Annotated in this window: 45 protein-coding genes; 22 read left to right on the top strand and 23 right to left on the bottom strand. The window is 67.2% G+C overall.

The window, feature by feature from the left end:
- Window positions 1-731: GDSL-type esterase/lipase family protein (locus tag K2Y56_RS14955; RefSeq protein ID WP_292508939.1), on the bottom strand; the 731-nt coding region annotated here is incomplete at its 3' end.
- Window positions 732-805: 74 nt separating this feature from the next.
- Window positions 806-1,903, bottom strand: a complete 1,098-nt coding sequence (locus K2Y56_RS14960) for an OpgC family protein (protein WP_292508942.1) — start codon at window positions 1,901-1,903, stop codon at window positions 806-808.
- Between the two features lie 274 nt (window positions 1,904-2,177).
- Here K2Y56_RS14960 and K2Y56_RS14965 point away from each other — a divergent pair, with 274 nt between their 5' ends.
- The 4 genes from K2Y56_RS14965 (at window position 2,178) to K2Y56_RS14980 (ending at window position 6,866) form a co-directional block, all read left to right on the top strand.
- A complete protein-coding gene (locus K2Y56_RS14965; protein ID WP_292508944.1) occupies window positions 2,178-3,194 on the top strand; it encodes an SDR family oxidoreductase in 1,017 nt (338 codons plus the stop codon).
- Between the two features lie 29 nt (window positions 3,195-3,223).
- Complete coding sequence (locus K2Y56_RS14970; RefSeq protein ID WP_292508947.1) at window positions 3,224-4,144, top strand: alpha/beta hydrolase; 921 nt, start codon at window positions 3,224-3,226, stop codon at window positions 4,142-4,144.
- A gap of 189 nt (window positions 4,145-4,333) precedes the next feature.
- Window positions 4,334-5,839 (top strand): ATPase domain-containing protein, encoded by a 1,506-nt coding sequence (locus K2Y56_RS14975; protein ID WP_292508950.1) that lies wholly within the window; start codon window positions 4,334-4,336, stop codon window positions 5,837-5,839.
- On the top strand, window positions 5,826-6,866 hold the full coding sequence (locus tag K2Y56_RS14980) for a sensor histidine kinase (protein ID WP_292508953.1): 1,041 nt from the start codon (window positions 5,826-5,828) through the stop codon (window positions 6,864-6,866). Before K2Y56_RS14975 ends, K2Y56_RS14980 begins: the two co-directional genes overlap by 14 nt.
- A gap of 15 nt (window positions 6,867-6,881) precedes the next feature.
- Here the strand turns inward: K2Y56_RS14980 and K2Y56_RS14985 are convergent, their stop codons facing one another.
- The 3 genes from K2Y56_RS14985 to thiE form a co-directional block, all read right to left on the bottom strand.
- Window positions 6,882-7,511, bottom strand: coding sequence for an XRE family transcriptional regulator (locus K2Y56_RS14985; RefSeq protein WP_292509054.1), 630 nt, complete (start codon window positions 7,509-7,511; stop codon window positions 6,882-6,884).
- 108 nt (window positions 7,512-7,619) lie between these two features.
- On the bottom strand, window positions 7,620-8,426 hold the full coding sequence (gene thiD, locus K2Y56_RS14990; RefSeq protein ID WP_292508956.1) for a bifunctional hydroxymethylpyrimidine kinase/phosphomethylpyrimidine kinase: 807 nt from the start codon (window positions 8,424-8,426) through the stop codon (window positions 7,620-7,622).
- Between the two features lie 37 nt (window positions 8,427-8,463).
- A complete protein-coding gene (gene thiE, locus K2Y56_RS14995; protein WP_292508959.1) occupies window positions 8,464-9,174 on the bottom strand; it encodes a thiamine phosphate synthase in 711 nt (236 codons plus the stop codon).
- Window positions 9,175-9,310: 136 nt separating this feature from the next.
- Here thiE and K2Y56_RS15000 point away from each other — a divergent pair, with 136 nt between their 5' ends.
- The 7 genes from K2Y56_RS15000 (at window position 9,311) to K2Y56_RS15030 (ending at window position 16,487) form a co-directional block, all read left to right on the top strand.
- Window positions 9,311-9,874 (top strand): sugar O-acetyltransferase, encoded by a 564-nt coding sequence (locus K2Y56_RS15000; protein WP_292508962.1) that lies wholly within the window; start codon window positions 9,311-9,313, stop codon window positions 9,872-9,874.
- Between the two features lie 60 nt (window positions 9,875-9,934).
- The gene (locus tag K2Y56_RS15005) at window positions 9,935-10,930 is read left to right on the top strand and encodes a hypothetical protein (protein ID WP_292508964.1); all 996 of its coding nucleotides are present in this window, start codon (window positions 9,935-9,937) and stop codon (window positions 10,928-10,930) included.
- A 139-nt stretch (window positions 10,931-11,069) separates the two neighbouring features.
- Window positions 11,070-12,086, top strand: coding sequence for a quinolinate synthase NadA (nadA, locus tag K2Y56_RS15010; RefSeq protein WP_292508967.1), 1,017 nt, complete (start codon window positions 11,070-11,072; stop codon window positions 12,084-12,086).
- Window positions 12,083-13,630: an L-aspartate oxidase gene (locus tag K2Y56_RS15015; RefSeq protein ID WP_292508970.1), complete on the top strand. Its 1,548-nt coding sequence runs from the start codon at window positions 12,083-12,085 to the stop codon at window positions 13,628-13,630. Before nadA ends, K2Y56_RS15015 begins: the two co-directional genes overlap by 4 nt.
- A gap of 276 nt (window positions 13,631-13,906) precedes the next feature.
- On the top strand, window positions 13,907-14,764 hold the full coding sequence (gene nadC / locus K2Y56_RS15020) for a carboxylating nicotinate-nucleotide diphosphorylase (protein ID WP_292508973.1): 858 nt from the start codon (window positions 13,907-13,909) through the stop codon (window positions 14,762-14,764).
- A gap of 200 nt (window positions 14,765-14,964) precedes the next feature.
- Entirely contained in the window at window positions 14,965-15,630 is a 666-nt protein-coding gene (locus K2Y56_RS15025) for a L,D-transpeptidase (protein WP_292508976.1), read from the top strand.
- 551 nt (window positions 15,631-16,181) lie between these two features.
- Complete coding sequence (locus tag K2Y56_RS15030; protein ID WP_292508979.1) at window positions 16,182-16,487, top strand: hypothetical protein; 306 nt, start codon at window positions 16,182-16,184, stop codon at window positions 16,485-16,487.
- A 510-nt stretch (window positions 16,488-16,997) separates the two neighbouring features.
- Here K2Y56_RS15030 and K2Y56_RS15035 read toward each other — a convergent pair.
- The 5 genes from K2Y56_RS15035 to K2Y56_RS15055 form a co-directional block, all read right to left on the bottom strand.
- Complete coding sequence (locus K2Y56_RS15035; RefSeq protein ID WP_292508982.1) at window positions 16,998-17,663, bottom strand: SPOR domain-containing protein; 666 nt, start codon at window positions 17,661-17,663, stop codon at window positions 16,998-17,000.
- A 10-nt stretch (window positions 17,664-17,673) separates the two neighbouring features.
- Window positions 17,674-18,234: a sigma-70 family RNA polymerase sigma factor gene (locus tag K2Y56_RS15040; RefSeq protein ID WP_292508985.1), complete on the bottom strand. Its 561-nt coding sequence runs from the start codon at window positions 18,232-18,234 to the stop codon at window positions 17,674-17,676.
- A 97-nt stretch (window positions 18,235-18,331) separates the two neighbouring features.
- Complete coding sequence (locus K2Y56_RS15045) at window positions 18,332-20,065, bottom strand: S8 family serine peptidase (RefSeq protein ID WP_292508988.1); 1,734 nt, start codon at window positions 20,063-20,065, stop codon at window positions 18,332-18,334.
- Between the two features lie 176 nt (window positions 20,066-20,241).
- Window positions 20,242-20,511 (bottom strand): hypothetical protein, encoded by a 270-nt coding sequence (locus K2Y56_RS15050; protein ID WP_292508991.1) that lies wholly within the window; start codon window positions 20,509-20,511, stop codon window positions 20,242-20,244.
- A gap of 154 nt (window positions 20,512-20,665) precedes the next feature.
- Window positions 20,666-21,952: an MFS transporter gene (locus K2Y56_RS15055; RefSeq protein ID WP_292508995.1), complete on the bottom strand. Its 1,287-nt coding sequence runs from the start codon at window positions 21,950-21,952 to the stop codon at window positions 20,666-20,668.
- A gap of 278 nt (window positions 21,953-22,230) precedes the next feature.
- Here K2Y56_RS15055 and K2Y56_RS15060 point away from each other — a divergent pair, with 278 nt between their 5' ends.
- From K2Y56_RS15060 to paoC, 5 genes are all read left to right on the top strand, one after another.
- Entirely contained in the window at window positions 22,231-22,941 is a 711-nt protein-coding gene (locus K2Y56_RS15060; RefSeq protein WP_292508997.1) for a L,D-transpeptidase, read from the top strand.
- A gap of 179 nt (window positions 22,942-23,120) precedes the next feature.
- Window positions 23,121-25,067, top strand: coding sequence for an alpha/beta hydrolase domain-containing protein (locus K2Y56_RS15065; RefSeq protein WP_292508999.1), 1,947 nt, complete (start codon window positions 23,121-23,123; stop codon window positions 25,065-25,067).
- 216 nt (window positions 25,068-25,283) lie between these two features.
- Window positions 25,284-25,934 carry an aldehyde dehydrogenase iron-sulfur subunit PaoA gene (gene paoA, locus K2Y56_RS15070; protein ID WP_292509002.1) on the top strand — a complete coding sequence of 217 codons (651 nt, stop codon included), beginning with the start codon at window positions 25,284-25,286 and terminating at the stop codon, window positions 25,932-25,934.
- The gene (locus tag K2Y56_RS15075) at window positions 25,931-26,881 is read left to right on the top strand and encodes a xanthine dehydrogenase family protein subunit M (protein WP_292509005.1); all 951 of its coding nucleotides are present in this window, start codon (window positions 25,931-25,933) and stop codon (window positions 26,879-26,881) included. Before paoA ends, K2Y56_RS15075 begins: the two co-directional genes overlap by 4 nt.
- A 3-nt stretch (window positions 26,882-26,884) precedes the next feature.
- Complete coding sequence (gene paoC, locus K2Y56_RS15080) at window positions 26,885-29,104, top strand: aldehyde oxidoreductase molybdenum-binding subunit PaoC (protein ID WP_292509008.1); 2,220 nt, start codon at window positions 26,885-26,887, stop codon at window positions 29,102-29,104.
- Between the two features lie 120 nt (window positions 29,105-29,224).
- Here paoC and ggt read toward each other — a convergent pair whose 3' ends face one another.
- The 12 genes from ggt to K2Y56_RS15140 form a co-directional block, all read right to left on the bottom strand.
- On the bottom strand, window positions 29,225-30,811 hold the full coding sequence (ggt, locus tag K2Y56_RS15085) for a gamma-glutamyltransferase (RefSeq protein ID WP_292509011.1): 1,587 nt from the start codon (window positions 30,809-30,811) through the stop codon (window positions 29,225-29,227).
- Between the two features lie 43 nt (window positions 30,812-30,854).
- On the bottom strand, window positions 30,855-31,781 hold the full coding sequence (locus K2Y56_RS15090) for an ATP-binding cassette domain-containing protein (protein ID WP_292509014.1): 927 nt from the start codon (window positions 31,779-31,781) through the stop codon (window positions 30,855-30,857).
- Complete coding sequence (locus tag K2Y56_RS15095) at window positions 31,778-32,809, bottom strand: ABC transporter ATP-binding protein (protein ID WP_292509017.1); 1,032 nt, start codon at window positions 32,807-32,809, stop codon at window positions 31,778-31,780. Before K2Y56_RS15095 ends, K2Y56_RS15090 begins: the two co-directional genes overlap by 4 nt.
- Before the next feature lies 1 nt (window position 32,810).
- Complete coding sequence (locus tag K2Y56_RS15100) at window positions 32,811-33,716, bottom strand: ABC transporter permease (protein ID WP_292509020.1); 906 nt, start codon at window positions 33,714-33,716, stop codon at window positions 32,811-32,813.
- The gene (locus K2Y56_RS15105) at window positions 33,713-34,657 is read right to left on the bottom strand and encodes an ABC transporter permease (protein ID WP_292509021.1); all 945 of its coding nucleotides are present in this window, start codon (window positions 34,655-34,657) and stop codon (window positions 33,713-33,715) included. The genes K2Y56_RS15100 and K2Y56_RS15105 overlap by 4 nt, the downstream gene beginning before the upstream one ends.
- Before the next feature lie 34 nt (window positions 34,658-34,691).
- Window positions 34,692-36,179: an ABC transporter substrate-binding protein gene (locus tag K2Y56_RS15110; protein WP_292509056.1), complete on the bottom strand. Its 1,488-nt coding sequence runs from the start codon at window positions 36,177-36,179 to the stop codon at window positions 34,692-34,694.
- Window positions 36,180-36,252: 73 nt separating this feature from the next.
- Entirely contained in the window at window positions 36,253-37,200 is a 948-nt protein-coding gene (locus K2Y56_RS15115) for an acetamidase/formamidase family protein (protein WP_292509023.1), read from the bottom strand.
- Window positions 37,201-37,221: 21 nt separating this feature from the next.
- On the bottom strand, window positions 37,222-37,959 hold the full coding sequence (urtE, locus tag K2Y56_RS15120) for an urea ABC transporter ATP-binding subunit UrtE (protein ID WP_292509025.1): 738 nt from the start codon (window positions 37,957-37,959) through the stop codon (window positions 37,222-37,224).
- Window positions 37,956-38,666: an ATP-binding cassette domain-containing protein gene (locus tag K2Y56_RS15125; protein ID WP_292509027.1), complete on the bottom strand. Its 711-nt coding sequence runs from the start codon at window positions 38,664-38,666 to the stop codon at window positions 37,956-37,958. Before K2Y56_RS15125 ends, urtE begins: the two co-directional genes overlap by 4 nt.
- Entirely contained in the window at window positions 38,663-39,760 is a 1,098-nt protein-coding gene (gene urtC / locus K2Y56_RS15130) for an urea ABC transporter permease subunit UrtC (protein ID WP_292509058.1), read from the bottom strand. The genes K2Y56_RS15125 and urtC overlap by 4 nt, the downstream gene beginning before the upstream one ends.
- 5 nt (window positions 39,761-39,765) lie before the next feature.
- Complete coding sequence (gene urtB / locus K2Y56_RS15135) at window positions 39,766-41,376, bottom strand: urea ABC transporter permease subunit UrtB (protein WP_292509029.1); 1,611 nt, start codon at window positions 41,374-41,376, stop codon at window positions 39,766-39,768.
- A 60-nt stretch (window positions 41,377-41,436) separates the two neighbouring features.
- Window positions 41,437-42,669, bottom strand: coding sequence for an urea ABC transporter substrate-binding protein (locus K2Y56_RS15140; protein WP_292509031.1), 1,233 nt, complete (start codon window positions 42,667-42,669; stop codon window positions 41,437-41,439).
- Between the two features lie 239 nt (window positions 42,670-42,908).
- Between K2Y56_RS15140 and K2Y56_RS15145 the strand changes: the two genes are divergently transcribed.
- The 6 genes from K2Y56_RS15145 (at window position 42,909) to K2Y56_RS15170 (ending at window position 50,609) form a co-directional block, all read left to right on the top strand.
- Window positions 42,909-43,283 (top strand): transposase, encoded by a 375-nt coding sequence (locus K2Y56_RS15145; RefSeq protein ID WP_292509033.1) that lies wholly within the window; start codon window positions 42,909-42,911, stop codon window positions 43,281-43,283.
- 198 nt (window positions 43,284-43,481) lie between these two features.
- Window positions 43,482-44,363, top strand: a complete 882-nt coding sequence (locus K2Y56_RS15150) for a polysaccharide deacetylase (RefSeq protein WP_292509036.1) — start codon at window positions 43,482-43,484, stop codon at window positions 44,361-44,363.
- 490 nt (window positions 44,364-44,853) lie between these two features.
- Window positions 44,854-46,068 (top strand): lytic murein transglycosylase, encoded by a 1,215-nt coding sequence (locus K2Y56_RS15155; protein ID WP_292509040.1) that lies wholly within the window; start codon window positions 44,854-44,856, stop codon window positions 46,066-46,068.
- Window positions 46,069-46,699: 631 nt separating this feature from the next.
- A complete protein-coding gene (locus tag K2Y56_RS15160; protein ID WP_292509043.1) occupies window positions 46,700-48,469 on the top strand; it encodes an N-acetylglutaminylglutamine amidotransferase in 1,770 nt (589 codons plus the stop codon).
- Window positions 48,459-49,667, top strand: a complete 1,209-nt coding sequence (locus K2Y56_RS15165; RefSeq protein ID WP_292509046.1) for a carboxylate-amine ligase — start codon at window positions 48,459-48,461, stop codon at window positions 49,665-49,667. The genes K2Y56_RS15160 and K2Y56_RS15165 overlap by 11 nt, the downstream gene beginning before the upstream one ends.
- Before the next feature lie 108 nt (window positions 49,668-49,775).
- Window positions 49,776-50,609 carry a class II glutamine amidotransferase gene (locus K2Y56_RS15170; RefSeq protein ID WP_292509049.1) on the top strand — a complete coding sequence of 278 codons (834 nt, stop codon included), beginning with the start codon at window positions 49,776-49,778 and terminating at the stop codon, window positions 50,607-50,609.
- Window positions 50,610-50,697: 88 nt separating this feature from the next.
- Here K2Y56_RS15170 and K2Y56_RS15175 read toward each other — a convergent pair.
- Window positions 50,698-51,184 (bottom strand): UDP-galactopyranose mutase (locus K2Y56_RS15175; protein WP_292509051.1); only part of this gene is annotated, 487 nt, incomplete at its 5' end.

A 51,184-nucleotide genomic window follows, 5' to 3' on the forward strand; every position in this document is an offset into this window, starting at 1 on the left:
GGGGCGTCCTGCACCGGAGCGGGGCTGCCAGTGGTGCCCACTTCCGGTTGCAGCAAGGACAGCGAGATCACCCGCGTCACGTGCTCGGCCATGCAGCGCAGGCCGAGATCGTTGAGGCGGAAGGCTCGGCCGAGCTGGTGGCTCTCGCCGATCTCGCCCTTGGCCGAGAGGTAGCGCATGGCCTCGTAACGCTGAACCAGGGGCACGCCTTCGCTTGCGGCGACTTCCCCGACCTTCTGGACAACGCTGGTGTAGTAGGCGTCCTCGGCAAGGCTCGCGGTGTAGAGTGGGTCGACCAGGACGACATCGATCTCGTGCGACTTGATCCATTGCACCGCCTCTCGCAGGGCGTTGCCGAAATCGCCGACATCGACGCGTGCGAGCGCATCATGGGTGCCGACTTGCCAGAGGACGAGGTCCGGCTCGGATTCGGCCACCATGGTCCGCAGACGCTCCGCGGCTCCCGACGCGACCTCGCCGGGCAATCCGCGACTCTCCATCTGGACGTCGACATTCGGCAGCACCCGTTCCAATGCTGCCTCGAGCTTGACCGGATAGGTCGTGGAGGCGCTCGGGCTCGCCGCGGGGGCACCGACGGCGAGGACGCGCACCGGTTGCTTCTCGCGCAGGGCTGCCTTCACTGCACTCAGCCTGTTGAGAGCGTAAAGCTTCGAGCCCGGCACCCGGCATTCGGGGGAGAGGGCGATGTCCGGAACCTCGGCTCCGTCCATCTGGGATGTCTTCGGAGGCGACACCACAGTCTGCGTCGCTTGAGCGTGCGCGGATGCGGCGACGAAGCCCAATATCAGGCCGAGGCCAACGGCCGTGGCTTTCGGGAGCGCCATTCGACGAACCATGCTGTTACACCCAGTGCGATCAGGCCTGATACTACGACGACAAGGTCAACGAATACACCGCCGCCAGTCTGGAATCTGACGAATTGCGCCCCAAGGCTGAGGAGAGAGCCGATCGAGAACACCGCAAGGGAGTTTCGGCCCAGGCCGGACAGGTATTCGACCATCGCCGGAAACCGCGGGGCGAGTACGGCGTAGACGGCCTGGAAGGCCAAGAGCACACCGACGAAATGAATGAGGCGTGCCGGCGACAGGTAGGTCTTGTCGAAGGTGAACAGCAGACGCGGATCGGGCACCACGAGGGGGTCGGGCCTGATCTCGTAGATCGAGAGATAAATGCCGAGAGCGACGATGGCCACGCCAAGCGGGATAAGCCTCCTCGCCCATGACCGCATCCACGCATGTTCGCGGAACCAGCCCTGAAAAACGATTCCGAGGACGAGAAGGAGCTGCCAGCAGAGCGGATTGAAGAACCAGTCGCCCTCCCCCGGCCAGGACGGAAGATTCCACTCGAAGACGAGGCTCGCGAGATAGATCGTCAGAGAGAGGCTCAGGGCGGCCGTTCGGCTGAACCTCGCGACCAGCACGAAGATCGGCGCTGCGCCGATCAGCAGCACGTAGAGGGGCAGGATGTTGAAGAAGCCGAGCTGGTGGGTGAGGACCGCGAAGCCGACCATGGTCTGGATCGGATCGGCGAAGAAGCCGCCGGCATTGTGCCATTCGAGGATGAGCGGGTTGTCGAGATAGAGCGCGGTTCCGGCGATCATCGCCAAAGCGAGGGCCATGGTGGTGATCTGCGCCCGGTACACTTCGACCGTGCGCGAAAGAAGTCGCAGCACACTGGTGAGCGCCGGCTCGGGCCTGCCATCGCGGCCGTGGGTGGCGATGCCGATCGACCAGCCTGCGAGGAACACGAACAGCTCCGCGGCATCGGAGATCCCGTATTGCGAATAGGTGTAGCGTTCGAAGGTGTTGCCCGGAATGTGGTTGATGAAGATGGTCACCAGGGCAAGGCCGCGCCAGAAATCGATCGCGTTCGGTTCGCGCATCGGCAGGTCGGCTCCGGCTGTCGGTGATGGGAATGCCGGCCCTGATAAGGCCCGCGGCGAGTCATGCAAAGGCCGATCCGGTGCAATCGCCCGATAGCCGGCGACCCGGGACCGGGCAGGCTTGGCTCGCAAGCGGAGCGAGCACCGGAAGCTGCCGCGCGGAACCGCCCGTGACCCTGGAGCGAACAAGTACCGTCACCGGACGTTGCAGAGGATTGCGGCCGACCCTTCGCCGGCCGATCACAGCCTTGCCCCAGCTCCCGCCGAGTATCCCATGCCGCTAACGCAAAAGCCCCTTCGCGAGCAGACCATCGTCGTCACCGGCGCATCGAGCGGGATCGGGCTCGCCACCGCCAGGATGGCGGCCGAGCGCGGCGCCAGGGTCGTCCTCGTGGCCCGCAACGGCGCAGCCCTCGACACGATCCGGGACGAGATCGTCGGCGCTGGCGGACAGGCCCTGGCCGTGGCGGCGGATGTCGGCGTCCGCGAGGAGGTGGAGGCGGTCGCGGCTCACGCGATCACGGCCTTCGGTGGCTTCGACACCTGGGTGAACAATGCTGGCCTGACCATCTATGGCCGCCTGTGGGAAGTGAGCGACGCGGATCACGAGCGCCTGCTCAAGACCAACTTGTGGGGTACCGTCTTCGGCTCCCTCGTCGCCGTCGACCATCTTCGAAGCCGCGGCGGGGCGCTGATCAATGTCGGCAGCCTCGGTTCCGACCTCGCCTTCTCGCTGCAGGGAATGTACTGCGCGAGCAAGCACGCGATCAAAGGCTTCACGGACGCCCTCCGCATGGACCTGCTGGAGGCCGGCGCACCGATCTCGGTCACGCTGGTCAAGCCGGCCTCGATCGACACACCTCTACCCCAGCATGCCCGCAACTACACCGACAGCGAGCCGCGGCTGCCGCCGCCGGTCTACCCGCCGGAGGAGGTGGCGAACGCGATTCTGCATGCGGCGGTCCACCCACTGCGGGACATCTATGTCGGCGGCGGTGCAAAGGCGCTCGCGAGCCTCAAGGAATTCGCGCCCGGCGCCTACGACCTGCTTGCGCCGGCCGTGACGGGGTTCCAGAAACGGAATGAAGCGCCGCGCGACCCTGCCGGATCGCTTCATGCCTTCAAGGCGGACGGCCAGACCCGCGGCGATCATCCAGGCTACGTGATGCGCAACAGCACCTATACCCGCCTCAGTCTCCACCCCGCCTCGGCCACCGCGGTCGTGGCCGGCCTCGCAGCGGCGGCCCTTCTGGTCGGGGCCGGTGCGCGCGGCCGCAATGGCAAACGCTGAGGGCAAGGGCGATGACCTCGGATCGCAGGATGCCGGCTCCGTCGGCCTGGTCCGGCCAAGTGGACGAGTCGAACGTCCTCGCCCTTCCACCGAGACAGGGCAAGCCGGCAGCGCCTGACCGGCGCATCGTGCGGTCCACGGACGGGCGCGGCATCGCCTATGTGGAGGCCGGATCGGGTCCCGATCTCGTCCTCATCCATGGTTCGCTCATGGCCCTGGAGGACATGTGGCTTGGGCCGATGACGGCGCTGAGCCGGCATTTCCGGGTCATTGCCGTCGACCGGCCGGGGCATGGCGCCAGCGACCGGATCCGGTTCCAGGACGGTTCGCCCTGGAACCAGGCGGCGATCATCAGGGACGCGATGAAGGCGCTCGGCCTGCACCGCCCTGTCTTGGTGGGCCATTCGTTCGGCGGCGCGGTAGCCCTGTCCTACGCCATGAGTTTTCCCGAAGACGTTGCGGGGGTGGTCGCCGTCGCACCGATCTGCTTTCCGGAACCGCGTCTCGAACAGGTCCTGTTCGGACCACGTGCCGTCCCGATCTTTGGCGACGCCTTGGCCTTCTCGGGCGGTCCTGCCTTCGATGCCGCGATCCTGCCCCTGCTGTGGCGCGCCATGTTCCTGCCGCAGGAGATGCCGGCGCGGGTTGCCGCCGAGTTTCCCTTCGCCTGGGTGCGCCGACCCGCGCCGATGATCGCCAACGGCGAGGACGCCGCAGCCTTATGGCCCGGCCTGACCCGCTCGGCCCTGGCCTATGCGACCTGCCCCGTCCCGGTACGCATTCTCGGCGGGGAAGCCGATATCGTGGTGAATAACCTCTTCCACGGCTGGAACGCGGCTCGCCTCCTGCCTGACGCCCAATTCGATCTCATCGCGGGAGCGGGCCACATGCTCCATCATTTCCACATCGAAGAGATCGTGGCCGCGGCACGTGGCGCCTCTGGAAGTTAGGGCGCGACGAAACTCCACCCTAAGGTGTGGCGACGTCGCCTAACGTTTTCTGGATCGGTTCGCCGTCTCGCTGGTTCTCCCATCCGACCACGCAAGGTGCGCTCGGCTTGCGGACGGCGGGTTTTCCCATCGCTCCTCGACACGATATGCCTCGCGACATTCGACCTGGAGCCCGTACAGAGTTCGCCGATGACGCTATCCCAAGACGCCGCACCCATCCCAACCGGCGTGCCGGGTCTCGACCACGTTCTCGGCGGTGGGTATGCGGCGCAGCGTGCCCACCTGATCGAGGGTCGTCCGGGTTGCGGCAAGACCACTCTTGGCATGCAGTTCCTCCTCGACGGGAAGAAACGCGGCGAGCGCGGTCTCTACATCACCCTCTCCGAGAGCAAGCGGGAGTTGCTCTCGGTCGCCGAGCGTCACGGCTGGTCCCTCGACGATATCGACATCTACGAGCTGGTGCCGCCGGAGCTGAGCCTCGATTCGGAGAAGCAGCAGAGCCTCGTCCATTCCTCCGACCTCGAACTCGGTGAGACGGTCCGGATGGCGCTCGCCGAGATCGAGCGCGTGCAGCCCACGCGGGTGGTGTTCGACAGCCTGTCGGAGATCAGGCTGCTCTCGCACGGTTCGCTGCGATACCGGCGTCAGGTCCTGGCACTGAAGAGCTACTTTCTAATCAACGACGCCACCGTCCTGATGCTCGACGACCTCAGCGCCGAGGACGACGACCTCAACCTTCACTCGATCAGCCATGCGGTCATCCGCCTTGAGCAGAACACGCCGTCGTATGGGGCCTCAAGGCGCCGGCTCAACGTGATCAAGATGCGTGGCACGCAGTATCAAGGTGGGTTCCACGATTTCGTCATCCAGCGCGGAGGGCTCCGGGTCTTCCCCCGCCTCGTCGCGGCGCAGCACCATCGTGCGTTCACACCGGAAGTGATCGTCAGCGGGGTTCCCGAACTCGACGGCGTCCTCGGCGGCGGATTGCATCGCGGCACCAGCACCCTGATCATCGGGCCTTCGGGCGCCGGAAAGTCGACCCTCGCCCTGAGCTATCTCTCCGCTGCCCTGAAGAGAAACGAGAAAGGTCTCGTCGTGAGCTTCGACGAGACCATGGGAATCCTGCTCCAGCGCGCGGCCGGGCTCGGCATGGACCTTGCGCCTCATCTCTCCAGCGGCCTGCTTCAGGTGGAACAGGTCGACCCCGCCGACGTGTCGCCGGGAGAAGTCTCCGGCAAGGTGCGCGACGCGGTCGAGAACGACGGCGTTCGGTTCGTGGTGATCGACAGTTTGACCGGTTACATGAGCGCCATGCCAGATCAGCCCTATCTCGTATTGCAGATGCACGAGATGCTGACCTACCTGAACCAGCAGGGCGTGGTGACGATCCTGATCCTTGCGCAACACGGGATGGTCGGGCGGATGGAGGCTCCGGTCGACCTGACCTATGTGAGCGACGCCGTGATCATGCTCCGGTTCTTCGAGGCCGCAGGCCGGGTGCGCCGCGCCCTCTCTGTCCTGAAGAAGCGAACCGGCGCCCACGAGGATACGATCCGCGAGTTCCGAATCGACTCCCAGGGCCTCCGCGTCGGCGAGCCGCTCGTCGATTTCCGCGGCGTCCTGTCCGGCGTGCCGATCTTCGAGGGCGACGGCAAGCGCCTGTTGCGGGATCGAGGCTCCGATGCCTCTTCGTAACAGCATCGCGTTCGTCCTCGCCCCCGACGGGCGGGACGCAGGGGTGGCGACGGCGATCCTCGCCGAGGTCGGGATCGCCTCGGAAGCGAAGCTCAATCTCGATGCCCTAGTTGCCGATCTCGACCGTGCCTCCTGCGCCGTCGTCACCGAGGAGGCATTGCTGCGCTGGGACCGTCGCGGGATCGCGCAATGGGTCGAGAGGCAGCCGCCATGGTCGGACTTTCCCTTCATCCTGCTGAGCCTGCGCGGCAGCACGCCCGACCAGCGCCTGACCGACCTCCTCGGGAACGTCACGGTGCTGGAACGGCCGTTCCACCCCTCGATCCTCGCCAACGCCGTACGATCGGCGCTGCGGGCGAGGCGGCGCCAGCGCGAGGTCGAGTCCCACCTCGCCGAGCGTCAGCTCACCCATGAGCGCCAGGCGCTCCTTATCCGCGAGCTCCACCACCGGGTGAAGAACACATTGGCGACCGTTCAGGGACTCCTCGGCGCCACCGCGCGCTCGACCCGCAACGTCGAGACCTTCTATCACTCGTTCTCGGATCGCATCGTCTCGCTCGGCAAGACGCACAACCTGCTCACCGAGGATTACTGGCAGACGGCACCCCTCGAGGATCTCCTGCGCAACGAGCTTGGGCCCTACAACGATGCCGAAGACAAGCGGATCGTCTTCAGCGGTCCGCCGATCGAACTCGCGGCCGACCTCGCTGTGCCGACCGGAATGGCGATCCACGAATTGACGACGAACGCCGCCAAGCACGGGGCGCTGACGAAGTCCGACGGGCGCATCCACGTCACCTGGAGCGTCAGCCAGAACGAGGGGCATCGCATCCTCTGTCTGGACTGGGTGGAATCCGGTGGTCCGGCAGTGGCTCCGCCACAAAGGAAGGGGTTCGGCTCGACACTTCTGCAGCGGGTGCTCGCCCAGCAGTGCAACGCGACCGTCAACATCGAGTATGCCGAAACTGGCGTGCACTTCCATATGGAGGCGCCGCTCGCGGACGAGAGGCTGGTGCCGTCCTATTGAGGAGACGCCGACGCCTCACTCCATCACGGCAGCCTTCATGATCACGACCATGATTGCCTTGGCGGGAGAATCGCCGATGCAGCGGACGCTGTGGGGACGGTCGCAGCGGTAGCGCAGGGTTTCGCCCGCCCGTGCCCGGTGGTGAGTGCCGGCGACGTCGACCTCGAACATCCCTTCCGTCACGGTCAGAGATTCAACCGATCCGCGCTGGTGTGGGTCTGAATCGAGGATGCCGCCCGGCTCGGCGGTGACCTCGTACCATTGCAGCCACTCCACGGTCTTGATCCAGCCGACGATCGACAGCCGGACGAGCCCATCCTCGGAGACGAGGTTCGGCGTATCCGCCCGGGAGATCTTCTCGATGAAGGGCTCTTCGTCGTTGGTGGCGAGCACCCGCTCGATGGAGACGTCGAGGGCCTGGCTGAGGCGCCAGATCGTCGCCAGGGTCGGGTTGGTCTCGTTGCGCTCGATCTGGCTGATGATCGATTTGGCGACGCCCGATTGCTCGGCGAGCTCGGACAGCGAGAGATTGTAGGCCTTGCGCAGACGCTGGATCGTCTTGCCGAGCTGACCCGAAAGCACCTGAGCGCCGGACATCACGTCCCGCGGCCGACCTCGCTCCGTTGCCGTCACCTCTTCCTGCATCACCGCCGAACCCACGCCTTGTTCCGTTAACCGGACGATCGTACGCTACTACAAACGCATTCGGGCCGGAGGCGCAAGGTTTTTAGAGGCGGAACGGGCGCATTTCCATCATCGCCAGAGGGCATGGAAATGATGCACCGGGCCGTGGCCCTGCCCCATCGGCACCGTCGCGGCGGCGGCGATCGCGGCCGTGGTGTAGCGCTTGGCCTGGGCGACGCTGTCGGCCAGCGGGAAGCCGCGGGCCAGTCCCGCCGCCACCGCCGAGGACAGGGTGCAGCCTGTGCCGTGGCTGTTGCGCGTCTCGATCCGGGTAGCCGCGAAGCGTCGCATCGTGCCGTCGGCGCCCATGAGGTGATCGATGCTCTCGCTGCCATCGGCATGGCCGCCCTTGATGAGAGCCGCGCGGGCGCCGAGAGCTAGGAGGCGGCGCCCCTGGGCCACGGCGGCGTTCTCGTTCGGCGCCGTCGGCTCGCCGATGAGACAGCCGAGTTCCGGAAGGTTCGGCGTGACGACGTCCGCGAGAGGCAGCAGGTGCCGGCGCAGGGCTTCGACGGCCTCGTCGGTGATGAGCCGGTCGCCGCTGGTGGCGACCATGACGGGATCGAGCACGATCGGAATGTTGCCGGCATAACGCTTGAGGCCTTCGGCTACGGCCACGATGGTCTCGACCTGCGACAGCATGCCGATCTTCACGGCCCGGACCGCGAGGTCGGAGAACACGCTCTCGATCTGAGCCAGCACGAAGTCGGCAGGCACGTCGTGAATGCCCTGTACGCCGATTGTGTTCTGGGCGGTGAGCGCCGTAATGACACTGGCGCCGTAGACCCTCAAGGCCGCGAAGGTCTTGAGATCCGCCTGGATCCCGGCGCCGCCGCTCGAATCGGAACCGGCGATGGTGACGGCGATGGGTGTCATGGCGGTCCGTTGGCTGGCGTCGTGTTGGCCTGAAAGCTTACGCGGCTCCGCGCCGGGCCGCGAGGGCCGAATCGACCCTGTCCCGCAGGTCACGTGCGCGGCCTTCCACTGAATCCTCGGCGAACAGCGCCGAGATGACCGCGACGCCGTCGGCGCCCGCGCCGATGATGGCCGCGGCGTTGCTCGAATCGATGCCCGCGATGGCTCCGAGCGCGAAGCTGGAACCGCGAGCGAGCCGGGCGCGGAACGCGATCCTCGCAAAGCCGTCAAGTCCAACAGGCGGGTCTGGATTATCCTTGCTCGACGTCGCGAAGACACCGCCGATGCAGGCGTAATCCACCGGCATCCGGTAGAGCTCATCCGCCTGGGCGCCCGACTTGAGGGTCAGCCCGATGATCGCACCGCGGCCGAGGAGCCGGCGGGCATCGGCCGGATGCATGTCGCTTTGGCCGAGATGGACTCCCTCCGCTTCCGCAGCCAAGGCGAGATCGACCCGATCGTTGACGAGGAGCGGCACGTCGCTGCCGGCGAGCGCGGCCCGGATCGCCCGGACGCGGGCGAGGGCGGCGCGGGCGTCGGCGATGTCCTTCTCGCGATACTGAAGCAGCGTACAGCCTCCGGATGCGGCTTCGGCCGCCATGGATGCGAGCCGACTCGGATCGGTTCCACAAACCCCGACATCGAGGATGCCGTAGAGGCGAAGATCCACCGTCACATTCGATAAGGCCGCTTGTTCCTGTCCGATCACCGCTGCTGGCCTCGCTCCTCGGTTATGAAAGAAGTTTAGGGCGTGGTGGCGCGCGCAGGAAGCCGCAACGGTCGATCCGAGTGGCGAAAGCTCGACCATCCACCCATCTGAGCGGTTTCGGAGCGGGAGCTGGTGTATGGTGACGACGCAGAAGCAGCTCATGCTGGCAGGGGAGATGTACCAACCTGGCGATCCGGAGATCCGCGCCGACGCCGCGCGCTGCTTCGACTGGCTCGTGCGCTACAACCAGATGCTCGCCGTTCCGGCGGCCGAACGGCGCGGGATGCTCGCCGAGCTGTTCGCGGAGGTCGGCGAGGGCGCCGTCGTACGGCCGCCCTTCCATTGCGATTTCGGCTTCAACATCCATCTCGGCGCGCACGTCTTCCTCAACTTCAACTGCGTCATTCTCGATGTCACGACCGTCACGATCGGCGAGCGCACGCAGATCGGCCCCGGCGTCCAGATTCTCACCGCCGACCATCCGCGCGATCCGGCTCAGCGCGAGGCCGGCATGGAATTCGCCAGACCCATCATCATCGGGCGCAATGTCTGGATCGGCGGTGGAGCCCTGATCATGCCAGGCGTCACCATCGGCGACGACGCAGTCATCGGCGCCGGCAGCGTGGTGACGCGTGATGTGTCACCGGGCGCCACGGCTGTGGGCAACCCCGCGCGGCCGCTCGCGAAACCGCCGCGTTGACCCTGGCCTGCGATCTGCGAAGAGCAGTGATATGAACGGCTTGCGGGGCGAGAACGAAGCGTGACGACGGCGGATGACACCCTACGGGCCGAGGCGGGCGCCGCTCTCGCGAACCCGTCGGCGGTCGGCCTCGTCGCGGTTATCGTGGCGGCGACGGACGGCGAACCGCGGGCCCTGACCGTTCAGGTACCGGGTCAGGCGACGGGACGAGGCGACGGCCTGCCCTACGGTCCCCTCGTACCCGAGCACCCGACCTTGGAACGGGGCCTTCGCGCCTGGGTCGAGCGCCAGACCCATCAGCGCCTCGGCTATGTCGAGCAGCTCTACACCTTCGGCGACCGCGACCGGCAGGGCGAGGATTCGGCCGGTCTGCACTCCCTTTCCGTGGCCTACCTGGCTCTGGTGCGCGAGATGCGCCCGGCCGGCCTCGCCGAGGCCTCCTGGCGCAACTGGTACAGCTACCTGCCATGGGAGGATTGGCGCGCCGGCCGGCCCGAAGCCCTCGCCGAGATCGAGCGCAAGCTCCTCGCCTGGGCCGAAGAGGCCGTCGACCCGAAGCTGCGCCGCCGCCGCGAGGATCGGCTCGGCCTGACCTTCGGCCTGTGCGGCGGCGCCTGGAACGAGGAAAGGGTGCTGGAGCGCTACGAACTGCTGTTCGAGGCCGGCCTGATCCCCGAGGCGCAGGGCCAGCCCGGAGAGGCCTGCAACGCCGAGGTTACCGGCCAGCCCATGGCCTTCGACCATCGCCGTGTCCTCGCCACCGCGATCGGGCGCCTGCGCGGCAAGATCAAGTACCGTCCGGTCGTGTTCGAACTCCTGCCACCGACCTTCACGCTGTTCCAGCTTCAGCGGACGGTCGAGGCCCTGTCCGGCACCGAACTGCACAAGCAGAATTTTCGCCGCTTGGTGGCCCAGCAGGGTCTCGTCGAGGAGACCGAGAACCTCACCAGCGGCACCACGGGGCGCCCAGCCCGCCTGATGCGGTTCCGACGCGAGGTGCTGCTGGAGCGGCCTGCACCGGGTTTCAGGCTGACGCCGTCGCGGCGGCAGAGCTGAGCCGCCCGCTGCCGATGCAGCCAAAATTATTGCGTCGCAAAATTGTTATGCTCATTCTCAGCATATCTAGACAAGCGACGATCGACAGCCTACGTTAGTCGGCACAATGCTCAATTTGAGCATAAGTGAGGAGGCGTTCATGGCGGCCACCACGCTCCCGGCGAGTTCGGGCATGTCGGCAGGTTTCCCCCTGCCGCAGATCTACGAGCGCGTGAGCCGTCACGTGCCTGCGATCGAGTGGCCGACGATGGCCGGCGACGTTGCCGCGATCCTTGCGCTCAAGAAGCAGCGCAACGCCGTCATCCTAGCGCACAATTACCAGGCACCCGAGATCTTCCACACGGTGGCCGATATCGTCGGCGACAGCCTGGCGCTGGCCCGCGAGGCGGTGACCGTCGATGCCGACGTGATCGTGCTCGCCGGCGTCCACTTCATGGCCGAGACGGCCAAGCTCCTCAATCCGGGCAAGACCGTCCTGATCCCGGACATGCGCGCCGGCTGCTCGCTCGCCGATTCGATCACCGCCGCCGATGTGCGCGGCCTGCGGGAGAAGTATCCCGGCGTGCCGATCGTGACCTACGTCAACACCTCCGCGGCGGTGAAGGCCGAGTCGGACGTATGCTGCACCTCGGGCAACGCGGTCGACGTGGTGCGCTCGCTGAATGCCCCGCGCGTCCTGATGATTCCGGACGAATTCCTGGCACAGAACGTCCAGGCGATGGTGCCCGAGGTCGAGATCCTGACCTGGGCCGGCCATTGCGAGGTGCACGAGCAATTCACCCCGGCCGATATCCGCGAGGTCCGCGAGAGCTATCCCGGCGTCACCGTCATCGCCCATCCCGAATGTCCGCCGGACGTCGTGGCGGAGTCCGACTTCTCGGGCTCGACCGCGATGATGATGAACTTCGTGCTCGAGAAGCGGCCGGCGCAGGTGGTGCTCGTCACCGAATGCTCGATGGGCGACAACATCGCGGCGGCGAACCCGGACATCGAGTTCATCAAGCCGTGCAACCTCTGCCCGCACATGAAGCGGATGAGTCTCGCCAACATCCGCCACGCGCTCGAGACGCTGACCCACGAGGTCACGGTGGAGCCCGAACTCGCCGAGCGCGCCCGCGCGGCGGTGGAGCGCATGCTCGCGGTGCGTCCGCGATGAACGCGCCCTCCCGTTTTCCCTTCCGGCCCTTGGCAGCGGATCGCGTCGTTGTGGTCGGAGCCGGTGTCGCCGGCCTCGCCACGGCCTTGCGCCTCGCGCCTTTGCCGGTGACGCTGCTGACCGCCGCGCCGCTGGGTTCGGGCACCGCCACGGGCTGGGCCCAGGGCGGCGTTGCCGCCGCCATCGGCGAGGACGATGCCCCCGCCCTCCACGCGGCCGACACCGAAGCGGCCGGTGCCGGCCTGACCGATCCTGCCGTCGCCTTCCGGGTCGCCGAGGCCGGCCCCGGCCTGATCGGCTGGCTCGTGGGGCTCGGCGCGCCTTTCGACGGCGATGCGGAGGGCGCCCTGGCACTCGGCCTGGAGGCTGCGCATTCGCGTCGTCGCATCGTCCGGGCCGGCGGCGATTCCACCGGCCGGGCGGTGCTCGAGACCCTGGTCAATGCCGTCGCCTCGACGCCCTCGATCGAGGTCGTGGTCGCCTCGGCCCGAGATCTCATGCGCGACGACACCGGCGCCGTTGCCGGGGTGCTGTGCGAGCGGGACGGTGCGGTCTTTCCGCTCCCTGCCCGCGCCGTGGTGCTGGCGACGGGCGGCGTCGGCGCCCTCTATTCCTCGACCACCAACCCGCGCGGCGCCGGCGGCAGCGGCCTCGCTTTGGCGGCGCGTGCCGGGGCTGTCATGCGCGACATGGAGTTCGTGCAGTTCCACCCGACCGCCATCGCCACCGGTGCCGACCCGATGCCGCTCGCCACCGAGGCCCTGCGCGGCGAGGGCGCGCGGTTGATCGACCAGAACGGCGATCCGGTGATGGCGGGGATCAGCGGTGGCGACCTCGCTCCGCGCGACGTCGTCGCCCGCGCGATCTTCCAGGCCCAAAGCCGGGGCCAGGAAGTCTTCCTCGATTGCCGCGGGGCACTCGGCGCCCGGATGGCGTCGCGCTTCCCGACGGTGGCGGGCCTTTGTGCGGCGGCAGGGATCGACCCGCAGCGCCGGCCGATCCCGGTCCGGCCGGCCGCGCACTACCACATGGGCGGCGTGAAGGTGGATTCCTCCGGCGCGAGTTCTGTCCCCGGCCTCTATGCCTGCGGCGAGGTCGCCTCGACCGGGCTGCACGGCGCCAACCGGCTCGCGAGCAACTCCCTGCTCGAAGCCCTCGCCTTCGCCCCGCGGATTGCCGAGGCGATCAGTGCCGGTGTCGCGCGAAGCTCGTCACTTCTCCCCGGCGCATGGCCGGGCGCGATCGGGACGCCCGGGACGCAGAGCCTCCGCGCCGTGATGGAGACCCATGTCGGCGTCGTCCGCGATGGCGAGGGCCTGCGCGAAGCCGTGCGCCGGCTGGCCGAGGCCGCAGGACGCGGCTGCGACGCGGCGCTCACCGGCCTCCTCATCGCCGCTTCAGCCCTGTCCCGGACCGAGAGCAGGGGCGCCCATTGGCGCAGCGATCATCCGGGCCTCGCAGCGGCGATCCATACCGAACTCACCCTCGCCGAGGTATGGGACCGTGTGGATGGGCTCCTGGCAAAGCCCTCCGTCGACGCCTGATGATCTTCTCGATCGATCACCTCGATATGGATCAGATCTTCCTAACCCCCACCTCATCCTGAGAGCCTGCCCCGGACTTGATCCGGGGTGCCGCGTCAGCGGCCTCGAAGGAGCCTTCCAGAAGCCTCTGCGCCTGCTGCAACCCTCCTTCGAGGCCTCCGCTTCGCTTCGGCAGCTCAGGATGAGTCGGAGGGTTGGGACAGTCACGAGCCCATCCATTAGTCACATGAAGCGGCGCCGGGCACGATCATCCCGGCATCCATGAGGCCTGTTTCCATGCGCGACGACCTGCTTCCCCTGCCCCGTCTCCTCGTCGAGCCGATCGTGCGCGCGGCCTTGCTGGAGGATCTCGGCCGGGCTGGCGACATCACCACCGATGCGATCGTGCCGGCGAGCGCCAGGCTCGACAGCGTGATTGCGGCGCGCCAGCACGGGGTCATCTCCGGGGTCGATGCCGCGGCGATGGCGTTCGAGCTGATCGATCCGGCCGTGACGGTGGCGGTCGAGCGCGGCGACGCCGCCCTCGTCGCCCCCGGCGACGTCGTCCTGCGCCTCTCCGGCCCGGCCCGCGCCATCCTCACCGCCGAGAGGGTCGCCCTCAATCTGCTCTGCCGGATGTCGGGGGTCGCCACCGCCACGCACGGCCTCGTGGAGGCGGCACGCCCGCACGGCAAGGCCAGCATCGTCTGCACCCGCAAGACCACGCCGGGCCTGCGCGCCCTCGAGAAGCACGCGGTGCGTGCCGGTGGCGGCTCCAACCATCGCTTCGGCCTCGACGACGCCGTCCTGATCAAGGACAACCACGTCGCGGTAGCCGGCGGCATCGTCCCGGCGATCGAGAGGGCGCGCTCGCGGGCCGGGCATCTCGTGAAGATCGAGATCGAGGTCGACACCCTCGACCAGCTCGAACAGGCGCTATCCGTCGGCGCCGACGCGGTGCTCCTCGACAACATGAGCCCGGAGCAGCTCACCCGCGCCGTCGCGATGATCGCCGGCCGTGCCCTCTCGGAGGCCTCGGGCCGCATCACGCGGGAGACCGTCGGCGCCGTGGCGGCGTCCGGCGTCGACCTGATTTCCTGCGGCTGGATCACCCACAGCGCGCCGATCATCGACCTCGGCCTCGACGCTGCTTGAGGTCAAGGCCGTGTAAACCACGGCCAAGCCGCCACACTGTTGCCACGGAGTCACGACGCCGGGGCAAGTGTTGCTGCGGTGCGATTAGACCTTGGCTTTAGACGGTACGCGTTTACGTCTTGGCGAAACTCAATGCGTTAAGGTGCGCCGCTGCCACCTTTGAGTTCCCCAAGATTTTCGCCTGTATTCGAGAGGCCTTGATGCGTCGTTTCGCTACCGCCCTGACCGGGCTTGCCTGCATGACGGCTGGCTGGGCCATGCCCGCCGCCGCCTACGAGATCGACCCGCTCACTCGCCAGCCCCTCGACAACGCGCTGCTCGTCCGCGTTCGGCCGCAGAACGAGCCCATCGCGACGCCCATCCCGACCGCGAACGCCTCGCTCAGCCCATCAGATCCGCTCGCATCGGCCGTGCCGCAGATGTCGGCGATCCAGCGCGAGACCGTAGCCTATAATGGTCCCTACGGCGCAGGTACCATCGTGGTCTCCACCGCCGAGCGCCGCCTGTACTACGTGATGGGCAACGGCCAGGCCCTGCGCTACGGCGTCGGCGTCGGTCGTCCCGGCTTCACCTGGGGCGGGGTCCAGACCATCACGATGAAGCGGGAATGGCCGGATTGGCGTCCCCCGGCTCAAATGCTGCGCCGCCGTCCGGACCTGCCTCGCTTCATGAAGGGCGGGCTCGAGAACCCGCTCGGCGCCCGCGCCCTCTATCTCGGCAGCTCGATCTACCGCATCCACGGCTCCAACGAGCCGGAATCGATCGGCGGCGCCGTTTCGTCGGGCTGCATCCGCATGACCAACGACGACGTCGCCGACCTCTATACCCGCGCCAAGGTCGGCACGAAGGTCGTCGTCCTGCGCTGATCTTCGGACCGTTGCCACGATCGATCAGGACTTCGGCGATGACAACTCGTCGAAGTCCTTTTGCGTTAGCGATCAATCTATCCAATGCGCGCTGCCGGTTTACAGTAGCGAGATCCGTGTGTATTTTTCGGTCTAATTCTGTTCGCGCGTATTCTTTGATGACGGCAGGTATTGTTCGATAGTCGCTTGCGCGCCCGTATTTCTATCGTTCTCGCGCCGCTTCGACAGCATTGACCGTCCGCCCGTCGACTCAGTTCCGGGTTCGGTCAGCCTGCGGCGGATCGCAGGCGACGAGGCGTGAGGTCGCTGAAGCTCGTGCGAGTTCGAACAACGTCAGAGGCGACTCGCGCCATCTCGTTGATCGTCCGGGCTGCAGGATCCGGAACTGTCGCTTTATGAGGCATGCGTCGAGCGAGCGCCTATCTGGGCGCTCACTGAACCGGCTCTCATCATGGCCCGAATAATTCGGTCCGCCGGTGAACCGAAACCAGCTCTGCCGCGACCAACTGAAGTCAGAGCCTGCTGATGGCTCTAGAACTCAGGAGGCAGACATGTTCGGTTCTCGTAAGCTCATCCCGCTCCTCGTTGTCTTCGGCATGGGAGCGTTCGGCGCAACGGCGGCCCTGGCCCATGGGCCCGGCCACAAAGGCCACGGTCACGGGGGTCACGGTCATGGGGGGCATGGTCATGGGGGGCATGGTCATGGGGGGCATGGTCATGGTCATTGGGGGCATGGACACGGTCACTGGGGTCACGGGCACTACGGGTTCAGGCCTGTCTATTACGGCGGATATTGCCGTCTCCGTCGCGGCTACAATGCCTTCGGCGAATTCGTGGTCCGGAAGGTCTGCCACTGATCGGCAAGCTGCGCGTAGCCGAGCAATGATCCAGGCGATCGTGGGCAAGAGGGACCGCGTTTTGGCTCAGCTCGCCTGGAGCAGGCATCGATAGGTGACGCTATCGAAAGGCTGTTTTTTGAAACGCCCGTGCCCTCGAACCGGCACGGGCGTTTTACGTTCATAGACGGTCATGATCAGGGTAGAACGGCGCCTATGATGAAGCGGGCCTCGTAGTGCCATTCGAGCGTGTTCGCACCCGCGGCGATCGATGGGCGGGAAGACGGTCCCCTAAGACCGATATCGTCGAGGACCGCGCCCGGGCCGAACACCGGCACCGGCTCGAGACAGATATGAATCGGTGTGAAGCACCCATCGATACGACGGCCTTCCGGAGACTTCGGACGGCACCGCTCAGAGCCGCTTGGACGGAGGCTCGGTCGGTCGAATTTGCGATCCCTCCATCGAACGAACCGTAGGTGTCCTTTCACCCGCACAATGGGGATAGACAATCTTCATCCCTTCACTCTGCTACCGGGCGGGTGCCGTCTCCGGCACCGCCAGTTGAACCACTCCGGGCTGCGCGCGCAGCCGATCGAGCGTGGCGCTCAACGCTCCGGCATCCGCGGCGATCCGGACGCGGTAGAGGTTGCCCGCGCGGGGACCGTCGACGATGGACCCCTTCGCCTCGCGCAGCGTGTCGGCAATTCGCTCGGCGGTCGCCTGAGACGCGAAGGCGACGAGGATGACCGTGCCCCCGGGTTCGGTCTCGCGATGAGAGGCGGTCTCGTAGGATGGCGCCGGGGTACCGAGCCATGTGCTGGTCAGCAGACCTCCTTGAAGCAGGATCAGGAGGGAGGCCGCGAGCGCCGTTCCGGCCAGGACCGGAGGCGACAAGCCCGCCAGCATCGCACCGATCCGCGCCAGCCATCCTCCCGAGGTTCGCCGCCCAGCGAGATCGGCATCGATACGCTCGAACAGACCGTCGCGACTTCGCCGCGACGGCGCACCGAGAGCCTCGTTCAAGGCGACGGTCTCGCGCTGCTCGGTCTTCGCCAGATTGAGGCGGCGGGCGAGATCGGGCTCGCGTGCCAGTGCCGCATCGAGCCGGTCGGCCTCCCCTCGGTCGAGACGGCCGGTGGCGTGCCAGGGCAAGAGGAGGTCGTCCTCGGCGCGTTCGGGATCGGGCGTCGTCATCGCGGTCTCCTCACGGCCATCCGCGGTCTATGCCCGCCTTCGACAAGAGGGCAGACAGGCGCTTGCGCGCATGGAACAGGCGGGTCTTCACCGTACCCGCCGGGATGTCGAGCACCTGCGCGACTTCCTCGACCCCGAGTTCGTGATAGTAGACGAGATCGATCACCATGCGGTGCTCGTTCGATAGGGCTTCCAGGCAGCGGCGCATGGCGTCCGACTTGTCGGCTTTCTGCAGCGCCACTTCCGGAGTGTCGGCATCATCCTCGAGGGCGCCGACTTCGTCGTCTTCCAGGGTTTCGTGCGGACGCCGCCGCAGGGTCGAGAGCGCCTTGAAGCGGGCGATGGTCAGCATCCAGGTGGTGACGCTGGCACGCCCCTCGTAGCGGTCAGCCTGGCGCCACACGTCGAAGAATACGTCGCTCATCAGGTCCTCCGCCCGGGTCGGGTCGCGAACGATGCGGACGAGGAAGCGGTAAACGGCCGTGGAATGCCGGGTGTAGAGGCCCTGCATCGCCAGCCGGTCGCCTTCGGCGATGCGCCGGATCAGCTCCTCGTCCGCGAGCACGCTCATGCGCGCTCGCGGATTGGTCGCGCCAGCGGACAGAACGGTTCACTGCCATGAAGGATTTCTCGATGGTCGCAGCGCGCAACGCGACGTGGACCTCCCCTCATGGCTTGCTGATGGTGCTCGTGACGACGGATGTCGCATTTTCGCCTCCCGCGGATCGCGAGCCCGAACCGACACCGGCCAATGGCGTCGACAGGGCACGCACCGCCCCATCCGCATCGGCGAATCCTGCCCCATACTCGCCATCGGGGCCCGGAGCGCCGAGATCGCGTGCGCTCCCGGTCAGTGCTTCGCGCACCTCTTTCGGGCTGAGACCAGGCTTTTCCTGAAGCATCAGCGCGACGATCCCGCTCACCTGGGCGGCTGCCATCGATGTCCCGGAGGAGAGGCCGTAGCTCCCGTTCGGTGCGGCGACGAGGATGTCGACGCCCGGGGCCGCCACGCAGATGTAAGGCCCGCGATTGGCGGCGGAAAAGACCCTGTCCTGCGCGTCCGTGGCGGTGACGGCTATGACGTTGGGATCGGCCGCAGGGAACAAGGGAGGCGAATTCGGTCCGGCATTGCCTGCCGCCGCGACGTAGATCGCTCCGCGTCCGGTTCCGGCGGCAAGAAACTCGGAAAGCTTTGCGTCCGAGGGACCGGCAAAGCTCATGTTGACCACTCTGGCGTTCTGCTTTCCCGCCCAGTCCAGGCCCCGGAGGATGTGCACGGTCGTCCCTTGAGCTCCTGCGCGTGTCTCAGCCGAGAAAGCTCGCACCGGCAACAGCCGCGCCTCCGGTGCCGCACCAAGCAACTGGCTGCGGGCGCCGACGATGCTGGCCACAGCGGTGCCGTGAGAATGGGCCTTGCTCGCATCGCCGACGGCATCGAACCGGTCGGAGACGGCACCTTGGAGCGCCGGATGAGCCTCGTCGACGCCGGAATCGATCACGGCGACGACGACGTTCCGGCCTGTCGACGAAACGTGAGCTTCGGCGAGCTTGAGCTTTGCGACCGCGTATTGCGCGCCTGAGAGCGCAGGCGCAGGCGCAGGTCCGGCCGCGAGCGAGAAGATGTGATTTGCCTGGGCCGAGGCGACGCGGCCGTCGCGCGACAGGGCCGCGACCACGTCCGATACGGAGCGCCGGTCCCTGATGCGGGCGCGGTGCAGGGGCATCGGCACGAGGGTGAAGCTATCCGTCGAGATGAGTTCGAGGCGCTCGCGTCTCAGGATCGCGCGCAGGCTTGCGCCGTCGGCGTCGGTGCGCAGGGTGAAGAGCACCTCGCCTGGCACCTCGTCCGACGCCACGGCCGCCATCTGGGCTGCACCCCGTGGTGAGAGGGGTGCGGTCGCTGCCGGCGGGCGCGTCGGCGGAGAGGACTTCTTCGCGACAGCCTTCTGCGGCACGGACCTGGTCTGAGAGGTCGATACCGCCCTCGACGGCTTCGGTCGCTGCGCGGTCCTCGGCAAGTCTTCGCGGAGGCGAGGCTCGCGAGCCTGCCGGATGTCGGGTGCCGGTTCCGGCGTCACCCGTAGCACCGGCGGCGGGCGGCGCGGCCTGGGCCGGTACGGGGGCGGTGCGTCGTCGAAATCCGGATTTCTCGTTGGACGGCGCATCAGAGGCTCGTCGTCGTCGACGTCCTGGACCTCGGGACGAGGAGGACGCAACAGGCCTGGAAGCGCACCGATGCTGCCAAGGCCGATGATCGGGCCACCACCACCGCGGCCACCGCCGTATGGGCCGCCTCCGATCGGTCCTCTCCCGCCGGCCGCTCCGATGCCGGGCATGCGCGTCTGAGCGTCGGCCGGAACCGAAAGCGTCACGAGAACCAGGATGACCAGAATGATCGACATGAGCCGGCTCGTCGAGAACCGATCCGACATCATCTGCATGGCAGCGCGTGCTCCCGCAGCCGGCTCCTGTTTTACGAAAGGCTACGGCTAGCTGATCTTAGGGGAACTGATGTCGCAGGTCTACGCCGCCCAGCGACCCCGGACGGCGCAGTGTTCATCAACATGAAGACTGACGCTCATTCGCAAACGCGCACACGCCGCACATAGACGTTTCCGTAGTCGTCGACCACGCGCCGGCTCTCGAGGTAGCAGTCTCCTTGGGAGGCGGCGGCCGCGCCCGCCGCCATGGCGCCGAGGGCCAAGCCTCCAAGGACGATGCCGCCGTAGCCCACGCCGTGGGAGTGATTGCTCTTGAAGTACATCGGCTTCGCCGAGGCGCCGACGGACAGGCTGGTGCACAGGACGAGTGAGCTGAGGGCGGTGGCGACGATCATCTTGGGGGTCATAGCGGAGTCCTCCGAGTTGCGGGATGCCTCATGGCGCCCCTGACATCCGTTGGTCGCGCGAGCCGGCAAGTCGGTTCACCACCGTCTCGATATTTTTCGCATCGGGGCTCGGTCGGCCGCTCCGGCTGCTCGGCCAGCACCAGCCAGAAGGCGGCTATCGGGCGGCCGGGTTGGGTAAAGCTCCTGGCGCTGGCGAGGCGCGGGCGCATGCCAGGAACAGGCATGCGACCCCGAGCGCCACGAGAGCCGGGGCGATGGCCGAGGCGAGTGCACCGGCGAGCGCCGAGCCGACGACGTCACCGAGGTTCATTGCCGCCATGTAGATCTGGAACTGCGTCGCGGACGCCCGTCCGTCGCGGCTCGCCAGCAGCACCGTCGGCAGCAGGGCGACGTAGAGCAAGGCGGGCACGACGCTGGCTAGACCCAGGATGAACGGACCCGCCGCGGCCTCCAGCCCCGCGGCGATCAGCAGTCCCGCGAGACCGAACGCCCCCACGCAGGCGAGGAGCAGGATTCGCAGAGCCTGCTCCGGCCCGGTGCGGTCGACATAGGTGCCGATGCCCACCGCACCGAGAGTGCCGCCCAGAAGCGCGAGCAGCGCCTGCAAGCGCGAGAGCGCGCCTGCGTCCCAGCCATGAACCTGCACCAGCGCCACGGCGAAAGGCACCTGGAACAACGCCAGGCCAAGGTCGATGGCAAAGCACATCGTCAGCAGGACCAAAGCTTCGCGCGCTCGGAACCCTCCGAGGAGGTTACGTGCGAAGGAGAGAGTTCCCGGTGCCCGGCCTTGTGCCGAACTGGGCGAGCGGGCGCGCCATTGCAGGGAGACGAGGTGGTCGTCCGGTGCTTCGCGCACGAGGAAGACCGCAGCGGCGATCGGAGTGGTCAGGCCGAGGAGGGCGAGGGCCGCAGACGGAAAACCTTTCGTCTGAAGGATCCACGCGAAGATCGCAGTTCCGGCGGCGCTGCCGATCACGAAGCCCGCCCGCGTCGTGGCGCTGATGCGCCCCAGTTCCGAGGCCGGCACGCTGCCGGCGATCATACGGTCGGTGGCGGTGTCGGCGAGCGAGGCTGCGAAGCTGTGCAGCAAGAGGGCGACGCTGACGGCCATCAGGCTGGCATTCGCGCCCAGCAGGAGCAGGCCGGCGAGGCTGAGCTGTGCGCAGGCAAGAGAGACGACCAGCCAGAAGCGGCGCGGTCCCATCCGGCGGGGCGTCGCGCGATCGATCACCGGACCCCAGAGAAGCGGCTGCAGCACCCAGGGCAGGCCGACGATCGCAAGATGACCGCCGACATCGGCCGCCCAGACGCCCCGCGCGGCGAAGTGGTTGGCGAGGGCCGTCAGCGCGAAGCCGGCGACGACGCCCTGGTAGAGGTAGGCAAGTGTGAAGAAACCGAAGCGCCAGCCGGACGTCCGCAGGCTCGGTGGCCACTGGCTCATCGGTTCGGTCCTCGATCACTCCTGCGGCACCTTACGCAACCGACCCCGTCTGCCGGTCGCGACATGATGGGATCAGTCCCGACACCGGCTCCGAGTCCGCATGGGCGCAGCCCGCTTCGGCGCATGGTCCGGCGACGAAGTGGAAGCGGAGCGTGCGAAGCCGAGCTTGCCAGTCGTCCCGGGTACCGGCAATCTCAGCTTGGCCTTGCGCCCGGCGGCCTTAAACCACACCGGAGCGTCCTCCGATCAGGCCGCAGGACAGAGGAAGTCCGAAGATCATGAGCATGGACCACAGGACCTCCGACGGCAGCAAGAGGAACGAGGCCGCTTCTCTTCGGCACCGGGCGGGGATGATCGACCGCCGCTCGTTTCTGGTCGGTTCGGCCGCCGGTTTCGGCACACTCGGGCTTGCCGGGTGCGCGACGTCCGACGGCCTGATCCTCGCCGAGGCGGCGAAGGTCTACGGCCCGATGCCGGACGAGAAATTTCCGATCCCGGCAGCCGACATCAGCAAGGTCAATCCGAAGTACTTTCGCCGCACGGTGAGTTATGAGACCAAGGAAGCGCCCGGCACGATCATCGTCGATCCGGGCAACTTCTACGTCTACCGGGTCGAAGGCGACGGATCGGCCACCCGTTACGGCGCGAATGTCGGCCGCGACGGATTCTTGTGGAGCGGTGACGCCTATGTCGGCCGCAAGTCCGAATGGGCCACCTGGACACCCCCCAAGGAGATGATCCGGCGTCAGCCCGAAACGGCCAAATACGCCCGTGGCATGCCTGGCGGCCTCGACAACCCGCTCGGCGCCCGCACGCTCCATCTCTACCAGAACGGCGCCTACACGCTCTACACCATCTACGCCAGCAGCGAGCCGGACACGATCGGCAGCGGCATCACCAGCGGCTGCGTCGGACTCCTCAGCCAGGACATGATCCACCTCTATGCGCGAACGCCGGTCAAGACGAAGGTTGTCGTCCTGCGCGCGTAAGCTGTCGGCCGGCAGTGTTTTGAGAGCGGACCTCGCTTGAACGGCCTGGCGACGACTCCTGCGTCGAGGCGGGACCTCCGGACCGCGGCAATCTGTCTGCACGCGCGACGCAACCAGGCCGAGGCTCGGTTGTCGTCGTCTCCGGAGACGCGAATGAGGCGCGTTCGGGAGGAGGATTGATGATGCGCCTGCGCGAAGCGGCTTGTGCCACGGCCATTTTGCTTGCGGGCGTGCAGCCAAGCCAAGCCGAGGTGACGCGGTTCGAGGTCGCCTCCACGCAGCAGCAGGCGCTCGACGGGCGAACTTTCGGCGAGGCCGGTCAGGTCGAGAAGATCGTCGGCCGGGCGACGATCGCCGTGGACCCCGCCGACGCTCGGAATGCGATCATCGCCGACATTTCGCTCGCTCCTCGAAACCCGGACCATCGCGTGGAAGCGGTCGCGGACGTCGTCGTCCTGAGGCCCGCCCGCCCCAACGGCATTCTCCTGCTCGAGGCCCCCAATCGCGGGCGCAAGCTGATCGGCTCACTGTTCGAGGACAGTCCGGCGGAGGCGTTCAGCCGGCTCGAAAGGGCTGGCGACGCCGGTCGCGGCTTCCTCCTCTCGCGCGGCTACACCCTCGCCTGGGTCGGCTGGCAGGGCGATATCGCCCCAGGCGGCGCGATGCGGATCGACCTTCCGATCGTCTCCGGCGTTACCGGCCCCTCCAGGGAGGAGTGGGTCTTCGATCACAGGCGAAGTCCGGTCGAGGCGGCGCTGACGTGGCCTGCGGCCGATCTCGATCCGGCCAAAGCCCGTTTGACGGTACGGGCTCGTCCCAGCGATCCGAGAGCGGCACCGGCCGAGCTTCGCGTTCGATTCCTCGGCGCTCAGCGGATCGAGATCGTCAGGCCCCAGGAAGGTTTCGACGCCAGTGCCTTGTACGAGCTCGTCTATGAGGCCCGCGATCCGACGGTGACGGGACTGGGTTTCGCGGCGATCCGGGACGTCGCGACCTTCCTCAAGCATGAGGGCGGCCCGAACAACCCCCTGGCACTCCACGGCCGGACGGGAATCAGCCGTGCCGTCGGCTTCGGCGTCTCACAATCCGGCCGCGTGTTGCGCGACTTCCTGTATCTTGGGTTCAACGAGGACGAACGCGGCCGCATCGTCTTCGACGGCCTGATGCCTTACATCGCGGGAAGCCGGCGGAGCTTCACCAACGCCCGCTTCGCCCAGCCGGGCCGGAATCCGTCTCCGCATGTCGACCGCTACTACCCGGTCGACCAGTTCCCGTTCAGCTACACGCTGAGCACCGACGCGCTCACCGGTCGGCGCGACGGTCTCCTTGTCCGATGCAGGCTCACGAATACGTGCCCGAAGATCATGCACGTGGACAACGAATACGAGATGTGGGGGTCGCGAGGCGCCCTCATCACGACGGATACGCAAGGCGCGCAGCTCGAGCTCCCGCCTGACGTCCGCGCCTTCATGATCACCGGAGCCCCCCACGCTCCGGCCCCGAGCGGCACGACGACGCCGAACGCCGCCTGCGAGCTCCCCGCCAGCCCTGTTCACGGCGGCGCGCCCGCCAGGGCTCTCCTCACTGCGCTGACCTCATGGATCTCGGACGAGTTTCGCCCGCCAGAAAGCCGATACCCGAGCCGGGCCCACGGCACGCTCGCGCGCGCCGAGGGGCTGTATCCCCCGATTCCCGGGTTACCCTATTCGGGACTCTACAATCCCGCGGAGTGGGTCGAGCAGGCCTCGCCATATCCCGTGATCAGGGGGACCTATCCGCTCCTGCTGCCCAGGGTCGACGGCGACGGCAATACGCTGGGCGGCATCAGGATGCCCCTCATCGAAGCCTCGCGCGCCACCTACACGGCTTGGAACCCCATGCGCGGTCAAGCGGCGGCCACGCTCTGCAACCACCTCGGTGGCGTCCTCCCGTATGCCGCCACGAAGTCGGAGCGGATCGCGGCGGGGGACCCGCGGCTGTCACTGGAAGAGCGATACCCATCCCAGGGGGCGTATGTCGGTGCTGTTCGAGTTGCGGCTGATCGGCTGGTCTCCGAGCGCTTGCTGCTTCCGGAGGATGCCACCGAGATGGTCGAAGCCGCCGCCTCGGGGACGCTCGCGAGGTAGCCGAGCGAATGCCCTCGGCGTCTCCTAGGGGCGACCAGCGGCCGTCGGGCCGGTCATACCCCGAAAGCCTGACCGATGGCCGGTTTGGACCGACTTACTGGGCAGTCCGCGAGATGGCTTGGACCTTATCCGGGGTGTCGGTGTTTCTTCGGTAATTCGTTTTCGATGGACGGACATGCCCCGGACATCCCTCATGCACCAAGGCCGGAGACCAAGATGGGACGACCGGGAGACCTCGATCTCAGTAGACGCGAACTGGTCGCCTGCGCGACGGCCGCCGCAGCGATGACGACGCTCCCGGCGGCGGCCCAAGCTCGCACCGAACCGGCAGGCGAGCCGGTGATGGCGAAACTCTCGCTGTCCGTGAACGGCCGGCTGCAGGAGCTCGAACTCGACATCCGCACTTCGCTCCTCGACGCCGCGCGCGAGCACCTGCATCTGACGGGCTCCAAGAAGGGCTGCGACCACGGCCAGTGCGGCGCCTGCACGATGATCGTCGACGGGCGGCGCATCAATGCCTGCCTGACGCTGGCGGTCATGCACCAGGGCGCCGAGATCACCACGATCGAAGGCCTCGGGCAGCCGGACAACCTGCATCCGATGCAGGCCGCCTTCATCCGCCATGACGGCTATCAATGCGGCTACTGCACCCCGGGCCAGATCTGCTCGGGCGTCGCCATGCTGGCCGAGATCAAGGCCGGCATTCCGAGCCACGTCACCGCCGACCTCAACGCGCCGATGGAGGTGACCCCCTCGGAGATCCGCGAACGGATGAGCGGCAATCTCTGCCGCTGCGGCGCCTATTCCAACATCGTCGAGGCGATGACCGAGGTTGCAGGGATCCCGACTTCCCGGAGGCCGGCATGAAGTCCTTCACTTACGAGCGCCCGACGACGCCGGCCGAAGCGGCCGCAGCGGTCACGCGCACGCCGAACGCCAAGTTCATCGCCGGCGGCACCAACCTCCTCGACCTGATGAAGCTGCAGATCGAGACTCCGACCCATCTCGTGGACGTCAACGGCCTCGGCCTCGACACGATCGAGGCGACGCCGGAAGGCGGGTTGCGCGTCGGCGCGCTGGTGCGCAACACCGATCTCGCCGCCGATGCGCGGGTGCGCCGCGACTACGGCGTCCTCTCCCGGGCGCTCCTAGCCGGGGCCACGGGCCAGCTGCGCAACAAGGCCACGACGGCCGGCAATCTGCTTCAGCGCACCCGCTGTCCGTATTTCTACGACACGGCACAGGCCTGCAACAAACGCCAGCCCGGCTCTGGCTGCTCGGCGATCGATGGTTTCAGCCGCCAACTCGCGGTCATCGGCACGAGCGAGGCCTGCATCGCCACGCATCCGGGCGACATGGCGGTGGCCATGCGCGTCCTCGACGCCACGGTCGAGACGGTTGATGCCAAGGGCACGCAGCGGACGATCCCCATCGCCGACTTCCACCGCCTGCCCGGCGACAAGCCCGAGGTCGACACCACGCTGAGACGCGGCGAGCTCATCACGGCAGTGACGCTGCCGAAGCCCCTTGGCGGCGTGCAGATCTACCGCAAGGTCCGCGATCGCGCTTCTTACGCCTACGCGCTCGTCTCGGTCGCCGCAGTGGTGCAGCCGGACGGGACCGGCCGGGTGGCGCTCGGCGCGGTCGCGCACAAGCCGTGGCGCATGGAAGCGGCCGAGGCCGAACTCCCGCGCGGCGCGAAGGCCGTCACCGATCGGCTGCTCGCCGGCGCCAAGCCGACGCACGAGAACGCATTCAAAGTGACGCTGGCCGAGCGCACGCTCAGGGCGGCGCTCAATCAAGCGAGGGCCTGAGCCATGAAGTTCGACACCCCCGCAGGCCAGAACCCGATCGACCAGCTCAAGGTGGTGGGAAAACCCACGGACCGCATCGACGGCAAGTACAAGACCACCGGCACCGCGGCCTACGCCTACGAGCGCCACGACGTCGCGGCGAACCAGGCCTACGGCTACGTCCTCGGCGCCGGCATCGCCAAGGGCCGGATACGCGGCATCGACACCGCCTCGGCGAAGCGGGCTCCGGGCGTCCTCGCCATCGTCACGACCCTCGACACGCCCCGGCTCGGACGCGGCAGGATGAACGCCGCCTACCTCTTCGGGGGCGACGCGATCCAGCACTACCACCAGGCCATCGCCGTCGTGGTGGCCGAGACCTTCGAGCAGGCCAGGGCCGCCTCGTTCCTCGTCCGGGTCGATTACGCGCCCGAGGCCGGACGCTTCGACCTAGCCGCAGAGGCGCCCTCCGCGCCGCCAGCCCCTGGTGACAGCGGCGAGGGCAGCGGTCACGACGGCGTGGAGCGTGTCGGCGATTTCGAGGGTGCCTTCGCCAAGGCCCCGGTGACCCTCGACGAGACCTACACGACCGCCGACGAGACCCACGCCATGATGGAGCCGCACGCGACCGTCGCGGCCTGGGACGGCGACAAGCTCACGCTCTGGACCTCGAACCAGATGATTGCTTGGCACAAGGGCAGCATGGCCCAGATCCTCGGCATTCCAGCTGAGAATGTTCGGGTCGACTCGCCCTATGTCGGCGGCGGATTCGGCGGCAAGCTGTTCGTACGCTCGGACGCAGTGCTCGCAGCCCTCGCGGCGAAGGCGGCCCGGCGGCCGGTGAAGGTCGCGCTGACCCGTCCGCTGATCGCGAACAACACCACACATCGCCCCGCCACGATACAGCGCGTGCGCCTCGGCGCGACGAAGGACGCAATCATCACCGCCATCGCGCATGAGAGCACCTCGGGGAACCTGCCCGAGGGCAGGCCCGAGACGGCGGTGGACCAGACCAAGCTGTTCTACGCGGGCGCCAACCGCCTGACCGCGATGAAGCTCGCCCATCTCGACCTGCCGGAGGGCAACGCCATGCGCGCCCCCGGCGAGGCGCCGGGGCTGATGGCCCTCGAGATCGCCATGGACGAAATGGCAGAAAAGCTGGGGCTGGACCCCGTCGAGTTCAGAATCCGCAACGACACCCAGGTCGACCCGAACAAGCCGGAGCGCCCCTTCTCACACCGCAACCTCGTCGGCTGCCTCACGCTCGGCGCTGAGAAATTCGAATGGGCCAGGCGTAAGTCGATGCCAGGCCAGGTCCGGGACGGGCACTGGCTCGTCGGCCTTGGCATGGCCGCTGGCTTCCGCAACAACCTGCTGATGAAGTCGGGCGCACGGGTGAGGCTCGACCGGGCAGGTACGGTCACGGTCGAGACCGACATGACCGACATTGGAACCGGCAGTTACACTATCATCGCCCAGACCGCCGCTGAGATGATGGGCGTGCCCCTCGAGCGCGTCGTTGTCCGGCTCGGGGATTCCGACTTCCCGGCCTCGGCGGGCTCGGGCGGGCAGTGGGGTGCCAACAATGCGACGGCCGGCGTCTACGCGGCATGCGTGAAGATGCGCGAAGCCGTGGCGCAGCGGCTTGGCATCAACTCGGCCGACGCGGTCTTCGCGGAGGGCGAGGTCCGTTCGGGCAACCGCGCGGTGCCGCTCGGCGAAGCCGCGGCTCAAGGTCCCCTCAGCGCGGAGGACAGCATCGAGTATGGCGACCTCTCCAAGAAGCAGCAGCAATCGACCTTCGCGAGTCACTTCGTAGAGGTCGGTGTGGATGTCGACACGGCGGAGGTGCGGGTTCGGCGCATGCTGGCGGTCTGCGCTGCCGGGCGCATCCTCAACCCGAAATCGGCCCGCAGCCAGGTCATCGGCGCGATGACCATGGGGGTCGGCGCCGCCCTGATGGAAGGACTCTCTGTCGACAAGAAGCGCGGCTTCTTCGTCAACCACGACCTCGCCACCTACGAGGTGCCGGTCCATGCCGACATCCCGCATCAGGACGTGGTCTTCCTCGACGAGGTCGACGCCATGTCATCGCCGATGAAGGCGAAGGGCGTGGGCGAACTCGGCCTGTGCGGCGTCGGCGCGGCGATCGCGAACGCCGTCTACAACGCCACCGGCGTTCGGGTGCGGGACTATCCGATCACGCTCGACAAGCTCCTCGACCGCATGCCGGACGCGGCCTGATCGGACCGGAGGGGTCGACCTCCCCAAAGGTTCTTCGAGGCGATCCCTTGCAGCCCGGTTCAGGGGCATTCGCATCGGCCGTGCCCACAATCGAGCTGCGGTCACGTCGCAGCGAGGTCTTCAATATCCCATTGCGGTGCCGTCCTTTCTTGGATCGGAGCCGGCGAGAAGGGTTCCACTCTCGTCGATCCACACGATCTGGCCTCCGCCGATGGGAAGCGGGCTCCGGGTGACGGCGTGGCCGCGGGCGCGCAGGGCGGCGTCGAGATCCGGCGCGAATCCGGTTTCGATCTCGACCTCGCCGCCATACGCGAAGCTCCGCGGGGCATCGAGCGCCTCCTGCACGTCGAGGCCGCAATCGATGATGCCGCTGAGGAGCTGGACATGCCCCATGGCCTGGTAGTGGCCGCCCATCACTCCGAAGGGCGCCACTGTCCGGCCCTCCCGCATCAGCATCCCGGGAATGATCGTGTGCATTGGCCGCTTGTTCGGCGCGATGGTGTTGGGATGGCCCGGTTCGACCCGGAACGAGAGCCCGCGATTGTGCAAGAGCACGCCGCTCTCGGGGCCCATGATGCCGGTTCCAAATCCCTGGAACAGCGAATTGATGAAGGAGATCGCGTTGCCGTCCCGGTCGACCACGCAGAGATAGATCGTGTCCTTGTGCCGGCGCTCGGCCTCGATCTCCGGCCAGATCGCCGGGGCGGTCGCGCGGGTCATGTCGATGGCACCGCGGGCGCTCGCCCGCCAGGCATCGGAAAGAAGATGCTCAACCGGAACGGCGTTGAGGCTGGGGTCGGCAAAGAGCGCGTCGCGGTGGTGATACGCCTGCTTGCAGGACTCCGCATAGAGGTGCACCCGGTCGACCTCGCCCAATGCCCCGACATCGTGATGCGAGAGGACGTTGAGCATCATCAAGGCCGCGAGGCCTTGGCCGTTGGGCGGACACTCGTAGACGTCGAAGCCGCGGTACCTGGTGGTGATCGGCGCGACATATTCGGGCGCGGCGGCGGCGAAATCCTCAAGGGTGTGGAGGCCGCCGAGGCTTTGCAGCTTGGTCACGAGGTCCTGCGCCACCGGGCCCTCGTAGAAGCCGGCCCTGCCGTGCTCGGCGATGCGCCGGAGGGTCGCTGCGAGCTTCGGCAGCCGCATGATCGAGCCGATCGCGGGCGCGGCGCCGTCGATGAGGTAGCTCGCCGCGGCGTCCGGATCGTGCACGACACGGTCCCTCGACCGCGCCCAATCCCAGCCGACGCGGGGTTGAACCGGAAAGCCGTCCTCGGCGTAGCGGATCGCCGGCTGCAGGCACTCGCCGAGGTTGCGGGTGCCGTGGTCCTTGAGCAGGGTTTCCCAGGCCGCGATGGCGCCCGGCACGGTGACCGCATGGGGTGAGGTCGGCTCGATGGCGACGCCGTGCTCAAGGTACCAGGAATCCGTGGCCGCCGCGGGTGCCCGGCCCGAGCCGTTCAAAGCGATCGGCTTGTCTGCGCCCTTCGGCGTGTAGAGGGCGAAGCAATCCCCGCCGATGCCCGTCATGAGCGGGTCGACGACGCACTGGACGGCGCAGGCGGTGATCGCCGCATCGACGGCGTTGCCGCCGCTGCGCAGGGCCTCGATCGCCGCCAGTGTCGCCAGCGGATGCGACGTCGCCACGGCGGCGTTGGCTGAATAGACGGGCGAGCGCCCTGGCAGCGAAAAATTCCTCATGCCGTACTCTCCTGTCGTGCGACGATCGTTTCGACCGGTCCGCTCATCCGTCTGCATTCTGCGCGACCCAATGGCCGGGCGCGACTTCGGTCAAGACGTGCCCGGCTCCTTGGGGCGCCGGCTCGGCCAGACCGATCGTCGAGATGCGCCGCCGCTCTGCCGCCGGGTCGGGTACGGGCACTGCCGCCAGGAGGCGCCGCGTGTAGGGGTGGCGCGGGTCGCGGTAGAGCGTCTCGCTGTCGGCCAGTTCGACGATCCCGCCCCGCCACAGGACCGCGACCCGGTGGCAGAGGTATCTCACCATCCTGAGGTCGTGCGAGATGAAAAGGTAGGACAAGCCGAGCTCGTCCTGCAGATCCTGCAGCAGGTTCACGACCTGCGCCTGGATCGAGACGTCGAGGGCCGCGATCGGCTCGTCGGCGACGATGAAGCGTGGCTTCAACGCGATCGCCCGGGCGATGCAGATGCGCTGTCGCTGGCCGCCCGAGAACTGATGCGGGTATCGTCCCGCGAAGCGCGGATCGAGGCCGACCCGCTCGAACAGGCCCGCGACCTCCTCCCGGAGTTCGGCGCGGCTGCGATCGGCCGCGTGCAGCAGAAGCGGCTCCAGCACGTAGGCGCCGGCGCTCATGCGCGGGTTGAGGGCCGAATACGGGTCCTGGAAGACCATCTGGATGTGGCGGCGCATGCCGCGCATCTCGCGGGCCGTGAGCCGGGCGAGGTCGGCGCCCTGGAACACGACGTGGCCCGATGTCGGCGGGTTCAGCATCGTCACCGCGCGGCCGACCGTCGACTTGCCGGACCCGGATTCACCGACAAGTCCCAGGGTCTCGTTGGGCCGGATGTCGAAGCTGACATCATGGACCGCCTTGAAGACGGACGCCGTGCCGCCCCACCAGGAACGAAGCGGATAATGCTTGCTGAGGTTGCGCACCGATAGCAGCGGATATGGTGCGGCGGGTTCGGTCATGGCGTGGGCCGCTCCCGTGCGAGCTGCCCGGGCAAATCGTACCAGGCGGCCACAAGATGCCCCGGCGCGGCCCCTGGCGCCTGACTCAGCGGGGGCGCCTCGAGGAAGCAGCGCGGCGTCGCGTAGCGGTTGCGCGGCGCGAAGGGATCGCCCGCCGGCGGGAGCCGCATGTCGGGCGGCGTCCCCTCGATGGGCTGCAGCCGGAGCCGCCGGACATCACGGACGCCGAGGTCCGGAAGCGAGCGCAGCAGACCGAGGGTGTAGGCGCTTCGCGGATCGGAGAAGATGTCGTCGACGGGTCCACGCTCCAGGATCCGGCCGGCATACATCACCTGCACGGTGTCGGCGATGCCGGCGACGACGCCGAGATCGTGGGTGATCCAGATGATCGCCATCCCGATCTCGCGCTTGAGCTCGCGCACGAGAGCGATGATCTCGGCCTGGATGGTGACGTCGAGGGCCGTGGTCGCCTCGTCGGCGATGAGGAGCTTCGGCTTGCAGGCGATGGCGATGGCGATCATCACCCGCTGGCGCTGGCCGCCTGAGAACTCGTGAGGGTACTGGTCGAGCCGGGACCCGGCATCGGGGATGCGGACGAGATCGAGGAGTTCGCGGGCCCGGCGCCGCGCGGCAGCGCCGGCGAGGCCGAGATGGATGCGAAGCGGCTCGACGATCTGTGCCGCGACCGTCATTGCAGGGTTCAGCGAGCTCATCGGGTCTTGGAACACAAAGCCGATCTCGCCGCCGCGGACCTTGCGGAGCGCCTTGTCCGGGAGCGCGAGGAGGTCGCGCCCCTGGAACACGACCTCTCCGCGCGCGATGCGCCCCGGCGGCTTCGGGATGAGGCCGAGCATCGCCAGCACGTGAACGCTCTTGCCGGACCCGGATTCTCCGACGATCCCCAGCGTCTCCCCCGTTTCGAGCGCGTAGGACACGCCGTTGACGGCGTGGATCATGCCGCCGCGGGTCTCGAAGGCCACGGCGAGGTCGCGCACTTCCAGGAGCTTGGTCGTACCGGGCGCGCTCATCTCAATTCCTCTGACGCGGGTCGAGGGCGTCGCGCAGGCCGTCGCCGAGGAGGTTGAAGGACAGGACCGCGAGGAAGATCGAGACGCCCGGCCAGATCGCCATCCAGGGCGCCTGGTCGAGGAAGTTCTTGGCAACGTTGAGCATCGACCCCCAGGACGGGGCCGGGGGCTGCTGGCCGAGACCGAGGAATGACAGGCTCGCCTCTGCGATGATCGCGGCCGCGATGGTAAGCGTGGCCTGGACCAGGATCGCCGGCACGATGTTGGGCAGGATGTGCCGCAGCGCGATCCGCCAGGGAGGGTTGCCGACGGCGCGGGCGGCCTCGATGAATTCCTCCGCGGTGATCGCCTGCACCTGGGCCCGCGACAGACGTACGAAGATCGAGGTCGCCGAAAGTCCGATCGCTACCATCGCGTTGGTCAGGCTCGGTCCCAGGAAGGCGGCGAGGGCGATCGCCAAGATCAGGAACGGGATCGCCAGGAGAGCGTCCGTCAGGCGCATGATCGCTCCGTCGATCACCCCGCCGGCATAGCCAGCGAGCAGTCCCAGCGGCAGGCCGAGGGTCACGGCGAGGGCGACGGAGGTGAGGCCCGCCGCGAGGGAGGCCCGCGCGCCGTGGATGATTCGCGACAGGAGATCCCGCCCTACCTCGTCCGTCCCGAAGGGATGTGCCAGGCTGGGTGCCGTCCTGACAGCGCCCCAATTCGTAGCGGAGGGATCGTAGGGCGCGATCCAGTCGGCGAAGACCGCCATGCCCACGAGGGCGAGCACGATGACGAGGCCGACGACGGCGCTCGGACGCGCGCGCAGCCGAAACCAGATCTCCCGCAAGGGACCAGGCTCCGCCGCCACCGGCGCGGAACGGGCCGCCGTCACGGTTGCGGGTGCTGCCTCGGCCCCGCTCATGACCGGCGCAGCTTCGGGTTCACGAGGAAATAGGCGACGTCCGCCATCAGGTTGAGGACGATGTAGGTCGTCGCCGTACAGATCACGACGCCCTGGACGGTGGCGTAGTCGCGGTTGAACACGGCGTCGACCATTAGCTTGCCGAAGCCCGGCACCGAGAAGATCTGCTCGGTGAGGACCGCACCCGACAGGAGTTGGCCGAATTCCAGCGCGCCCAGCGTGATGATCGGCACGGCGGCATTGCGCAGGCAGTGCCTGAGGATGACGCCGAGGGGCGAGACACCCTTGGCCCTGGCGGTTCGGACGTAGTCGCTCTGGAGCACCTGCAGCATCGCCGCCCGGGTATGGCGCATCATCACCGCGGCGATGGCGTTGCCGAGCACGAAGGCGGGCATGATCATCGCCTTGAGGTTGTCGATGAGGCTCTCGCTGGGCGGTACGTAGCCGGAGGCCGGCAACCATCCGAGATAGACCGAGAAGAACAGGATCATCATGATCCCGAGCCAGAAATTCGGGATCGAGAGCCCCCAGAGGGCGATCCCGTTGGCGACGTAATCCGCGGTTGTGCCCTGCCGGACGGCCGAGACGATGCCCATCGGTACGCCGATGACCAGGGCGATCACCATGGCGAGACAGGCGAGCTGGAGAGTCACGGGTAGCTTCTCTGCCACGAGGTCGATGACCGGCTTCTGCAGCCTGATCGATTCGCCGAGATCGCCCTGGAGGACGCCCTTCGCCCAGAGCAGGTAGCGAACCGGCAGGGGCCGATCGAGGTGGTACTTCTCGCGGATGAAGGCGATCACCTCGGGGTCGCGCTCTTCGCCCGACAGGGCGGTCGCGGTATCGCCGGGCAGCAATTGCTGCAGGGCGAAGATGATCATCGAGGCGAGCACCAGGGTGGGCACCGCGATGGCGATCCGGCGGGCGAGGAAGCTCAGCATCGGGAAGCCTCCGGCCGTGGTGGCGTCTGGGCGGTCAATCGAGCTTCAGCCCGGTGTAGCGCACGAGGCCGTCCGGATAATCGCCGAAGCCGGTGAGCTTGGTGGTGTAGGCCCAGAGCAGCCGGCGGTGGAACAGGTACAGGAACGGCCTGTCGGCGAGGATCCGGTCCGCCAGCGACTTCCAGGCGGCCCTGCGCTTGGCGGGGTCCGTCGACAGGCGCGAGGCGGACATCGACGCATCGGCTTCGGGGTTGCAATAGCGGCTGTAGTTCAGCGGCGTCTTGCAGGCGAGGAAGCTGAAGGTGTTGCCGTCGGGGTCGGGCCTGCCGCTCCAATTGTAGAGATAGGCCTCGAAGTTACCCTTGTCGGCGAGATCCAGCGCCGTGGTGAAATCAGTGGCCTGCAGGCGCACGTCGAAGCCCGCCTCCTTGGTCATGGCCTGGATTACCTGCCCGACGAGCGGCGCCTCGCTGTTGGCGTAGACGACGAGGTTGACGACCGGATTCGTCACGCCGGCCTCGGCGAGGAGCGCCTTGGCCTTGGCCACGTCCCGCTTCGGCAGCGGAAACTCGGAGAGGTAGTTCGGGTTCTTCGGCTGGACCCATTGGTTGCCCGGCACGAACTCGCCATTGAAGACGACCTGATTGATCGCGTTGCGGTCGATCGAGGCCTCGAAGGCGGCCCTGACGCGCGCATCCTTTCCGATCGGCGTGTCCTTGGCCGTGTTGAAGACGATGCTCTGAAAGCCGAGCTCGACCGTGGATCCGACCTTCAGCTTGGGGTCGCGCTTCACCTGCGCGAGGTCGTTGGGGGCGAGGCGCTCGAGGAGATCGAGCTGACCGGAGCGGAGGTTGGTCAGGCGCACCGTGCCGTCGGGGATCGGGCGGAACTCGATGCGTTTGATCTGGATCTGGTCCTTGTTCCAGTAGCCGTCGAAACGCTCGACCACGATCCGGTCCTGCGGCACCCGCTCGACGAACTTGAACGGCCCGGCGCAGACCGGAGCGGTCGAGAACTTGTCGCCGAGCGCCGTCGCGGCTTTCGGTGAGACCATCATCCCGGCTCGGTCGGTGAACTGCGCGAGCAGGGGCGCGAACGGCGTCTTCAAGTTGATCCGGAAGGTCAGGTCGTCGACGACCTCGACGGTATCGATGGGGGAGATCTCGCCGCGCCGCTGCGAGCCCGGCATCTTGAGGTGGCGCTCGATGCTGAACTTCGCCGCCGCCGCATCGAGGGGCTCGCCGTCGTGGAACGTCACACCGGGCCGCAGGGCCATGGTCAGCACCTTCTCGTCGGCCGAAAGGCTCCACGACGTGGCGAGCTGGGGCACCGGCTTCAGGTCGGGGCCGATATCGACCAGCTTGTCGCAGAGCGCCGCGAAGACCATCCGACTCGTGAAGGTTCGAGCCAGGGTCGGGTCGAGGGCGTCCGGATCCTCCATCAGGCCGAAGCGCAGGGTCTGAGCCTGCAGCGGCGTCGAGACGAGCCCTACGGCGAGGAGGCAGGCGAGGACGGCGCGCATCATGGGCTCTTCCGATCGGAGGAATGGCGACAGGCTCGAAACGCCGGCCATCGTGCGGCTGGCGCGGGCAAACTCAAAGTGCGGCGAGGGCATCCTTGGGCAGGAGCATGTGGACGCCCTTGTTGCCGTCGACGGTCTGGGTGATGCGCAGGTTTCCGGCGAGCGAGCACAGCATGTAGGCTTGGTTCCGCGTGAGCTCGGTCCGGGCGCAGACGTGGCGGATCATCTCGCGCACGGCCTGCTTCATGGCGTCGTCGAGATCCTCGTCGAGGCCGATCGACATCAGGTGCGTCGCCGTCTCGGCGAAGGGCCAAGCGTAGCCGAGATCCTTGCGCAGGGTGAGCCGGAACGTGCCGGTGAGCCCCGTCTCGAGGGCGGTGATGCACACCTCGCCGTCGCCCTGCACCCCGTGGCCGTCGCCGGCATAGAATCCGCCGCCCTCGTTGAAGACCGGCAGGTAGAGGGTGGTGCCGACCTTCAGCTCCTTGTTGTCCATGTTGCCGCCAAAGCACCGCGGCACGGGAGAGCCGACCCTGCCCCAGGCGGCGGGCGGTGCCGTCCCCATGATGCCGAAGAACGGATCGAGGGGGATCTCGGCGCCCCAGGGCATCCGGCAGACGCCCTTGGCGAGGTCGATGTCGGGATGGATGGTCTCGTAATCGGTGAATTCGTCCGGGAGCGTGCCGAGCAGGGGTAGGATCGCGACGAAGCCCCAGTCCATGCGGAACTTCAGATCCAGGATGTCGACCTGCAGCACGTCGCCGGGCATCGCGCCGGCCACATGGACCGGGCCGGTGACGAAGTGCGGCCCCGGCCCGGGCGGCAGGGTATCGAGGGCGGCAAGATAATCGGCGGGTACCCGTGCCGGGTCGGGATGGACGCTTTCCCGCCCGCCCGCCGGGAACGAGTGCATCGTCACCGTGTCTCCCGATTCCACCGTGAGGAGTGGCGGAAGGGCGGCGTCGAAGAAGCCCAGCACCATGTTCTCGGGCGTGGCCGGAATCTCGTGATGCCTCGACATGATGTCCTCCGGTGTTGTCGGTCAGATCGCGATGTGACGGGACAGGGCGGCTTTCGCCTCGGCGCGGCTTTGCGGGTCCGAGGTGCCGTCCTGGATGAGGCCGTGTTCGACGACGCTGCCACGCGAAAGCACGAGGAAGGCGTCGGCGAGCCGAAGGGCGAAATCGAGGCATTGCTCGACGAGGAGCACGGTGATCCGGCCCTTGAGCCCGGCGATAACCCGCTCGATGGCATCGACGATCGAGGGCTGGATGCCTTCGGTCGGCTCGTCGAGAAGGAGGAGACGCGGGCGCGTCGCCAGGGCACGGGCGATGGCGAGCTGCTGCTGCTGGCCGCCCGAAAGATTGCCGCCGTTCCGGCTCCAGAGGTCGCGAAGCGCGGGGAAGAGGTCGACCGCCTCCTCGATCGCGCCGCTGCGCTCCTGGCCATGGGCGCGGGCGGCGGCGAGCATGTTCTCGCGCACCGTGAGGTCGGGGAAGATCTCGCGGCCCTGAGGCACGTAGGCGAGGCCCCGCCGGGCGCGGCGATGGGGCGGCTCACCCGCGATCGCGGCCTCGCCGAGGTCGATCCGGCCGCGGGTCGCCGGCAGCACGCCCGCGATGCAGCGCAGGAGCGTGGTCTTGCCCGCCCCGTTGCGCCCGAGCACCGCGAGGCAGGCGCCCGGCGCGACCGAGAGATCGATGCCGCGCAGGACCTGCGCGCTGCCGTAATGCTGGTCGAGGCCGGCGATCGTGAGGCTCAAGGGAGGGCGTGTCGTCATCGGCCGAGATAGACCTCAATGACCCGGGGTTCGGTGCGGGCGCCGGCCATGGCGCCCTCATAGAGGGTGCGGCCCTCGTGCAGGACCGTGACCCGGTCGGCCACCGCCTCGACGAAGGCCATGTCGTGCTCGACGACGACAATTGCCCGGTCGGGTCGGCGCAGAACGCGGATGAGCTCGACGGTGCGCTCCGTCTCCTCGTCCGAGAGCCCGGCCACGGGCTCGTCGAGGAGGATCACCCGCGGGTCCGAGGCCAGCACCATGGCGATCTCGAGCCATTGCTTCTCGCCATGGGCCAGGAGCCCGGCGAGACGGTCGGCTTGGCTTTCCAGGCCGGCGATCGTGAGAGCCTCGACGATCCGGCGCGGACGCTCGGCGGGCGGGCATCCGGCGCCGCAGCCGATCTCCAGGTTCTCGCGCACGCTGAGCGCCGGGAAGACGCTCGGCTTCTGGAATTTCCGGCGAACCCCGGCCCGGGCGATCTCTGCCTCGGACGACCGCGTCAGTTCGATCGCCTCGCCGAGCACGACCCGGCCAGAGCGCGCCCGCGTGATGCCCGAGATCACGTCGAGGAGGGTCGTCTTGCCCGCCCCGTTGGGGCCGATGATCCCTCGGATCTCGCCGGCATCGATGGCCAGCGACAGGTCGTCGAGGGCGCGAAAGCCGCCGAAGACGACGCTGAGGGACTCGACCACGAGGGCGCTCATCGCGGCATCCCGCGGCGCAGCCAAGTGGGTTTGAGGCGGCCGAGATCGAGGAGACCGTTGGGCAGGACGAGGACCACGAGCAGCACGAGGCCCGAGAGGATGAAGGGCCAGGCCTCGGGCATCGCCGAGGTCAGCCAGAACTTCAGCGCATTGACGAGGATGGCGCCGATGACGGCGCCGCTCAGGCGCCCGAGGCCGCCGATCGCGACCCAGACCGCGATCTCCAGCGAGAGGTCGGGTGAGAGGACGCGCGGGTTGATGATGCCGACCTGCGGCACGTAGAGGATGCCGGCCAAAGCCGCGATCGCGGCGGAGAGGCACCAGATCTTCAGCTTGAGCGCCGTGGTGCCGTAGCCGAGGGTGCGAAGCCTCGTCTCGTCGTCGCGGCAGGCCAGCATCTGCCGGCCGATCCCGCTCGCCACCAGCCGGCCGCAGCCGATGAGAACCGCCGCCAGGGCGAGGATCGTCACGATCGTCAGGGCCAGCACCGTGCCAGGCGCGCCCATGGGCTGTCCGAACAGCAGCGTGAAGCCGGTCATGCCGTTGTTGCCGCCGAAGCCCGTATCGTTGCGGAACATCAGCAGCATCGCGACGTAGACCAGCGCCTGGCTGATGATCGAGAAATAGACGCCGTTGACCCGCGAGCGGAACGAGGCCCAGCCGAAGACCAGCGCGACGAGGACGGCGAGCGCGATGCCGAGGACCAGCGCGTAGGGCGCGCTCGTCATGCCGGTCCAGTAGAACGGCAGGCTGGTCCAGCCCATGAACTGCATCACGTCCGGCGCCGCGCCCGTGACGGCGTAGGCATGGGCCGAGAGATGCATGGCGCAGACGTAGCCGCCGATGGCGAAGAACAGGCCGTGGCCGAGCGACAGGATGCCCAGATAGCCCCAGACGAGGTCGAGGGAGACGGCGAGGATCGCCAGGGCCGCGAGCTGCCCCACGGCGTTGACGAGGTAGCTTTCCGGCCGGGCGAGGCCGAGAACGAGCGCAGCGGCAACGAGGGCAGCGGCGAGGCCGAGGAGGCTCGGATCGTACCGCCGCCTTGCCGGCACGGGCGTGACGGCCGGAGTCGCGGCAAGGGAGCCGGTCACCGCGTTCATCGCCGCCGCCTCGCCGCGACGAGCCCTTCGGGCCGCCATTGCAGGAACAGGATGATGCCGACGAGGACGATGACCTTGGCCGCCACGGCGCCGTAGAACGGCTCGATCAGGACGTTGATCTGGCCGACGCCGAGGGCCGCCACGAGGGTGCCCATCACGGTGCCGACGCCGCCGAGCACCACCACCATGAAGCTGTCGATGATGAAGGTCGCGCCCATCTGCGGGTTGACGCTGTAGATCGGCGCCAGCGCTACGCCGGCGAGCCCCGCCAGGCCCGAGCCGAAGCCGAAGGCGAGGCGGTCGACCTGCCGCGTCGGAATGCCGAGGCAGCCGGCCATGTCGCGGTTCTGCGTCACCGCGCGGATGTTGAGCCCGAGCGGCGTCGCGCGCAGGATCAGGAGGGTGAGGACGAGGGTGCCGGCGGCGAAACCGATCGCGAAGAGCCGGTTCCAGGTCACGACGAAGTCGGCATAGAGCGCGACCCCGCCGCTGACGTAGGACGGCATCGTGAATTGCAGGTTGCGGGTGCCGAAGGCGACCCGCACGAGGTTGATCAGGAACAGGCTGACCGCCCAGGTGGCGAGCAGGCTCATCAGGGGCCGGCGGTAGAGGTGGCGCGGCACCAGCGCCTCGATCGTGATGCCGACCAGGGCGGTGGCCAGGAAGGCGACCGGAATCGCCAGGATCAGGTAGAGGTCGAGCCATGCCGGCGCGACGATCCGCAGGGCCTCCTGTACGCCGTAGGTGGCGTAGGCCCCGATCATGATGAACTCGCCCTGGGCGAGGTTGATCACGCCCATCAGCCCGAAGATGATCGCGAGGCCGGCCGCGGCCATGAACAGGATGCTGGCAAAGCTCAGCCCGTTATAGAGGATCGCGAGGCCGTTCCCGATTGCCACCGCCCGTTCCACCCTGGCGATCCCGGCATCGAGGGCGGTTCGGAAGGCCGGATCGGCGGCGTAGGCGGCATCCGCCTTGAGGGCGGAGAGGCGCGAGAGCGCGTTGCTCGACGGCGCCCCCGCCACGCGGGCGATGGCTGCGAGGCGACGCTGAGGATCGGGCGAGGTCAGGGCCGCAGCCTCCGCGACGCTGGCGATCGCAGCCTTGAGGCCGGCATCCGTCTCGGCCGCCTCCGCGCGGGCGAAGACCCCGTCCGGAACGGCAGCGATGCGCCGCTCGGCTGCGCGCAGGCCTGCGGCACGGACGTCCACCTGCGGCGCGGTGAGGAGCGCGAGCACGCCGTCGGCGGTTTCCACCAATGCCCGCTGGCGCAGCCCGAGCACCGAAGCGCGGGCGCCCGCGGCGGGCTGAGGGTCGCCGGAGACGACGGATCGGCCCTCGCCCGCGCCGGGCCGGTCGAGCAGAATCGCGCTGGTGCCGAGGCAGACCAGGCGGCGTTCGAGGATTCCGCGCAGGGGCTGAGCCGCCCAGGCGAGATCCTCCGCAGAAAGGTCCGCCGCCCGTCCGGTGACCGCTTCGGCAGCGTTGCCGAGGCTCGCCGCATCACCGCAGAGAGCGGCCGCGAAGGCGCCCCGGTCGAGAGCGTCCGCAGACGCGGCGCCCGTCCAAAGCAGGAGGGCCAGAAGCGCGCCGATGGCGACTTTCATATCGGTCCTGACAGTGCCACTGAACAATCCGCTCAGGCCTCGCGCCTCCGATCCGATGGGCTAGATCCCGAAGGGCACGGGCTTGGGCGCATCCGGCGATTGCCAGAGCACGTCGAAGCCCTGCTTCTCGTTGACCGAGCCGATGAAGACGCCGCGCGAGACGTAGTTGTTCTCCGCCGTCATCTTCAGCGTGTAGCCGGAGGGATCGTCGAAGCTCAGGCCGGCGAAGGCCTTGCGGACCTCGGGGACGTCGAAGGTGCCGGCCTTGGCGGCGGCGAGCGCCCAGAGATGGACGCTGTCATAGGCCGAGACCATCGGATCGATGACGACGTCGCCCTTGAAGGGCACGTTCTTGGCCTTCACGTAATCGGCCCAGGCCTTGAGGAAGGTCTGGTTGCGCTCGCCCTTGGCGGCCTGGAGATAGGCCCAGCAATTGAGGTGGCCGACGAGCGGCGCCGTATCGAGGCCTTCGAGGTCGGCTTCCACCATGTCGAGGCCGAGGATCGGGATGTCGGTGGCGCGGATGCCCTGGTTGGCGAATTCGCGCAGGAAATCCGGGATCGACGAACCGACGACGGTGAGGACGACGATCGGCTGTCCGCCGGGCTGGGCCGCGAAGGCGCGGACCTGGTTCACCAGGGTCTGGAAGTTCGAGAATCCGAGCGGCACGTATTCCTCGCGCCAGGCGGTCTCGGCGATGCCCTTGCCCTTCCAGTAGGCCTTGAGCTGCTTGTTGATGGTCCGCGGCCAGACGTAATCCGAGCCGATCATGAAAAAGCGCTTGGCGCCGACGCCCTCGCCACCCATGAGGTAATCGACGGCCGGCAGCACCGAGCTCGTCGGCGGCGAGTTCACGTAGACGATGTTCTTCGAGTTCTCCTCGCCCTCGAAATGGAGAGGGTAGAACAACAGGCCGTCATTCTGCTCGACCACGGGCAGGACGGATTTGCGCGACACCGAGGTCCAGCACCCGAACAGGGCCGCGACCTTGTCCTGCTGCAGCATCTGGCGGCCGATCTGGGCATAGAGCGGCCAGTCCGAGGCGGGGTCCGAGGTCGAGACGGTGATCTGGCGGCCGTTGACGCCGCCCTTGGCGTTGATCTCGTCGGCGGCCATGCGCACGACGTAGTTGAGACGCCCCTCGATGTTGGCCATCGTTCCCGAGGAGGAGAACAGGCAGCCGAGCTTGACGCTGTCGGCGGCCCAGCCCGGCCGGATGATGGCGGGTGCGGCCACAGCCAGGGCGGCGCCGCCGGACGTGGTGAGGAATGAGCGCCTCGTGAACCTGTCCATGCGTTCCTCGCCGGATTCCTAAACTCGCCTCCATTGTCCGGCGGGTGCGGGGCATAGCAAAGCTCAAAGAGCCTGCAGACCTGCGGGACGGCTGCGGAAATCGTCGGCGGATCGCACGACGGATAGGCGGCACCCCTCCGAAAACAGCAAAATTCTCGCAAGCCCGCTGCGAGGGCTGGTTTGGACAGGCGTGGGTTTTGCTTTTGATCGAGGCCGTCGAACCAGAGAAGGCAGCGCTCATGCGCCGATCCCAGCACACGGACGACGAGATGGCCTTTCTGCTCAGGGAGGCGGAGCAGGGGATCCCGGTCGCCACGATCTGTGCCTCGGCGAAAATCTCCATCGGCACCTTCTATCGATGGCGCCGCCGTCTCGGTGGGTTGCCGCCCGTCGCGATTACGCGCCTGAGGCGGATCGAGGAGGAGAACAGCCGGCTGCGCGCGGAGCTCGCCAGACTGACCTTTGCCGGCCGCGACAGGCCCGAAGCCGAAGCCGCGCGACGCCGTGCCGTTAAGCCGGCGAATCGGGACGGCATGACGCGACACCCGAGTCCGGTCCATCGCGGCAGCGACATCGCCCTCGGCCGCTTCGCCTTCGTCCGCACCACGCGCTAGCCGAAGGCATCAGATCTGGAATGGTGCGGCTTGTGCCTCCGCGGTTCGATCCGTCACGGTGACCGACGCGACCCAAACCTGAAGTTTCGCTCCGGCTGAACCTCAACACCATGACCGCTGGTGTCAGGGAGCGTAGGATTCCGGGTCTAGCGTGGGGGAGCCGGCTCCGCGGACCGGCTCGCGCAGAGGGAGAGCACAATGCCCAAGGACATCCTCGTCGCCTTCAGCATCCATGTCGACGCCGTGGCGGGCTGGCTCGGGTCCTACCAGGGCGAGGACAGCCCGAGCGACATCTCGCGCGGCGTGTTCGCCGCGGAGGTCGGGGTGCCGCGCCTGCTGCGGCTGTTCGAGCGTCTCGGGCTCAAGCAATCGTTCTTCATTCCCGGCCATTCCGTGGATTCGTTCCCGGCCGAGATGGAGGCGGTGGTGCGTCACGGCCACGAGGTCGGGCTGCACGGCTACAGCCACGAGAACCCCTTGGCGATGTCGCGCCAGCAGGAGGAGGACGTCTTCGACAAATCGATCGAGGTTCTTCAGCGGCTGACCGGCCAGCGCCCGACGGGCTACGTCGCGCCCTGGTGGGAGGTCAGCACCAACAGCGTGGAGATCCTCCTGGACCGGGGCATCAAGTATGACCACAGCCTGATGCACCGGGACTTCACGCCCTACTACCTGCGCGTCGGCGACGGCTGGACGCCGATCGACTACTCCAAACCCGCCGCCGAGTGGATGACGCCCTTCACCCGCGGCACGGAGACGGGCCTGATCGAAATCCCGGCGAGCTGGTACCTGGACGACCTGCCGCCGATGATGTTCGTGAAGAAGTTCCCGAACAGCCACGGCTACGTCAATCCGCGCGATCTCGGGCAGACCTGGCGCGATACCTTCGACTGGGTCTACCGCGAGCACGACTACGCGGTGTTCCCGATGACGATCCACCCGGACGTGTCGGGCCGGCCGCAGGTGCTCCTGATGCTCGAGGATCTCATCGCCTACATGATCCGTCAGCCGGGCGTGCGCTTCGTGACGCTCAACGACATGGCGGACGATTTCGCCCGCCGACATCCAAGAAGCGCTTGAGGCAACCGGGAAGCTCGGCTCAGCCAAGAGCTTGTCCGATCATTGTCTGAGGCAGGGTTGAGGGGTCGGGAGGGCGGTGCTTCCAAGAGGATGCTGAAGCCTGGCCTGGGTCTGCCACCCGGACCGCATTCGCCCGGCAAAACCGTAGCCGCGCGGGTCTTCGCTATGAACCCGATCTGACCGATGTCGAATACGCGGCGATCGGTGCAAGGACGCCGACCACGAAGGAGGGTGTTTCGTGGGTAGAGGGCGTCGCCGATCGCAAGTTGTTACCAGCGCGACGAGGCCCTGCGACGGCAGACCATAGGGTCGACCCGGCAGGAAGCGGCATCAGTCGCGTTCTCTCGGCGATGAGGGGCGAGGGCCGTGGCGAACCTAAAACAGGTGGGCGGGGTCGAACCTGGACAATCGCGTCGAGCTAGATAACGAACCGGGATGAGGCCTATGGACTTCCACCAGCAATGCGGAGGCCATCACGAAAGGAGTACAGATGATACGTCGCGCCAGCCTGTCCTGCGCCGCAGTTTTTACGGCGGCCCTCGCGATGACCGGCCCGGGACGTTCGGAGACATCACCTTGGGCCGACTGCCTTCGCGGGATCAGCGCCGACGCGGAGGCCCGCGGGGTACCGCAAGGGATGGCGCACGGGCAGTTGCTTGGTGTGGCATCCAGCCCCGCTGTGCTTTCGGCGACCCAAAGCCAAGCCGAGTTTGCCAAGCCGATTTGGGCCTACCTCGACGCCACGATCACCGAGGCAACCATCGCTGAAGGGCAACGCAAACTCGCGGAATGGGCCGACACCTTCGAGGCGATCGAGCGGCGCTTCGGCATCGACCGCTTCACTCTCGCGGCCTTCTGGGGCGTCGAATCGGGCTACGGAAAAGTGCTCGACGATGCCGCGATCGTGCGTCCGGTGGTACAGTCGCTGGCGACGCTGGCTTGCGGCGATCCTGGCCGGTCGAGCTACTGGCGCAACGAACTCATCGAGGCTCTTCGCATCCTCGCGCAGGGGGATGTGTCGCCCGAGCGGCTCACTGGATCCTGGGCCGGTGCGATGGGCCATACTCAGTTCATGCCGAGCGTCTACCGGACCTACGCCTTGGACTTCGATGGTGATGGACGGCGCGACCTCTGGTCGACGCCAGATTCCCTCGCCTCAACGGCGAACTACCTCGCCGCGATGGGCTGGCGTCGTGGCGAGCGCTGGGGCAACGAGGCCATCCTGGGGGAGAGCTTCGATTACGCCTTGGCTGACGAGACCACACTGCGCAGTCACGACGAGTGGCGTGGCCTTGGCGCGGGCGCCATTTCACCGTCCGATACGGAAGGCGCGGCGACGGCGACCCTCGTCGTCCCTGCTGGTGCAGGTGGGCCGGCCTTCCTGCTGCGGCCGAACTTCTCGGTGATCCTGCGCTACAACACATCGCTGTCCTACGCGCTCACCGTCGCGCATCTGTCGGACCGCCTTCGCGGACAAGGGGCCTTCGCCCGCGACTGGCCACGTGGCGACCGGGCTCTTACCGACGCCGAGCGTCGCGACCTCCAAACCCGTCTTGGCGCACACGGCCATGCAGTCGGAGTCATCGACGGTCGGATCGGCCCGAAAACTCGTGCTGCAATCCGTGCCTATCAGGGCTCTGTCGGCCAAAGGCCGGACGGCTACGCTGATGTCGCGTTACTAGAGCGGCTGCGGGCCTCGCCATGACGCGTGTCGCCGAAGTTCTCTGAAAAGTCTTCAGCAGGCCGGGATCAGCATGTCGTCCATGGTCGACGCCAGAGAGGCTCCTTTGCGGCGACAGCGCACATCGACAGAGAAGCTGGGTCGCGACCAGCCTGTCCGCTTCCCGGGACGCAACCATCTTCCGCTCGCTGCACGAGGCGCAAGCTGGAAACGTCCGCCTCCCGGCAGTCTGAGGAAACACATACTTTTGAACTGGAGGGGATATTTACTGCGCAATTGCCTCCTAAAATTGCAGCAAAAATGTATTTTTACTTTCTGATGATCATTAATACTGCTTTCTCAGCATCCACTCACACGAGACGAATCAAAGTCCCAGACAGCCGTTCAGGGACGCTCCGGGCCGCGATCTGGAGCTAGCTAAAACTGCATCGAAGATAGACATCCTGCCCGCGGAGTGAGCGGGAACCGCCGTGTTTCACGGCGTATTAGACACAGGCGGTTGCGCGCCGAGCACCCGAATGGCGCAACGCGGCTGAGACGATGACGGGCCGTGCTGCGCGCGAAGACGAGGGTTGCGACGCTGCATAGACATGCCTTTCAGCGGTCTCGTCTCGCGATCGCAAAATGACGTTCGTGCAGAAGGTGGCGAGCATCGATGTGTGGAGTATGCGGCGAAATTAGCTTCGATGGGCCCGCCGATCCTGGCGCCGCCCAGGTCATGGCCGGCAAGCTCGATGACCGTGGCCCCGACGGAGCGGGCGTGTTCGCTCAAGGGCGCGTCGCCTTCGGCCACCGTCGGCTGAAGATCCTCGATCTGTCGGACGCCTCCCAGCAGCCGATGCTGGACCCGGAACTCGGTCTCGCCATCGTATTCAACGGCTGCATCTACAACTTCCGAGCCCTGCGGGAGGAGCTCACCGCCAAGGGCTACCGTTTCTTTTCCACCGGCGATACGGAGGTCATCCTCAAGGCCTATCACGCCTGGGGACCGCTTTGCGTCGAGCGCTTCTACGGGATGTTCGTCTTCGCGATCTGGGAACGCGACACGGGCCGCGTGGTCCTCGCGCGCGACCGGCTCGGCATCAAGCCGCTCTACTTTGCCGAGCCCCATGGCAAGTTCCGCTTCGCCTCGACGCTTCCGGCGCTGCTGGCTGGCGACGGCATCGACAAGACGATCGATCCCGTCGGCCTGCATAACTACATGAGCTTCCATGCGGTGGTGCCCGCGCCGCGCACGATCATCCGTGGGGTGCGCAAGCTCGCCCCGGCGACGATCCTGACCATCGAGCCCGACGGCGCGCGCAAGGAGACGCGCTACTGGAACGTCCAGATGGGCCCACGACCAGAGGATCGGAACGTCACGGAGTCGGATTGGCGGCAGGCGGTGCTCGATACCCTGGCAACGGCGGTGGAGCGCCGCCAGGTCGCCGACGTGCCGACAGGAGTCCTTCTTTCAGGCGGCCTCGACAGCTCGCTCCTCGTCGCCCTGCTGGCCCGCAAGGGCCAGTCCGGGCTGAAGACCTTCTCGGTCGGCTTCGATGCGGTGAACGGGATCGAGGGCGACGAATTCAAGTATTCCGACATCATCGCCCGGGAATTCGCGACCGACCACCTGAAGATCGCCGTGGATGCTTCAAGGACACTGGAGGCGCTGCCCGCCACGATCGCGGCGATGGCCGAGCCGCAGATGAGCCACGACGCCGTCGGCTTCTTCCTCCTCTCCCAGGAGGTCTCGAAACACGTGAAGGTCGTCCAGAGCGGCCAGGGTGCGGACGAGGTCTTCGCCGGCTACCACTGGTACCCCAAGATGATGGGATCGACCGACCCCGTGGCGGATTACGCCCGCGTCTATTTCGACCGCGACCACGCGGAGATGCAAGAAACGCTTCGCCCCGAGCTGATCGGGGCAAATTATAGCCGTGACTTCATCGCCGAGTTCTTCGCTCGGATGGGCGACGCCGACCCCGTGGACAAGACCCTTCTCCTCGATACGCAGGTCATGCTGGTGGACGACCCCGTCAAGCGGGTCGACAACATGACGATGGCCTTCGGGCTCGAGGCGCGAGTGCCGTTCCTCGATCACGAGCTCGTCGAGCTCGCCGCGCGCATCCCGTCGGAGCTGAAGGTCCGCGACGGCGGCAAGTACATCCTCAAGGAGGCGGCCCGCAAAGTCGTGCCGCGGGAGGTGATCGACCGGCCGAAGGGCTATTTCCCGGTCCCGGCCCTCAAGCATATCCGCGGCCCCTATCTCGATTTCGTGCGTGGCGTGCTCGATGCGCCGGCGGCCCGGGATCGCGGCCTGTTCAACCGTGCCTATGTCGATCGCCTGCTGGCCGATCCGGACGGCACCCTGACGCCGAAAGGGCATTCCAAGCTCTGGCAGGTCGCCCTGCTCGAGTCCTGGCTGCAATCCCATGGAATATGACCCGGATATCGTGAAGGGCGTCGGCCCTCACCAATGGCTTTTCGAGCGGTTGCTCGCCGGCCTCGCCGCCTCGGAAAAGCGCGCCAAGGGAGCCTATTCGATCGGAATCGAGGAAGAGTATTTCCTTTCCAACAGCCGAACGAAGCTTGCCGCCGTGACGACGCCCGACGTGCTCTTTGCCAACGCGAAGGCTGCCACCGAGGGCCGGGTCGACCGGGAATTCCTCCAGGCTCAGGTCGAAGCGGCGACGCCGCCCTATGCCTCGATGCGCGAGGCACGCGCCGAGCTGCAATATATCCGCCGCACCCTGGCGACGCTCGCCTCCGAGCACGACCTCTCGGTTCTGGCCTGTGGCACCCATCCGACGGCCAGATGGCAGGATGCGGCCCAGAGCGAGCACGAGCGCTACAGCCGGATCATGGACGATCTCCAGATGATCGGGACGCGTAACATGCTGTGCGGCATGCACGTCCATGTCGAACTCCCGGATCCCGACCGGCGCGTCGAGGTGATGTGCCGGATGATTCCCTACCTGCCGCTGTTCCTGGCGCTCTCGACGTCGTCGCCGTTCTGGCAGGGGCGCGCGACCGGGTTGCGCGGCTATCGGCTTGCCGCCTACGACGAGTTGCCGCGCACGGGCATTCCAGAACTCTTCTCCACGTCCGAGGCGTTCGACGCGTACGTGGCCGCGCTGGTCGCGTCGGGCGTGATGAGGGATTCGAGTTACATCTGGTGGATGATCCGGCCCTCGGTCAAATATCCCACCCTGGAATTGAGGGCGCCGGATTGCTGCACGCGCCTCGACGATACGATCGCGATCGCGGCGCTCTTCCGCGTGCTCGCCAGGCATCTCGACCAGAACCCTCGGGGCAATCAGGAACTGGATGCAGTCTCGCGCGCTATCGCCCAGGAGAACAAGTGGCGCGCGCAGCGCTACGGCGTCGGGGGTACGTTCGTCGGTCGAGAGGGTGCGATTCCGGTAGGGGAGTTTCTCGAGCAGGTCCTCGCAATGACGGCGGAGGATGCCGAAGCCCTCGGCTGCGTTGCCGATGTTGCACATTGCCGGACGATCGCCGCCAATGGGACGTCGGCGGACGCACAGCTCGCAGTCTTCGAGGCGAAGGAGGCGGAGGCCGGCACCGACGCGGCGCTACTCGCAGTCTCCGACTGGATCGCCGAGAACACTATCGCCACATGAGCGCGCCGTGCCGTCGGCGCCCCTTTCAAGGTGTCGCGTCCTCTCCCAATCTCGCCTTGCGGTCCTCGCGATGGCACTCGGCTCCGAAGAACGTTGAAGAGGTCGTTCATGTGCCGTTGGATCGCGTATCGTGGCTACACGACCGCGCTGGAACATTACGTCACCGAACCCGCCCACTCCCTCGTCTCGCAGAGCATCAACGCCCTGGAATCCACCGCCGGCACGAATGGCGACGGCTTCGGCCTTGGTTGGTACGGTGATCATCCCGAACCGGGGCTCTACCGCGAGATCCGGCCGGCCTGGTCGGACGAGAACCTTCGCTATCTCTGCCGGCACCTGCTCTCGCACCTGTTCTTTGCCCATGTGCGCGCAGCGACCGGCACCCCGGTCACCCGACAGAACTGTCATCCATTCGCCTGCGGGACGTGGCTGTTCATGCACAACGGCTACATCGGCGATTGGAGTCGCCTGCGCAGACAGGTCGAAGCGTTGATCCCGAACGAGCTCTATCCCTCGCGCGCGGGAACGACGGATTCGGAAGCCATTTTCCTCGCCATCCTCGGGGCCGGCCTTGTCGGGTCTGGTCCTCGACGGGACCCGGTCGCCGCGACGGTCAACACCCTGGCGGCGCTGATAGACCTCGTCGGCGGCACCGACGGCGGTCATCCGTTCCGGTTCACGGCGGCTTTGGCCGATGGCCGGGACCTGTACGCCTTCCGCTACGCTGCCAACGATGCTGCCAACAGCATGTATTACCGGACCTCGGAGGAGGAGGTCGTCGTGGTCTCCGAGCCGTTGGACCGGGAGCATGCGAATTGGATCGCCGTTCCCGACAACAGCGTCGTGATCGCGCGCAAGGACCAGAAGGTCGAGGTCGCTCCCCTGGATGAGTTCATCGCGGAATGCCGTGCGCGCGGTCCGGACACGCAGCCTCAGCCCTGAGTGGATGCCGCTGTAGGTTTGGCTGACTATCGGGGGTCCCGAGTCGTTCGAAATCACGGAAGGGCCAGAGATTTGAGCGCTGCCGGTCTCAGGAGGGAGAACTTCCTGCCAAGGCGGCACCCTGGATCTCATTGGCCTTCGACGCACCGGCGGTCGTCCTTTCAACCGAGTGCCGTGGCACTGCCGCGTCGATCCGTCGGAACGTCGCGAGAGCCTGCCCGACGATCTGGTCCATGTTGTAGTAGCGATAGGTTGCGAGGCGGCCCACGAACCACACGTCGGGCACCGCCGAGGCACGTTGTTCGTAGCGCTTGAACAGTTCCTGATGCTCAGGACAGGGGATCGGATAATAGGGGTCGCCTTCGCTCGCCGGATACTCATAGGTGAGCGCCGTCCTATCGTGCACCTGCCCCGTCAGGTGCTTGTACTCTGTGACGCGAGTATATTCCTCCGTCTGCGGATAGTTGATGACCGCAACGGGTTGGTGCCATTCCTCATTGCGCGTGACGTGCTCGAAGCGAAGGCTTCGATATGGAAGCGGGCCGTAGCAATGATCGAAATACGCATCGATTGGC

The sequence above is a fragment of the Methylobacterium sp. genome (assembly GCF_019745455.1).
GTDB lineage: Bacteria > Pseudomonadota > Alphaproteobacteria > Rhizobiales > Beijerinckiaceae > Methylobacterium.

Coding starts and splice junctions, on each gene's coding strand:
- K2Y56_RS14960 (WP_292508942.1), bottom strand. CDS start 1,903: ATGCGCGAACCGAACGCGATCGATTTCTGGCGCGGCCTTGCCCTGGTG.
- K2Y56_RS14965 (WP_292508944.1), top strand. CDS start 2,178: ATGCCGCTAACGCAAAAGCCCCTTCGCGAGCAGACCATCGTCGTCACC.
- K2Y56_RS14970 (WP_292508947.1), top strand. CDS start 3,224: ATGCCGGCTCCGTCGGCCTGGTCCGGCCAAGTGGACGAGTCGAACGTC.
- K2Y56_RS14975 (WP_292508950.1), top strand. CDS start 4,334: ATGACGCTATCCCAAGACGCCGCACCCATCCCAACCGGCGTGCCGGGT.
- K2Y56_RS14980 (WP_292508953.1), top strand. CDS start 5,826: ATGCCTCTTCGTAACAGCATCGCGTTCGTCCTCGCCCCCGACGGGCGG.
- K2Y56_RS14985 (WP_292509054.1), bottom strand. CDS start 7,511: ATGCAGGAAGAGGTGACGGCAACGGAGCGAGGTCGGCCGCGGGACGTG.
- thiD (WP_292508956.1), bottom strand. CDS start 8,426: ATGACACCCATCGCCGTCACCATCGCCGGTTCCGATTCGAGCGGCGGC.
- K2Y56_RS15000 (WP_292508962.1), top strand. CDS start 9,311: ATGGTGACGACGCAGAAGCAGCTCATGCTGGCAGGGGAGATGTACCAA.
- nadA (WP_292508967.1), top strand. CDS start 11,070: ATGGCGGCCACCACGCTCCCGGCGAGTTCGGGCATGTCGGCAGGTTTC.
- K2Y56_RS15015 (WP_292508970.1), top strand. CDS start 12,083: ATGAACGCGCCCTCCCGTTTTCCCTTCCGGCCCTTGGCAGCGGATCGC.
- nadC (WP_292508973.1), top strand. CDS start 13,907: ATGCGCGACGACCTGCTTCCCCTGCCCCGTCTCCTCGTCGAGCCGATC.
- K2Y56_RS15025 (WP_292508976.1), top strand. CDS start 14,965: ATGCGTCGTTTCGCTACCGCCCTGACCGGGCTTGCCTGCATGACGGCT.
- K2Y56_RS15030 (WP_292508979.1), top strand. CDS start 16,182: ATGTTCGGTTCTCGTAAGCTCATCCCGCTCCTCGTTGTCTTCGGCATG.
- K2Y56_RS15035 (WP_292508982.1), bottom strand. CDS start 17,663: ATGACGACGCCCGATCCCGAACGCGCCGAGGACGACCTCCTCTTGCCC.
- K2Y56_RS15040 (WP_292508985.1), bottom strand. CDS start 18,234: ATGAGCGTGCTCGCGGACGAGGAGCTGATCCGGCGCATCGCCGAAGGC.
- K2Y56_RS15045 (WP_292508988.1), bottom strand. CDS start 20,065: ATGTCGATCATTCTGGTCATCCTGGTTCTCGTGACGCTTTCGGTTCCG.
- K2Y56_RS15050 (WP_292508991.1), bottom strand. CDS start 20,511: ATGACCCCCAAGATGATCGTCGCCACCGCCCTCAGCTCACTCGTCCTG.
- K2Y56_RS15055 (WP_292508995.1), bottom strand. CDS start 21,952: ATGAGCCAGTGGCCACCGAGCCTGCGGACGTCCGGCTGGCGCTTCGGT.
- K2Y56_RS15060 (WP_292508997.1), top strand. CDS start 22,231: ATGAGCATGGACCACAGGACCTCCGACGGCAGCAAGAGGAACGAGGCC.
- K2Y56_RS15065 (WP_292508999.1), top strand. CDS start 23,121: ATGATGCGCCTGCGCGAAGCGGCTTGTGCCACGGCCATTTTGCTTGCG.
- paoA (WP_292509002.1), top strand. CDS start 25,284: ATGGGACGACCGGGAGACCTCGATCTCAGTAGACGCGAACTGGTCGCC.
- K2Y56_RS15075 (WP_292509005.1), top strand. CDS start 25,931: ATGAAGTCCTTCACTTACGAGCGCCCGACGACGCCGGCCGAAGCGGCC.
- paoC (WP_292509008.1), top strand. CDS start 26,885: ATGAAGTTCGACACCCCCGCAGGCCAGAACCCGATCGACCAGCTCAAG.
- ggt (WP_292509011.1), bottom strand. CDS start 30,811: ATGAGGAATTTTTCGCTGCCAGGGCGCTCGCCCGTCTATTCAGCCAAC.
- K2Y56_RS15090 (WP_292509014.1), bottom strand. CDS start 31,781: ATGACCGAACCCGCCGCACCATATCCGCTGCTATCGGTGCGCAACCTC.
- K2Y56_RS15095 (WP_292509017.1), bottom strand. CDS start 32,809: ATGAGCGCGCCCGGTACGACCAAGCTCCTGGAAGTGCGCGACCTCGCC.
- K2Y56_RS15100 (WP_292509020.1), bottom strand. CDS start 33,716: ATGAGCGGGGCCGAGGCAGCACCCGCAACCGTGACGGCGGCCCGTTCC.
- K2Y56_RS15105 (WP_292509021.1), bottom strand. CDS start 34,657: ATGCTGAGCTTCCTCGCCCGCCGGATCGCCATCGCGGTGCCCACCCTG.
- K2Y56_RS15110 (WP_292509056.1), bottom strand. CDS start 36,179: ATGCGCGCCGTCCTCGCCTGCCTCCTCGCCGTAGGGCTCGTCTCGACG.
- K2Y56_RS15115 (WP_292509023.1), bottom strand. CDS start 37,200: ATGTCGAGGCATCACGAGATTCCGGCCACGCCCGAGAACATGGTGCTG.
- urtE (WP_292509025.1), bottom strand. CDS start 37,959: ATGACGACACGCCCTCCCTTGAGCCTCACGATCGCCGGCCTCGACCAG.
- K2Y56_RS15125 (WP_292509027.1), bottom strand. CDS start 38,666: ATGAGCGCCCTCGTGGTCGAGTCCCTCAGCGTCGTCTTCGGCGGCTTT.
- urtB (WP_292509029.1), bottom strand. CDS start 41,376: ATGAAAGTCGCCATCGGCGCGCTTCTGGCCCTCCTGCTTTGGACGGGC.
- K2Y56_RS15140 (WP_292509031.1), bottom strand. CDS start 42,669: ATGGACAGGTTCACGAGGCGCTCATTCCTCACCACGTCCGGCGGCGCC.
- K2Y56_RS15145 (WP_292509033.1), top strand. CDS start 42,909: ATGCGCCGATCCCAGCACACGGACGACGAGATGGCCTTTCTGCTCAGG.
- K2Y56_RS15150 (WP_292509036.1), top strand. CDS start 43,482: ATGCCCAAGGACATCCTCGTCGCCTTCAGCATCCATGTCGACGCCGTG.
- K2Y56_RS15155 (WP_292509040.1), top strand. CDS start 44,854: ATGATACGTCGCGCCAGCCTGTCCTGCGCCGCAGTTTTTACGGCGGCC.
- K2Y56_RS15160 (WP_292509043.1), top strand. CDS start 46,700: ATGTGTGGAGTATGCGGCGAAATTAGCTTCGATGGGCCCGCCGATCCT.
- K2Y56_RS15165 (WP_292509046.1), top strand. CDS start 48,459: ATGGAATATGACCCGGATATCGTGAAGGGCGTCGGCCCTCACCAATGG.
- K2Y56_RS15170 (WP_292509049.1), top strand. CDS start 49,776: ATGTGCCGTTGGATCGCGTATCGTGGCTACACGACCGCGCTGGAACAT.